General features: G+C 70.2%; 46 protein-coding genes, 1 tRNA gene and 1 pseudogene (1 of these 48 running past the window's edge). 20 read left to right on the forward strand and 28 right to left on the reverse strand.

Features of this window, described 5'->3' with window-relative positions:
* Nucleotides 1-90: 90 nt before the first annotated feature.
* A complete protein-coding gene (locus tag ACZ6Y1_RS08290; RefSeq protein WP_469624909.1) occupies nt 91-1,668 on the reverse strand; it encodes an ABC transporter permease in 1,578 nt (525 codons plus the stop codon).
* Nucleotides 1,665-2,558 (reverse strand): ABC transporter ATP-binding protein, encoded by an 894-nt coding sequence (locus ACZ6Y1_RS08295; protein WP_469624911.1) that lies wholly within the window; start codon nt 2,556-2,558, stop codon nt 1,665-1,667. Before ACZ6Y1_RS08295 ends, ACZ6Y1_RS08290 begins: the two co-directional genes overlap by 4 nt.
* A gap of 75 nt (nt 2,559-2,633) precedes the next feature.
* Here ACZ6Y1_RS08295 and ACZ6Y1_RS08300 point away from each other — a divergent pair, with 75 nt between their 5' ends.
* Nucleotides 2,634-3,125: a GbsR/MarR family transcriptional regulator gene (locus ACZ6Y1_RS08300; protein ID WP_469625710.1), complete on the forward strand. Its 492-nt coding sequence runs from the start codon at nt 2,634-2,636 to the stop codon at nt 3,123-3,125.
* 138 nt (nt 3,126-3,263) lie between these two features.
* Here ACZ6Y1_RS08300 and ACZ6Y1_RS08305 read toward each other — a convergent pair whose 3' ends face one another.
* Complete coding sequence (locus ACZ6Y1_RS08305) at nt 3,264-4,085, reverse strand: diacylglycerol kinase family protein (RefSeq protein WP_469625712.1); 822 nt, start codon at nt 4,083-4,085, stop codon at nt 3,264-3,266.
* 184 nt (nt 4,086-4,269) lie between these two features.
* Here ACZ6Y1_RS08305 and ACZ6Y1_RS08310 point away from each other — a divergent pair, with 184 nt between their 5' ends.
* Both ACZ6Y1_RS08310 and ACZ6Y1_RS08315 read left to right on the forward strand, forming a co-directional pair.
* Entirely contained in the window at nt 4,270-5,553 is a 1,284-nt protein-coding gene (locus tag ACZ6Y1_RS08310; protein WP_469624914.1) for an adenylosuccinate synthase, read from the forward strand.
* A 223-nt stretch (nt 5,554-5,776) separates the two neighbouring features.
* On the forward strand, nt 5,777-6,265 hold the full coding sequence (locus ACZ6Y1_RS08315; RefSeq protein ID WP_469624916.1) for a carboxymuconolactone decarboxylase family protein: 489 nt from the start codon (nt 5,777-5,779) through the stop codon (nt 6,263-6,265).
* Nucleotides 6,266-6,393: 128 nt separating this feature from the next.
* Here ACZ6Y1_RS08315 and ACZ6Y1_RS08320 read toward each other — a convergent pair whose 3' ends face one another.
* The 13 genes from ACZ6Y1_RS08320 to ACZ6Y1_RS08380 all read right to left on the reverse strand — a co-directional run bounded on the left by ACZ6Y1_RS08320 (nt 6,394) and on the right by ACZ6Y1_RS08380 (nt 19,866).
* The gene (locus ACZ6Y1_RS08320) at nt 6,394-8,010 is read right to left on the reverse strand and encodes a hypothetical protein (RefSeq protein ID WP_469624918.1); all 1,617 of its coding nucleotides are present in this window, start codon (nt 8,008-8,010) and stop codon (nt 6,394-6,396) included.
* Nucleotides 8,011-8,203: 193 nt separating this feature from the next.
* On the reverse strand, nt 8,204-9,082 hold the full coding sequence (locus tag ACZ6Y1_RS08325) for an alpha/beta hydrolase family protein (protein WP_469624920.1): 879 nt from the start codon (nt 9,080-9,082) through the stop codon (nt 8,204-8,206).
* Nucleotides 9,083-9,253: 171 nt separating this feature from the next.
* Entirely contained in the window at nt 9,254-10,477 is a 1,224-nt protein-coding gene (gene kynU, locus ACZ6Y1_RS08330) for a kynureninase (RefSeq protein ID WP_469624922.1), read from the reverse strand.
* The gene (locus ACZ6Y1_RS08335) at nt 10,470-11,315 is read right to left on the reverse strand and encodes a tryptophan 2,3-dioxygenase family protein (protein ID WP_469624925.1); all 846 of its coding nucleotides are present in this window, start codon (nt 11,313-11,315) and stop codon (nt 10,470-10,472) included. The genes kynU and ACZ6Y1_RS08335 overlap by 8 nt, the downstream gene beginning before the upstream one ends.
* 160 nt (nt 11,316-11,475) lie before the next feature.
* Nucleotides 11,476-11,889 carry a DUF3151 domain-containing protein gene (locus ACZ6Y1_RS08340; RefSeq protein ID WP_469624927.1) on the reverse strand — a complete coding sequence of 138 codons (414 nt, stop codon included), beginning with the start codon at nt 11,887-11,889 and terminating at the stop codon, nt 11,476-11,478.
* Between the two features lie 86 nt (nt 11,890-11,975).
* Nucleotides 11,976-12,770 (reverse strand): AfsR/SARP family transcriptional regulator, encoded by a 795-nt coding sequence (locus tag ACZ6Y1_RS08345; RefSeq protein ID WP_469624929.1) that lies wholly within the window; start codon nt 12,768-12,770, stop codon nt 11,976-11,978.
* A gap of 187 nt (nt 12,771-12,957) precedes the next feature.
* Entirely contained in the window at nt 12,958-13,980 is a 1,023-nt protein-coding gene (gene fbaA, locus ACZ6Y1_RS08350) for a class II fructose-bisphosphate aldolase (protein ID WP_469624931.1), read from the reverse strand.
* Between the two features lie 273 nt (nt 13,981-14,253).
* Nucleotides 14,254-14,793, reverse strand: coding sequence for an orotate phosphoribosyltransferase (pyrE, locus tag ACZ6Y1_RS08355; protein ID WP_469624934.1), 540 nt, complete (start codon nt 14,791-14,793; stop codon nt 14,254-14,256).
* 21 nt (nt 14,794-14,814) lie between these two features.
* Nucleotides 14,815-15,603: an aldose epimerase family protein gene (locus tag ACZ6Y1_RS08360; protein ID WP_469624936.1), complete on the reverse strand. Its 789-nt coding sequence runs from the start codon at nt 15,601-15,603 to the stop codon at nt 14,815-14,817.
* Nucleotides 15,604-15,640: 37 nt separating this feature from the next.
* Entirely contained in the window at nt 15,641-16,708 is a 1,068-nt protein-coding gene (locus tag ACZ6Y1_RS08365) for an SRPBCC domain-containing protein (protein WP_469624938.1), read from the reverse strand.
* 33 nt (nt 16,709-16,741) lie between these two features.
* Nucleotides 16,742-18,385 (reverse strand): polyamine aminopropyltransferase, encoded by a 1,644-nt coding sequence (locus ACZ6Y1_RS08370; RefSeq protein WP_469624940.1) that lies wholly within the window; start codon nt 18,383-18,385, stop codon nt 16,742-16,744.
* 346 nt (nt 18,386-18,731) lie between these two features.
* The gene (locus ACZ6Y1_RS08375; protein WP_469624942.1) at nt 18,732-19,280 is read right to left on the reverse strand and encodes a DUF2617 family protein; all 549 of its coding nucleotides are present in this window, start codon (nt 19,278-19,280) and stop codon (nt 18,732-18,734) included.
* A 322-nt stretch (nt 19,281-19,602) separates the two neighbouring features.
* On the reverse strand, nt 19,603-19,866 hold the full coding sequence (locus ACZ6Y1_RS08380) for a hypothetical protein (RefSeq protein ID WP_469624944.1): 264 nt from the start codon (nt 19,864-19,866) through the stop codon (nt 19,603-19,605).
* Nucleotides 19,867-19,996: 130 nt separating this feature from the next.
* On the opposite strand from ACZ6Y1_RS08380, the gene ACZ6Y1_RS08385 reads away from it, so the two are divergent.
* Complete coding sequence (locus ACZ6Y1_RS08385; protein ID WP_469624946.1) at nt 19,997-21,187, forward strand: pyridoxal phosphate-dependent aminotransferase; 1,191 nt, start codon at nt 19,997-19,999, stop codon at nt 21,185-21,187.
* A 173-nt stretch (nt 21,188-21,360) separates the two neighbouring features.
* The gene (locus ACZ6Y1_RS08390; protein WP_469624948.1) at nt 21,361-22,554 is read left to right on the forward strand and encodes a hypothetical protein; all 1,194 of its coding nucleotides are present in this window, start codon (nt 21,361-21,363) and stop codon (nt 22,552-22,554) included.
* Between the two features lie 4 nt (nt 22,555-22,558).
* Here ACZ6Y1_RS08390 and ACZ6Y1_RS08395 read toward each other — a convergent pair whose 3' ends face one another.
* Nucleotides 22,559-23,098, reverse strand: a complete 540-nt coding sequence (locus ACZ6Y1_RS08395) for a type III secretion system chaperone family protein (protein WP_469624950.1) — start codon at nt 23,096-23,098, stop codon at nt 22,559-22,561.
* 156 nt (nt 23,099-23,254) lie between these two features.
* A complete protein-coding gene (gene clpB / locus ACZ6Y1_RS08400) occupies nt 23,255-25,855 on the reverse strand; it encodes an ATP-dependent chaperone ClpB (RefSeq protein ID WP_469624952.1) in 2,601 nt (866 codons plus the stop codon).
* A gap of 129 nt (nt 25,856-25,984) precedes the next feature.
* On the opposite strand from clpB, the gene ACZ6Y1_RS08405 reads away from it, so the two are divergent.
* Nucleotides 25,985-26,398 carry a pyridoxamine 5'-phosphate oxidase family protein gene (locus ACZ6Y1_RS08405; protein ID WP_384580361.1) on the forward strand — a complete coding sequence of 138 codons (414 nt, stop codon included), beginning with the start codon at nt 25,985-25,987 and terminating at the stop codon, nt 26,396-26,398.
* A 162-nt stretch (nt 26,399-26,560) separates the two neighbouring features.
* On the opposite strand, the gene ACZ6Y1_RS08410 is transcribed toward ACZ6Y1_RS08405, so the two are convergent.
* Nucleotides 26,561-26,875, reverse strand: coding sequence for a Rieske (2Fe-2S) protein (locus ACZ6Y1_RS08410; protein WP_030026718.1), 315 nt, complete (start codon nt 26,873-26,875; stop codon nt 26,561-26,563).
* Nucleotides 26,872-27,279 carry a hypothetical protein gene (locus ACZ6Y1_RS08415; RefSeq protein WP_469624956.1) on the reverse strand — a complete coding sequence of 136 codons (408 nt, stop codon included), beginning with the start codon at nt 27,277-27,279 and terminating at the stop codon, nt 26,872-26,874. The genes ACZ6Y1_RS08410 and ACZ6Y1_RS08415 overlap by 4 nt, the downstream gene beginning before the upstream one ends.
* A gap of 126 nt (nt 27,280-27,405) precedes the next feature.
* On the opposite strand from ACZ6Y1_RS08415, the gene ACZ6Y1_RS08420 reads away from it, so the two are divergent.
* Complete coding sequence (locus ACZ6Y1_RS08420; RefSeq protein WP_469624958.1) at nt 27,406-28,446, forward strand: helix-turn-helix transcriptional regulator; 1,041 nt, start codon at nt 27,406-27,408, stop codon at nt 28,444-28,446.
* A gap of 70 nt (nt 28,447-28,516) precedes the next feature.
* On the opposite strand, the gene ACZ6Y1_RS08425 is transcribed toward ACZ6Y1_RS08420, so the two are convergent.
* Complete coding sequence (locus tag ACZ6Y1_RS08425) at nt 28,517-31,624, reverse strand: DNRLRE domain-containing protein (protein ID WP_469624961.1); 3,108 nt, start codon at nt 31,622-31,624, stop codon at nt 28,517-28,519.
* A gap of 516 nt (nt 31,625-32,140) precedes the next feature.
* Here ACZ6Y1_RS08425 and ACZ6Y1_RS08430 point away from each other — a divergent pair.
* Nucleotides 32,141-38,938, forward strand: a complete 6,798-nt coding sequence (locus ACZ6Y1_RS08430) for a ricin-type beta-trefoil lectin domain protein (RefSeq protein WP_469624963.1) — start codon at nt 32,141-32,143, stop codon at nt 38,936-38,938.
* A 14-nt stretch (nt 38,939-38,952) separates the two neighbouring features.
* On the forward strand, nt 38,953-39,357 hold the full coding sequence (locus ACZ6Y1_RS08435) for a hypothetical protein (protein WP_469624965.1): 405 nt from the start codon (nt 38,953-38,955) through the stop codon (nt 39,355-39,357).
* A gap of 67 nt (nt 39,358-39,424) precedes the next feature.
* Here the strand turns inward: ACZ6Y1_RS08435 and ACZ6Y1_RS08440 are convergent, their stop codons facing one another.
* Genes ACZ6Y1_RS08440 through dnaK form a run of 4 tightly spaced genes read right to left on the reverse strand, consistent with a single transcriptional unit; the run spans nt 39,425 to nt 43,625 of the window.
* Nucleotides 39,425-39,889 carry a heat shock protein transcriptional repressor HspR gene (locus tag ACZ6Y1_RS08440; RefSeq protein ID WP_469624968.1) on the reverse strand — a complete coding sequence of 155 codons (465 nt, stop codon included), beginning with the start codon at nt 39,887-39,889 and terminating at the stop codon, nt 39,425-39,427.
* A 2-nt stretch (nt 39,890-39,891) separates the two neighbouring features.
* Entirely contained in the window at nt 39,892-41,076 is a 1,185-nt protein-coding gene (gene dnaJ / locus ACZ6Y1_RS08445; protein WP_469624970.1) for a molecular chaperone DnaJ, read from the reverse strand.
* 39 nt (nt 41,077-41,115) lie between these two features.
* Entirely contained in the window at nt 41,116-41,781 is a 666-nt protein-coding gene (grpE, locus tag ACZ6Y1_RS08450) for a nucleotide exchange factor GrpE (RefSeq protein ID WP_469624972.1), read from the reverse strand.
* Nucleotides 41,781-43,625, reverse strand: a complete 1,845-nt coding sequence (gene dnaK, locus ACZ6Y1_RS08455) for a molecular chaperone DnaK (RefSeq protein ID WP_469624975.1) — start codon at nt 43,623-43,625, stop codon at nt 41,781-41,783. The genes grpE and dnaK overlap by 1 nt, the downstream gene beginning before the upstream one ends.
* Nucleotides 43,626-43,830: 205 nt before the next feature.
* Between dnaK and ACZ6Y1_RS08460 the strand changes: the two genes are divergently transcribed.
* Together ACZ6Y1_RS08460 and ACZ6Y1_RS08465 are read left to right on the forward strand one after the other, a co-directional pair.
* Nucleotides 43,831-44,361: a sugar transferase gene (locus tag ACZ6Y1_RS08460; protein WP_469624977.1), complete on the forward strand. Its 531-nt coding sequence runs from the start codon at nt 43,831-43,833 to the stop codon at nt 44,359-44,361.
* 110 nt (nt 44,362-44,471) lie between these two features.
* Nucleotides 44,472-46,679, forward strand: a pseudogene (locus ACZ6Y1_RS08465) (heterodisulfide reductase-related iron-sulfur binding cluster); the annotation flags it as partial.
* A gap of 997 nt (nt 46,680-47,676) precedes the next feature.
* Here ACZ6Y1_RS08465 and ACZ6Y1_RS08470 read toward each other — a convergent pair.
* Nucleotides 47,677-48,414 carry a hypothetical protein gene (locus ACZ6Y1_RS08470; protein WP_469624979.1) on the reverse strand — a complete coding sequence of 246 codons (738 nt, stop codon included), beginning with the start codon at nt 48,412-48,414 and terminating at the stop codon, nt 47,677-47,679.
* Nucleotides 48,415-48,685: 271 nt separating this feature from the next.
* Here ACZ6Y1_RS08470 and ACZ6Y1_RS08475 point away from each other — a divergent pair, with 271 nt between their 5' ends.
* The gene (locus ACZ6Y1_RS08475) at nt 48,686-49,591 is read left to right on the forward strand and encodes a Yip1 family protein (RefSeq protein ID WP_469624982.1); all 906 of its coding nucleotides are present in this window, start codon (nt 48,686-48,688) and stop codon (nt 49,589-49,591) included.
* A gap of 86 nt (nt 49,592-49,677) precedes the next feature.
* Here the strand turns inward: ACZ6Y1_RS08475 and ACZ6Y1_RS08480 are convergent, their stop codons facing one another.
* Both ACZ6Y1_RS08480 and dcd read right to left on the reverse strand, forming a co-directional pair.
* Nucleotides 49,678-50,178, reverse strand: coding sequence for a phosphoribosyltransferase (locus ACZ6Y1_RS08480; protein WP_469624984.1), 501 nt, complete (start codon nt 50,176-50,178; stop codon nt 49,678-49,680).
* A complete protein-coding gene (gene dcd / locus ACZ6Y1_RS08485; RefSeq protein ID WP_469624985.1) occupies nt 50,175-50,762 on the reverse strand; it encodes a dCTP deaminase in 588 nt (195 codons plus the stop codon). The genes ACZ6Y1_RS08480 and dcd overlap by 4 nt, the downstream gene beginning before the upstream one ends.
* A 472-nt stretch (nt 50,763-51,234) precedes the next feature.
* Between dcd and ACZ6Y1_RS08490 the strand changes: the two genes are divergently transcribed.
* From ACZ6Y1_RS08490 to ACZ6Y1_RS08525, 8 genes are all read left to right on the forward strand, one after another.
* Nucleotides 51,235-51,305: transfer RNA gene (locus ACZ6Y1_RS08490), tRNA-Gly, on the forward strand.
* Nucleotides 51,306-51,737: 432 nt separating this feature from the next.
* Complete coding sequence (locus ACZ6Y1_RS08495; RefSeq protein ID WP_469624986.1) at nt 51,738-51,944, forward strand: cold-shock protein; 207 nt, start codon at nt 51,738-51,740, stop codon at nt 51,942-51,944.
* 324 nt (nt 51,945-52,268) lie between these two features.
* Nucleotides 52,269-53,783, forward strand: coding sequence for a DEAD/DEAH box helicase (locus ACZ6Y1_RS08500; protein WP_469624987.1), 1,515 nt, complete (start codon nt 52,269-52,271; stop codon nt 53,781-53,783).
* Between the two features lie 46 nt (nt 53,784-53,829).
* A complete protein-coding gene (locus ACZ6Y1_RS08505; protein ID WP_469624989.1) occupies nt 53,830-54,234 on the forward strand; it encodes a CBS domain-containing protein in 405 nt (134 codons plus the stop codon).
* Between the two features lie 49 nt (nt 54,235-54,283).
* Nucleotides 54,284-54,586, forward strand: coding sequence for an SCO5918 family protein (locus tag ACZ6Y1_RS08510; RefSeq protein ID WP_469624991.1), 303 nt, complete (start codon nt 54,284-54,286; stop codon nt 54,584-54,586).
* Nucleotides 54,587-55,407: 821 nt separating this feature from the next.
* A complete protein-coding gene (locus ACZ6Y1_RS08515; RefSeq protein WP_469624993.1) occupies nt 55,408-55,746 on the forward strand; it encodes a MerR family transcriptional regulator in 339 nt (112 codons plus the stop codon).
* 633 nt (nt 55,747-56,379) lie between these two features.
* Nucleotides 56,380-56,490 (forward strand): keywimysin-related RiPP, encoded by a 111-nt coding sequence (locus ACZ6Y1_RS08520; protein ID WP_469624995.1) that lies wholly within the window; start codon nt 56,380-56,382, stop codon nt 56,488-56,490.
* 25 nt (nt 56,491-56,515) lie between these two features.
* Nucleotides 56,516-57,671 carry the 5' portion of a lasso peptide isopeptide bond-forming cyclase gene (locus ACZ6Y1_RS08525; protein ID WP_469624997.1) on the forward strand. The gene runs 701 nt beyond the window's last position, so only the first 1,156 of its 1,857 coding nucleotides appear in the window; its start codon is at nt 56,516-56,518; its stop codon lies off the right edge, out of view.

Raw genomic sequence — 57,671 nt, forward strand, 5'->3', positions numbered from 1 at the left:
AGTGCAGTCGCGAGGGTCTCCAGGTTTGTCGTCACACACGAACCAACGAGACCCTCGCTTCATGCGCGCGAAGACTTCGGACTTACTCGTCTAGGACACGAGGTCGCGGCGGCGCAGGGCGGCGAGGCCGGCGGCGGTCAGCGCGACGGCCAGGGCCGTCAGGGTCAGCAGCGGGGGCCAGGACAGCGACTGGGCGCCCGGGAGTTTCGGCAGGTGGGCGAAAGGCGAGAGGTCCAGGACGGACTGCGGCAGATCCAGCGCGGGACCGATCCAGCCCAGCGCGAGCGCGGTCCCGGCGACCGCCCAGGCGGCGACGGCGTACTGGGGTGCCGCGCCGTGGAGCAGCGCCGCGAGCGCCCCGATCACCCAGACCGCGGGGAGCTGCGCGAGGGTGGCGCCGACCGCCCCGGGCAGGCCCTGCCCGTGCCCGATGCCCAGACCGAGCCCCGCCAGCAGCAGGATCAGCGCCGACCCGCCGAAGGCCACGGCCAGGTGGCCGCCGGCCCAGCGCAGCCGGCCGACCGCGTTCGCCAGCAGCGGTTCGGCGCGCTGCGCCGACTCCTCGCCGCTCAGACGCAGCACCGAGGAGACGATGTACAGGGCGCCGACCAGCCCGAACATGCCGGCCATCGTGGCGAGGAAGGCGTCGGTGAGCCCGCTCTGCCCGCCCATCCGCTCGATGATCTCCCGGGTCTTCTCGTTGCCGCCGACCAGGTCGGCCGCGCCGTCCGCCATCCCGCCGAAGACGACCCCGGCGACGAGGAAGGCCGCGCTCCAGCCGATGACGCTGCCACGCTGGAGCCGCCACGCCAGCGCGCCCGCCGTGCCCAGCCGTCCCTCGGCCGGTCCGGGCCGCGCCGCGAGGAAGCCCATGCCCAGGTCCCGCCGGCCCGTCAGGACGTAGGCCGCGCCCGCCTGCGCCACGGCGGCGCCGGCGAGCAGCGCGAGCACCCACCAGCGGGTCGGGGCGAAGGCCCGTACGTTCTCCACCCAGCCGAGCGGTGAGAGCCAGGTCAGCGGCGAGGTCCCGCCGGCCGTACCCGCGTCGCCCGCCGCCTTCAGCACGAACGCGGCGCCCAGCACGGCGGCCGCGAGCCCCTTCGCCGCGCGGGCGCTCCCGGTCAGCTGGGCGGCGACGGCCGCCGTGGCCCCGAAGAGCATCCCGGCGCCGGCGAGGGCCGCCCCGAGGGCGAGGGCACCGCTCACGCCCTGTCCGGCGAGGGCGAGCGTGACGAGCAGGGCCACGCAGGTGTTGGCGACGAGTGCGGCGAGCAGGGCCGCGGTCAGCGGGGCCCGTCGCCCCACCATGGCGGCGGAGAGCAGCTCCTGACGGCCCGTCTCCTCCTCCTCGCGGGTGTGCCGGACGACGATGACCAGGCTCATGGCGGCCGCGAGGACCGCACCGTAGACACCGGCGCGCCAGGCGGTCAGGCCGCCGAGGGAGTCGCTGAAGACGGGCCCGTACAGGGCGCGCATCGAGCTGTTGGCGTTCATCGAGGCGGCGGCCGCGGCACGTTCGGCGGCGGTGGAGTACACGCTGCCCAGCGCTCCGGGCATGCTCGCCACCAGCAGCGTGGTGCCGAGGACCCAGACCGGCATCATCACGCGGTCGCGGCGCAGGGCGAGCCCCAGCAGGGTTCCGGTGCCCGCCAGCCGGCCGCCCTTCATCGCGCCGCCTCTTCCGTGTAGTGCCGCAGGAAGAGCTCTTCGAGGGTGGGCGGCGTCGAGGTCAGTGACCGGACCCCGGAGGCGGCCAGGGACCGCAGTACGGCGTCCAGCTTGTCGGTGTCGGCCTGGAGGCGGACCTTCAGCCCGCGCACCTCGACGTCGTGGACGCCCGGCAGGTGCGCGAGGCCGTTCGGCGGGCCGGCGAGTTCGGCACTGATCGACGTACGGGTGAGGTGGCGCATGTCGGCGAGGCTGCCGGTCTCCACCGTGCGGCCCCTGCGGATGATGCTGACCCGGTCGCACAGCGCCTCCACCTCGCTGAGCAGGTGCGAGCTGAGCAGGATCGTGCGCCCGGCGGCGCGCGCCTCGGCGACGCAGCCCTGGAAGACCTCCTCCATGAGCGGGTCGAGGCCGGAGGTGGGCTCGTCGAGGATGAGCAGTTCGGCGTCGGAGGAGAAGGCGGCGACGAGGGCGACCTTCTGCCGGTTGCCCTTGGAGTAGGTGCGCCCCTTCTTCGTGGGGTCGAGCTCGAACCGCTCGGTGAGCTCCGTGCGGCGTGCCCGGTCGAGGCCGCCGCGGAGGCGTCCGTAGAGGTCGATGACCTCGCCGCCGGAGAGGTTGCGCCACAGGGTGACGTCCCCGGGGACGTAGGCGACGCGGCGGTGCAGGGCGACGGCGTCCGCCCAGGGGTCACCGCCGAGGAGTTCGGCGGTGCCGGAATCGGCGCGCAGCAGGCCCAGCAGGACCCGGATGGTGGTGGACTTGCCGGCACCGTTGGGGCCGAGGAAGCCGTGGACCTCGCCGGTGGTGACCGAGAGGTCGAGTCCGTCCAGTGCGTGGGTGCGGCCGAACGCTTTGCGGAGTCCGGCGACCCTGATGGCCTTCGTCATGCTTCCGAACGTACGCTACTTTCACAAAATTGTGAATCTAAGGAATCGTATAAAGTTTGGAGGGTGGCGGAAGAGATGGCGGTACCGGCGGCACGGGACGAGGAAGCGGTCACCCGCTTCGTGGAGCGGTTCGCCGCGCAGCTGACCGACGCGGGCATGCAGCGGATGGCCGCGCGCGTCTTCGCGCAGCTGCTGGCGAGCGACGGCGGCGCGATGACCTCGGCCGAGCTGGGCGAGGCGCTGCGGATCAGCCCGGCGGCGGTGTCGGGGGCCGTCTCCTACCTGACCCAGGTCAACATGGTCAGCCGCGAGCGCGAGCCGGGCTCCCGCCGGGACCGGTACGTGCTGCACGACGAGCTCTGGTACGAGACCTTCACCCGGCGCGACCAGGTCCTGACCCTGTGGGAGAAGACCCTGCGCGAGGGCGCGGCGAGCCTGGGCCCCGAATCCCCGGCGGGGGCGCGGGTGGCGGAGACGGCAGAGTTCTTCGAGTTCATGCAGAGGGAACTGCTCGGCCTGATGGACCGCTGGCGCACCCACCGCGCCACCCTGCACCCGAACCCCTGACCCCGGGACCCCGAACCCCGGGCCGGGTACCCCGAACCCCGGACCACGGGCCCGGGACCCCGCGCCCCGGACCACGGACGACGGGCTCCGGCCCTGGCCCGGCCCCCAACCCCGGGCCCCGGCCACCACGCGGCTGCCTCACCGCTGGCGCGGCACCGTCAGTCGCCACGCGCCCGGCCGCAGCGTCCACGTACGGCGCCTGACCGGGCCGGTGACCGCCTGGTCCGCGCGGTAGCGGAAGTCCGGCCCCGACACCGTCACCGACCGCACCCGGGCCACCCGCGGCCCGCCCGTCCCGCCCGCGCCGGAGCCCGGGCCGGCCCGGACCACCACCTCCGCCAGGCCCTCCCGGGCCGCCACCGACACGTCGAGCACCGGCTCGTCCAGGTCCGCCAGCAGCACCCCGTCCGCCTCCACCCGCAGCCCCCCGCCCGAGGGCGGCCGCACCAGGGTGCGTACGAGCGAGCGGTACGCGTTCCACACCGACGGGGCCGCCGGGCGCGCCCCCGACCGCTCGGGCGAGGCGATCCGCAGGTCGCCCAGGACCACCCCGTCGCTGTCGTCGACCAGCAGGTCGCAGACCCGGACCACACCGTCCAGGACCGCCCGCGCCGCGGAAACGGCCGAAAGCGGCACCCCGAGCGATCCCGCCAGCACCAGGGACCCCACGGCCCCCACGGGGATCAGCGAAACCGCCCCGCCCGACAACGCCCGCTCCCGGTGCAACAGCCCCACGGCCCGCACGAGAGCCTGGTCGTCGCCCACGATCACCAGCCGCCTTTGACCCCGGCGGGCAAGAGCCCGCGCAAACTCCTCCCGGGAGTCGGGGAGGCAGATCTTCGCCGCCGCGCCCGCTGACAACACATCTTTCGCGATCCGCACGGACTCGCCGTCAAGACGGCGGGCGACCGGGTCGACGAGCACGAGCAGGCCGCCGACCGGCGCGCCCGCGTGGCTCATGGTGGGCTCTGGAGCCGACACCTCGGTCCTTCCTCGGGTAGCATCTTTGTGCAAGAGGCCCTTGCGCTATTGCGCCAGGGCCTTCGTCTATTCCGGGGTACCGGTCCGACGGCTCAGCCTGCGGTGTACATCGTCGTACGCCCCCTGACCTTGGACATGCCCCATCCGGAAGAGGTGTACGCCTGTGCCCGCTCTTGTGCTGCTCGGAGCTCAGTGGGGTGACGAGGGCAAGGGAAAGGCCACCGACCTGCTCGGTGGATCCGTTGACTATGTAGTGCGCTACCAGGGCGGCAACAACGCCGGCCACACGGTCGTCGTCGGCGACCAGAAGTACGCGCTGCACCTTCTCCCTTCCGGCATCCTCTCCCCCGGATGCACCCCGGTCATCGGTAACGGCGTCGTCGTCGACCCGGCCGTCCTGCTCTCCGAGCTGCGCGGCCTGAACGACCGCGGCATCGACACCTCCAAGCTGCTCATCAGCGGCAACGCGCACCTGATCACGCCGTACAACGTCACCCTCGACAAGGTCGGCGAGCGCTTCCTCGGCAAGCGCAAGATCGGCACCACCGGCCGCGGCATCGGCCCGACGTACGCGGACAAGATCAACCGCATCGGCATCCGCGTCCAGGACCTCTACGACGAGTCGATCCTCACGCAGAAGGTCGAAGCGGCGCTGGAGGGCAAGAACCAGCTCCTCGCGAAGCTGTACAACCGCCGCGCCATCGAGTCCGCCGCGATCGTCGAGGAGATGCTCCAGTACGCGGAGCAGATCAAGCCGTACGTCGCAGACACCACCCTGATCCTCAACAACGCGCTGGACGAGGACAAGGTCGTGCTCTTCGAGGGCGGCCAGGGCACGCTGCTCGACGTCGACCACGGCACGTACCCCTTCGTCACCTCCTCGAACCCGACCGCGGGCGGCGCCTGCACCGGTACCGGTGTCGGCCCGACGAAGATCAGCCGCGTCATCGGCATCCTGAAGGCCTACACGACCCGCGTCGGCGCCGGCCCGTTCCCGACCGAGCTGTTCGACCAGGACGGCGAGGACCTGCGCCGCATCGGCGGCGAGCGCGGCGTGACCACCGGCCGCGACCGCCGCTGCGGCTGGTTCGACGCCCCGATCGCGCGCTACGCGACCCGCGTCAACGGCCTGACGGACTTCTTCCTCACCAAGCTGGACGTCCTGACCGGCTGGGAGGAGATCCCGGTCTGCGTCGCGTACGAGATCGACGGCAAGCGCGTCGAGGAGCTCCCGTACTCGCAGACGGACTTCCACCACGCGAAGCCGATCTACGAGAACCTCCCCGGCTGGTCCGAGGACATCACCAAGGCCAAGACGTTCTCCGACCTGCCGAAGAACGCGCAGGCGTACGTGAAGGCCCTGGAGGAGATGTCCGGCGCCCCGATCTCCGCGATCGGCGTCGGCCCGGGCCGCACCGAGACGATCGAGATCAACTCGTTCCTCTAGGCGACGACGTCACCACCCCGGCGGGGGCGGGCCGCGCACACCGCGCGCCCGCCCCCGCCGGCGTGTTCGCGGGTTCCCAGGTCAGGGCGATCACCCGAGGACCGCGGGGAAGCCGACCGAAGATCACCGGAAATCTTCTGCCGGATCCCTGTCACACTCCCGCGGTCCGAGGGGTCAGTGCTGCGTGGACGCCAGAGCGGCGGCCAGGAGGAGAGCAGCAGCCATGACGAAGACCCACATCTCGCGGATGCCGAACCCCGGCGCATTCGTCCCCGAGCTCGCCGACATCAGCGCGGCCCTCTTCCGGGCCACGGGCAACCGCTCCGTGCCGCGCACCACGATGAGCCTCGTCCACCTGCGCGCCGGGCAGATCGTCGGCAACACCTACCTGACCGTCCTGAACACCGCCTTCCTGCGCAAGGCCGGCGAGTCCGAGGAGCGCATCACCGCCGTCTCCTCCTGGCAGGACGCCCCGTACTTCGACGACGCCGAGCGGGCCGCGCTCGCCCTGGTCGAGGCCACCCTCCAGCCCGCCCCTCACGGCAGGGAGCGGGTCACGGACGAGCTGTACGCGGAGGTGGCCCAGCACTACGACGAGAAGGCGCTGGCCACCCTCACCATCGCGATCGGTCAGATCAACTTCTTCATAGCCCTCGCGGTCATCGGCAAGCCGCAGCCGGTCACCTCGCTGGCCGACGAGCAGTGGGACTGAGCCCGGGGCCGCTCAGGGAGCCGCCCGGGACGCCGCCCGGGACGCCGCAGGGGCGGCACGCGTGTGCGTGCCGCCCCTGCGGGTTCTGAAGGGTGTGCCCGGAGCCCGGAGCCCGGAGCCGTCCGGTGTTACTTCGTGTCGTAGAAGCCGAAGACGTCGACGATGAGGTCCGTCTTGTCCCAGCCCTGGTTCCAGAAGTCGATGATGCCGTGGTCACCGGTGCTCGCCTGGACCAGGTTCGGGACGGTGGCGCCCTTCGTCCAGTTCAGGTTCGAGGAGTTCGGCGGGACCGGCTTCGTCCACGTGCCGTTGTTGTAGTCGTCGACCGAGTTCGTGTCCGGGGAGACCGTGAGGTAGCCGTTCCCGTTGGTGTTGGTCACCGTGGTGTTCAGCACGAAGCCCGAGATGTTCGGGGCGTCGTCGGACATCACCGTCGGGATCCAGTCGCGGCCCGCCAGCGCACCGGAGAACGGGGTGCCCGGCTCACGGGTGTCGAACAGGCGCTGCGGGTCGAGCGGCATGAACGCGCCGGTGCTGTCCGGGCTGTAGTAACCGACGACGTCGACGACGACGTCGGTGGGGGCCCAGGCGCCGTTGAAGACGCTGATCTTGCCGTCGGCGGAGACGGGCACGATCACCGAGTTGGCGATCGTCTGGCCGGCGGTGAAGTTCAGGTTGGACGAGACCGGGACCGACCCGCCGCCCGGGTAGACGGAGAGGTGACCGGACTGCTTGGGGTCGGTAACCGTCACGTTCAGCGCCACCGCCTTGATGCCCTGGGGCACCGTCTTCAGGCCGCTGATCTGGGTGGTGAAGGACCCGCGTCCGGCGAGCTGGCCCTTGGCCGTGCCGAGGCCCTCACGGGTGTCGACGAAGCGGGCCGGCGTCATCGGCGTGTAGCCGCTGGACGCGGACCTGGTGAAGTAGCCGGTGACGTCGGCGATCAGGTCGACCGACTCCCAGCCGCCGTTGAACAGGTCGACGTAGCCGTTCTTGCCGACCGGCACGATCACCAGGTTCGGGACGGACTGACCGGCGGCGAAGTTGACGTTCGACGAGGTGGGCTGCTTGCCGCCCTCGGGGAAGGCCGTGATGAAGCCGCCGCCGAGCGTGTTGGTGACGGTGACGTTCAGGGCGACCGCGGTGACCCCGGCCGGGATGTCCCCGTTGCCGGCGATCTTCACGCGGGTGGTGCCGCGCGCGGCGACCTTGCCCTTCGGGGCGCCGGTGCCGTCGCGGGTGTCCAGGAGACGGGTCGGGGCGTACGGGGTGAAGTCCGAGCCCGCGGTCGCGACCGGCAGCTCGTTGACGACATCGGCCGCGTTGTTGATGTCCGTCAGGGTGATCTTGACGTTGTACTCGCCGAGCTCCGCGTAGACGTGCTCGTTGGCGTGCTGGCCCGCGCCCGGGGCGTCGAAGGTGTCGACCTTGCCGTCGCCCCAGTCGATGGTGACCTTCAGCGGGGTGGTCTCGCTGATGATCTCGGTGCCGAGGCGGATGCCGTGCGCCGAGATGGTCTCCGCGCTGAGGACCGCCGCCAGGTTCGGGTTGGCCACGGTGGCACCCTCGGCCTGCAGGGCGGTCGCACCCTTGGCATCGGCGGTCGGCAGGGCGTGGCGGACCGAGTTCTTGGCCGGGCTGCTGAACTTCTGTACGTTGCTCGACTTCGCGACCTTGGTCAGGTCGACGTCAGGAGCGGATATGCCGCGGCCGTCGTGCTTGACCGGGTCCGCGGCCTGGGCCACGGACGGGATGAGACCAACACCGGCCGCGACGATTGCGGCGGCGGACATTACGAGACGGCGACTACGCACCGGCCCCCCTATGTGGTTCGTTTTTGAACGCGATCAGAGCGTGAGCGTGCTCAGCGTACACAGCCCCGGTGCGGCCGTTGTCATGGGTTTCCCCCCTGACGGAACTGTCCTGGCGGACCCGCCCCTACCACGCCAGCTGCGAGATCTCCTCCGCCACCACCGCGCACGCGTCCGCCGCCGGGTCGATCAGTGGGAAGTGGCCGATCCCGTCCAGGAGGGTCAGCCCCACCATCTCCCCCGCCTTCGCGGCCGCCGCCACGTACGACTCCGCCACCGCGGCCGGGACCACGATGTCCTCCCGCCCCTGCACCACCGCCGTGGCGATGCCCGTCGGCAGCAGCGCCGCCGGGTCCGCGTACGGCAGGCGGGCCGTGAAGTGCGGATCGCCGCCGAGCAGCTGGGCCGAGGCCCCGCCGCACACCCCCAGCTCCTCCGCCACGGTGAAGTCCGCGATCGGGGCCAGCGCCACCACGCCGCGCAGTTCCGGCGGGGAGGGCAGCCGCCACGGGGAGCCGGACGGGAGCACGTGCCGGGCGGCGGCCCACAGCGCGAGGTGGCCGCCCGCGGAGTGGCCGGTGACGACCGTCCGGCGGACGTCGGCCTGCGGGAGGGCCGCCGCCGCGAGACCCGGGAGGGCGTCCATCGCGGCGGCCACGTCGTCGAAGGTCTCCGGCCAGCGACCGGCGACCGGCCCCCCGGCGTCCTGGTGCGGCAGGGAACTCCCGCGCCGGTACTCGACATTGGCGACGGCGAAACCCTGCCGGGCCAGGAAGTCCGCGAGCGGGGTGACGTGGTGACGGTCGTACGGAGCCCGCCACGCCCCGCCGTGCAGGAGCACCACCAGCGGGGCCGGGCCCGCTCCCGCACCGCGCGGGACGTAGAAGTCCACGACCTGGTCCGGGTGTTCCCCGTACGCGGCCGTCGCGTCCGGCGCGACGGCCGGATGGGAGAAGGCCGAGGCGGCCTCGGCGGCGTCCCGTTCCACGGCGGCGGGGTCCGTCATCGGCTCAACCTCTCGGTAACGCGTGGGACAGCGGGGACAGATGTTCCGGTGGTCCGGCAGAGCGGGACCGTATCAGTCTGGAACACGGCGTTCCGTGCAGGGTCCGGAATGCGGAGGGGCGGGCGGAGCCGTAGCCCCGCCCGCCCCGCGCCGTGACGTTTCGCTACCGGGTCACCCGAAAATGTGACCCAGCGTGCGCGCGGCGCGCTCGGCGTCGGCGAAACCGACGTAGAGCGGAGTGAAACCGAAGCGCAGGACGTCGGGGGCCCTGAAGTCGCCGATCACGCCCCGGGAGATGAGCTCGCCCATGACCTCGCGGGCGTTCCCCGTGCGCAGCGACACCTGGCTGCCGCGCTCGGCGTGGTCCGCCGGGGTGACCGGTTCGACCATGCCGCGTGGGACGTACGCCGCCACGCATTCGAGGAAGAAGTCGGTCAGCGCGAGGGACTTGGCCCGTACGGCCTCCACCGAGACCCCGTCCCAGGCGTCGAGAGCCGACTCCAGGGCCAGCATCGACAGGATGTCCGGGGTGCCGACGCGGCCGCGGCGGGCGCCGTCCGCCGGGCGGTAGTCCGGGGTCATCGCGAAGGGGTCCGCGTGGCCGTTCCAGCCGGGCAGCGGGGAGTCGAAGCCGGCCTGGTGGCGGGCGGCGATGTACAGGTACGCGGGCGAGCCGGGGCCGCCGTTGAGGTACTTGTACGTGCAGCCCACGGCCAGGTCGACGGCGTGGGTGTCGAGGCCCACGGGGAGCGCGCCGGCCGAGTGGCACAGGTCCCAGACCGTGATCGCCCCGGCCGCGCGGGCGGCGGCGGTGAGGGCGGGCAGGTCGTGGAGGCGGCCGGAGCGGTAGTCGACGTGGTTCAGGAGGACGACGGCGGTGTCGCCGTCCACCGCCTCCGCCGCCCGGCCCGGTTCCACGGGGACGACGGTGAGGCCGGTCATCCGGGCCGCGGACGCGGCGATGTAGCCGTCCGTGGGGAAGGTGGTGGCGTCCACCAGCAGTTTCGTCCGGCCCGGCAGCGCGAGGCGGGCGGCGCCGACGAGGGCCTTGAACAGGTTCACGCTGGTCGAGTCGCCGACGACGACCTGGCCGGGGGCGGCGCCGATGAGGGGGGCGATCCTGTCGCCGATCCGCTCCGGGGCGGTCCACCACTCGCTCTCGTCCCACGAGCGGATGAGGAGTTCGCCCCACTCGCGGGAGGCGACGTCGGCGAGCCGGCCGGTGACCCCGGCGGGGAGCGCGCCCAGGCTGTTGCCGTCGAGGTAGACGACTCCGTCGGGCAGGACGAAGCGCTCCTTGAGCTTGGCGAGTTCGTCGGCGGCGTCCAGGGCGGCGGCCCGGCCCGACAGGTCGGGGGAGGCGGGGGCGGCGGCTATGAGGGTCTCGTCAGACATGGCTGCGGGCCGTCCAGAGCTCGGGGAAGACGTTCTTCGTCGCGCGCTTCTCCAGCCAGGTGACGCCGGCGGAGCCGCCCGTGCCCGTCTTCGCGCCCATCGCGCGGCGGGTCGCGACCAGGTGGTCGTTGCGCCAGCGCCAGACCAGTTCGGCCACGTCCGTGAGGACCTCGCCGAGGCGGTGCAGGTCCGGGTGCTCCTCCGGGGCGGCGTACAGGCCCGTCCAGACGGCTTCGACCCCGGGCGAGGCCTCGTAGCGCAGGGAGAGGTCGCGGCTCAGGACCTCCGCCGGGACCGGGAGCCCGCGGCGGGCCAGCAGGCGCAGCACCTCGTCGTAGAGGCTGGGCTCGTGCAGGGCCTTCTCCAGCTCCGCGTGGACGCGCGGGGCGCCGCGGTGCGGGACGAGCATGGAGGAGGACTTCTCGCCGAGCAGGAATTCCATGCGCCGGTACATCGCCGACTGGAAACCGGAACCCTCGCCGAGCGCGGCCCGGTAGGCGTTGAACTGGCCCGGGGTGAGCTGGGCGAGCGGACGCCAGGAGTGGTTGAGGGCCTCCAGCTCGCGGAGGGATCGTTTCAGCGCGTCCATCGCGACGGGGATCCGGTCCTCGCCGAGCGCGCGGGCGGCCGTCTCCCATTCGTGGACGATGACCGTGAACCACAGCTCCATGACCTGGGTCGTGACCAGGAAGACCATCTCGCCCGGATCGTCCGACCGGAGGTGCTGGAGGTGGGTGAGGACGTCCGCCTGGACGTAGTCCTCGTACGGGGTCGTGCCGTCGAAGTCGAGGTTCGGGGTGTCCGAACCGGCTCCGGAGGCATCAAGGGTGTTCGACATCGCTGTCTCCTCGACACGTGCTTCCGGGTAGCGGTCCGCTCCTTCCGTGAGGCAAGTGGAGCCCCGGTCCCCTGCCCGCATCGTAAGACACGGCCGGGGCGGGGCTCCAGCGGTGAGTGGCACAGGTCACACCGTCCCGTGCCACGTCACACGTGCGGTCTCAGGCCGTAAGGAGGTCCGCCGCCGTCGGGGAGGAGTCCCGAAGGAAGGTCGAGCAGCGCTCGAACTCCTCCTTCTCGCCGATCGCCTCGGCCGCACGGGACAGCGCGTACAGGGCGCGCAGGAAGCCCCGGTTCGGCTCGTGCTCCCACGGCACCGGGCCGTGGCCCTTCCAGCCGGCCCGGCGCAGGGCGTCCAGGCCGCGGTGGTAGCCCGTACGGGCGTACGCGTACGACTCGACGGTGCGGCCGGCCTCGAAGGCCTCGTCGGCCAGGACCGCCCAGGCGAGGGAGGAGGTGGGGTGTGCGGCGGCCACCTCGACGGCGGGCGTGCCGGCCGCGATGGCCTCCCGGCCCGGCTCGTCGGGGAGGTGGGTGGGGGCGGGGCCCCCGAGCAGGTTCTGGTGAATGGACATGCCCCCAGTCTGCCGGGCCCCCCGCCCCGACGGCATCCGCCCCACCCGGGTGACGGCGCGGACCGCGCACCGGCTACCGCGCGGGATCAGCGCGTGTGCGCGCGCCGCATCCGGCAGGCGGCGAGGCGGATTCCGCCGTGGTCGGGGGCGGCCACGGGCGCCGCCGTACGAACCGACGCGCGGGCCGGGCGCCTCCGGTTCCATCCGAGGTCCCCCGCGACGACCGGCGCGAACTGCCGGGGCTGCGGCCGGAGTCCTGACAGTGGCCCGGGCCGGCCCTCGCGCGGTTCGCCGAACGCCGGGGCCGGTTCCTCCGCCCCGCCGGAGGAACCGCGCAGCCTGCCGAGCGCCAACTGCGCCTCCACCCAGCCCTCCGCAGCGGTCTTCCGGGTCAACTCCAGCTCCCGTATGCGCTCGGTGAGGCGGGGTCCGGGGGTCACCCCGTCGAAGGCGGGGCCCTTCCAGAGGCGCAGCGCGCCCCGCAGCCTGGCGGCCGCCGCCGTGTACTCCCCGCGGGCCAGCGCGAGATGCCCCGCATCCACCTCGCGGGCGAACTCCCGTACGTCGAGGCGGCCGCCGCCGGTGTCGAGGCGGTAGCCGCCGGCCGTCCGTACGAGCACGGTGCCCGCCGTACGGTCGCCGCACGGGGCGAGGGCCGCGGCCAGCCGCTCCCGCAGCCGGTGCACGGCGTCCCGCAGCTCCGGACGGGTCCGCTCCCGTGGCACTAACGCCCGGAGCTCCTCGGCGAGTACGGCGGCCGGCACGACCTGGTCGGCGTACGCGGCCAGAACGGCGAGGACCTGCCGCTCGGACGGTGTGGCAGGGGTGACGGGCACCCCGTCCTCGAGAACGTCCAGCCCTCCGAGCACGTCAATGTCCACATTCTTCTCCCAGGCAGGCGGAGTCCGCGTCGGCACGGACTCGACTCAACTCGAAAAAAGAATATCGAGGTTTTTGTTTCCGGCCATCACCGGCCCCCGACAAGGGAGTTCCCGCCAAAAACCGGCGGGCCCGGCCGCCGTCGTGGGACGGGGCCGGGCCCTTCGGAGTGCTGGTGCCCGAGGAGTACTACTTCAGGCGGGTACCGGTGGAGCGCAGGTTCGCGCAGGCCTCGGCGACGCGCGCGGCCATGCCCGCCTCGGCGGCCTTGCCCCAGGTGCGCGGGTCGTACTTGGACTTGGTGCCGACCTCGCCGTCGACCTTCAGGACGCCGGCGTAGTTGGTGAACATGTGGTCCACGACCGGGCGGGTGAAGGCGTACTGGGTGTCGGTGTCCAGGTTCATCTTCACGACGCCGTTCTCCAGCGCGGTGGCGATCTCCTCGGCCGTGGAGCCCGAACCGCCGTGGAAGACGAAGTCGAACGGCGAGGCCTTGCCGAACTTCTCCGCGACACCGGCCTGGAGGTCCTTCAGGAGCTCGGGGCGCAGGACGACGTTGCCCGGCTTGTAGACGCCGTGCACGTTGCCGAAGGAGGCGGCCAGCAGGTAGCGGCCCTTCTCACCCAGGCCGAGCGCCTCGGCGGTGCGGATCGCGTCCTCGACGGTGGTGTACAGCTCGTCGTTGATCTCGTGGCTGACGCCGTCCTCCTCGCCACCGGTCGGGGTGATCTCGACCTCAAGGATGATCTTCGCGGCGGCGGCCTTGGCGAGCAGCTCCTGGCCGATGGCCAGGTTGTCGGCCAGGGTCTCGGCGGAGCCGTCCCACATGTGCGACTGGAAGAGCGGGTCCCGGCCCTGGGCGACGCGCTCGGCGGAGATGTCGAGCAGCGGGCGGACGTAGCCGTCCAGCTTGTCCTTGGGGCAGTGGTCCGTGTGCAGCGCGACCGTGATGTCGTACTTGGCGGCCACGATGTGGGCGAACTCGGCCAGGGCCACGGCGCCGGTGACCATGTCCTTGTTGTGCTGGCCACCCAGGAACTCGGCACCACCGGTGGAGATCTGGATGATGCCGTCGCTCTCGGCCTCCGCGAAGCCGCGCAGGGCAGCGTGCAGGGTCTGGGAGGAGGTCACGTTGATGGCCGGGTAGGCGAACTTGCCTGCCTTCGCCCGGTCGAGCATCTCGTTGTAGACCTCGGGGGTTGCGATGGGCATCTGTCCGCTCCTTGGGATGTGCGGGGAGTGTGCTTATTACGGCCCTGACCTGGGGGCGACGTCATCGTCGCGCCTATCTTTCCAGACTCGGCGCGGCCGTCCAGCCCACCTGCGTCCCGGTACGGACACGGCCGGCCGGGACGTTTCACGTGAAACATCCCGGCCTCCGGGGAAAGAGCAGGTCAAGGCCATGATCAGGACATCTCGGGACCTTGGTCACGAGTCGCCCCGGAGCACCGGACGCCCGGTACCGGCACGCTGACGATCATCGCGTCAGGAGAGGCCGAGGTCCCCGAGGCGGTAGCCGGTGAGGTACTGCAGGCCCGCTTCGGCGATGGCGTCGGCCGCACCCCGGTCGACGATCGTGGCGACGGCCACGACCTCGCCGCCGGCCTCGCGGACGGCCTCGACGGCGGTCAGCGGGGAGCCGCCGGTGGTCGAGGTGTCCTCGACCACCAGGCAGCGCTTGCCCTTGACGTCGGTGCCCTCGATGCGGCGCTGCATGCCGTGGGCCTTCTGCGCCTTGCGGACGACGAAGGCGTCCAGGCGCTGACCGCGCGCGGCGGAGGCGTGCAGCATCGAGGTCGCGACCGGGTCGGCGCCCAGGGTCAGACCGCCGACGCAGTCGAAGTCGAGATCGGCGGTCAGGTCGAGCATGACCTGACCGACCATGGGGGCCGCCTCGCCGTCGAGGGTGACCCGGCGGAGGTCGATGTAGTAGTCGGCCTCACGGCCGGAGGAGAGGATCACCTTGCCGTGCACGACGGCCTTGTCCTTGATCTGCTGCAGAAGCGCATCGCGTACGTCAGTCATGGTCCCGAGCTTAATTGCGCGCTAGGAGAGCCGCCGCCAGGTCCACGTCGTGGAGATCTCCAGCGGATCCACCGGGGTGACCAGGCGCGGCAGCGTGTTCAGACCGTTCGGCGGGCCGGACTGCGGCTCCACGCAGACGGCCTCGGGCTGCTCGTCGTAGACGACCACCCATTCGGCCCGGCTCGTGACCCGCAGTTCCAGCTCCCCGGGCCAGGTGAGGGTGACGTCGACCCCGTCCGGCATGCCGAAGCAGTCGTCCCAGGGGCCCGGCTGGGGCTCGATGCGGTGGCCGTTGGGGAGGTGGTCGGCGCCGCGCTCCTCCTGCCAGGCGGCCTCGAACCAGACCTGTGCGTCCCCGCCGCCGGGCGTGAGGCGGCGCAGGAACCAGGGGTGCCAGCCGGCCTGGGCCGGAAAGGAGTCCTCGTACGTCTCGACGCCCATGGTGAGGGTCAGCGAGTCCTCGGAGAGCTCGACGATCTGGGTGACCCTGCCCGGGTAGGGCCACGGGTCGGTGAGGTCGTACGTGAACGCCGCCTCGGTCGCGGTGGCACGGGCCCGGCGCCAGGGCGCGTCACGGGCGAAGCCGTGGAGGGCGTGCGGGGGGTGGTTGACCGGCATCTGGTGGAGGGTGGCGCCGTCGCGGAACTGACCGTTCTCGATCCGGCCGCACCACGGGACCATGGGGAAGGCCCCGTAGTGCGGACCCTGGCGCAGCAGCTCGGTCCCGTCGATGCGCAGACTGCTGATCCGGCAGCCGTTCTCCTGGTCGACGGTCAGTTCGGCGCCGCCGGCCTTCAGTTGCGTAGTCATGCGACCGAGATTAGGGGGTGTCCGGGGCCGGCCCCCCTCAGCGGCGGCGGCGCAGCGCCCGCCCGAGGACCACGGCCGAAGCCAGGGCGAGGGCGGCGGCCGGCGCGATCCAGCGCAGGCCCGCCCCGGCGGTGGTGGCGGCCGGCGCGGGCACCGGGGCGTACCGGCCGCGAGGCGGCGCGTGGTCGACCTCCTCGGCGCTCCGTCCGATCATCGTCCGCCGCGCGTGCGCGGCCTCGGCCGGGGGCCGGGGGCCGCCGTCGAGTCCGTCGAGCCCGTCGAACTCCCCGGCGAGGAAGGGGTCGATCGAGGACGGCGGCAGCTCGGCCGGTTCGGCGGCCGGGTCGGCTGCGCCGAGCCCGGTCCAGTCGGCCGCGTCGGGCTCGGCGGAGTGAGCCGCGCCCGGCAGGTCCTCCCCGGCCGGGCCGGGCTCGGCTTCGCCGGAAGGGGCCGGGTCGGCGGTACCGGGCAGGGCGTCCCCGGCCGCGCCCGGCGCTGGCCGGTCGGCGGCGGGGGCCGCGGAGTCCGCTTCGGCTGCCTCGGCTTCGGCCACGGGGTCCGAGACCCCGGCGTCGTCCAGGTCAGCGGTGACGCTGCCGGGCGGCAGCCCGGTCACGGACTCGGGCGGCAGCCCGGTCACGGACTCGGGCGGCAGCTCGCTCACCGACTCGGGCGCGGCCTCGAAGGCGGCGAGGCCGGCGGCGGTCCGGTCCAGGAGGCGGCGTACGGCCGCGGTCGCGGACTCCGGGGTGAAGGAGGCCGCGCGGCCGTCGGCGGTGGCCTCGGCGGTGAAGCCCAGCCGGGTCCCCTCGCCCTCCGGGGTCAGCGTCATTCCCAGGGTGAGCTTGACCGTGCCGCTGCCCCGCACCTCGGCGCCCTCGCCTTCGAGGACGAAGTGGTCCGGGTCCCGCTCGGCCAGGGACAGCGCACCGCGGTACGTCACGGTGTGCCCGTCGACCCGGATCCTGAGGCGGCCCGCGAGCGGCCCGGCCGCGGTGTCGGCGTCCTGCTGGAGCCCCGGAACGCACCGGGCCACCCGGGCCGGGTCGCGCAGCACGGCGCGGAGATCATCTGCGGGTACCGGAACGAACACCTGATGCTCCATGCGGTCGAGCCTACCGACGAGACCCGCTCACGGTCACGAATAGCGCGGATGCGGAAGGGTCGACGGCGGCAGTCCCGGCACCCTGGTCCGCTCCGCGTCGCGCGCGGAGTCCTGCAGGGAGAGCGTCGACAGCGACCGCAGCCCCGGCGTGTCGCGGTCCACGCGCAGGGCCGGCGCAGCGTCGCGGGCGGCGAGTACGAAGCCCCAGTCCTGCGGCGGTGTCCCGATCACGCCGAGCGGGGTGCGGTCGGGCCCGGCGGCGAAGCCCGAGAGACGGCCCCCGGCGCTGTACGGCGCGGTGCGCAGTCCCGCCGCGCGCAGCGTCGACTCGACGGTCCAGTACGCCTGCGGCCGGGTGACCATCGGTCCGGCGTGCACGGCGATCCGGCCGCCGGGGCGCAGGGCCCGCGCGGCCAGCCCGTAGAACTCCTGCGAGTAGAGCTTCGTACTGGGCGTGATGCCCGGGTCGGGGAGGTCGGAGACGATGACGTCGAAGCGGTCCTCGGCGGCCGGTCCCCGCAGCCAGCGGAAGGCGTCCTGGGTGACGACGCCCAGGCGCGGGTCCTCGTAGACCCCCGCGTTGAGCGCGGAGAGCATGGGGTCGGTGCGGGCGAGGCGGACCACGCCCGCGTCGAGCTCGACGACGGTGACGGAGTCGACGTCCCGGTAGCGCAGCACCTCGCGCGCGGCGAGCCCGTCGCCGCCGCCCAGGACCAGGACGCGGCGGTGCGGGCCGGTCATCGCGGGGTGCACCAGGGCCTCGTGGTAGCGGTACTCGTCGTAGCCGCTGACCCGCAGCCGCCCGTCGAGGTAGAGGTCGAGGGAGCGCGGTGAGCCGGTCGCGGGGCCGGTGAGGACCAGTTCCTGCACCCCGGTCTGGACGGCGACCCGGACCTCCGCGCCGTAGACGGCGCGCCGCGCGATCCGCTCGAAGTCCCCGGCGAGGACGGTCGCGGAGGCGAGCACGGCGAGGACGGTCACGTTCACGGCGATCAGCAGCCAGCGGGAGCGCCGGCTCAGGTCCTGGCGGAACAGCCACAGCACCAGGACACCGCCGACCACCGCGTTGACGGTCCCGGTGAGCATGGCGCCGGTGAGCTGCCCGAGCAGCGGCAGCAGCAGGAAGGGGAACGCCAGCCCGCCGACGAGGGCGCCCACGTAGTCGGCGGCGAACAGGTCGGCGACGGCCCCGCCCGCGTCCTGTCTGCGGATGCGCTGGATGAGGACCATCAGCAGCGGGATCTCCGCGCCGATGAGCACCCCGATGGCGAAGGAGAAGGCGACGAGCGCCGGCCTGGACTCCCCCAGCCAGGCGAAACACGCGTACAGAGCCATGGCCGAGAGCCCGCCGAGCAGCGCGAGCGCGGCCTCGATGGCGCCGAAGCCGAGGGCCGGGCGGTGGCGGAGCCGTTTGGCGAGCAGCGAGCCGACGCCCATGGCGAAGACCATGACGGACAGCACGACCGACGCCTGCGTGACGGAGTCGCCGATGAGGTAGGAGCCGAGGGCGAGCAGCTCCAGTTCGTACACGAGCCCGCAGGCGGCGCACACGAACACGGTGGCCAGGACGAGGAGTCGGCCGGTCCGGGGCCGCACGGGCAGGGCGGACGGGACGGCCGACGCGCCCCTCGGCTCGGGCGCCGGGAGCACCCGGCGCGGGACGGAACGGTCGATCATGAAGCGAACCGTACGTCACCACCCACCCACACCCGGTCACCCACATGGGTGCAACCGGCGTACTGATCCACCCGGTTGGCGTAGCCGCGGCGCGGGCGCCCGCGCCCCGGAGGGCGGACCCAGAGGGTGTCGCGAAAGTCCCGCACGGCGCCCACGGCGCCCGGCACGCACTCCCGCCGCACCCCCTAGTGCTCTGGCCGGAAAGGTTTGCCGGTTCGCGGCGTCCGGTGCGGTGCATCGCAAGGCGGAGGGTCACGGCTCGTACTGGACGTACTTGCGTGGCCCGACAACGCGGCGAGGTACCGTGCCGGGCGTCGTGAGCCGGTGAACGTTTCCGGCCAGAGCACTAGAGCAGGGCCGGGGATTCCGCGGGGGCGGGCGCCGGGGCGCCCATGCGCACGCCGACGCGCGTACGGGTGGCCACCAGTTGACCCTCCTGCGGGTACGCGTGCCAGGTGCGCCACCGCACTTGACCCTCCCAGCGCTGCGCGAGCATGGCGGTGAAGGCGTGCGGGCTGCCCGGGAAGGTTCCCGCGAGCCCGTTCGGGTGATCCGCCACCAGTGCGAGCAGTTCCTGGGCCCGCCCCGCGAAGGAGCCGCGGGAGAGGGTCTCGACCCGCGCGGCGAACTCGTACTCCCAGTCGCCCACCCGCTTCGCCACGCCGAGCGGCAGCGGCGTGCTGCTGCCGGGCATGCAGGCGACCGTCTCCGAGCAGAGCACCTCACCCTCCTCCAGGAGCACCTGGTGGGAGGCCCCGAGCAGACGCAACTCCACTTTGGCATCCGCCAGTTCGAGGTTCAGTACGGCCAGGGCGGGCAGCCGGTCCCGTCCCAGGGCCCAGGCGAGATCGGCGGCACGCGTGTCGGTGTAGGAGGTCTGGAGGGTCGTGAGCATGAGTCGGCTCCGCAAACGCGCGAGGGAGATGGGCCGGGATCCGCCAGCGGTCGTCAACGGGTGGGGGGACACCGGCACGGATCCACAGGAAGTCCAGGTAGGTCCGAGGACTGGTCTACTCAACCGAGGGAATCATGAAATGCACGGCACTCACAGCGTTTTTACCCAACTTGACGGGGTTTACATCCCCCCGGGGGCTCCACAGTTCAGGTGTTCAACCGGCCCCCTCCAGCGCGTCGCGGTGCGGTGGCGGACGAGAGGGCGCCCGGCGGTCTCCGGACCGCCGGACGCCCTCAACACCGCGGTGCCCCGCTGCCCCGTGTCAGCTGGAACCGCCGCACCCTCCGCCTCCGCCGCCGCACGAGGACGACGATCCGCAGGAGGAGGACGACCCGCAGGAAGAGGAGGAGCCGCAGGAGGAGGAACCGGAGCCGCCCCCCGCCCACCAGCTGTTGCTGCTGCCGCCCGAACCCGACCGGGACCCGGAGCCTGAGCCCGAGTACCCCTTCATGAACGACCGGACGCCCACGACGACGACGAAGATGAAGACGAAGACGACAAGGCCGACCACAAGGGCGATCGCCATGGTGGTCACCTCCTCTCGCACGCCCCGGTCCTCCCGGGGAGCGGGATCCCCGCGTCCCGCGTGCAGGGGGGATGCCCCCGGGCCGCGCGGCCCAAAGCACACTTGAGCAAGTCCAGAGGTTGCCCCCAGGATGGCGCCCATGAGCGCACCCGTGAGCAGCGACCGCCCCTTCCTGAACCGCCGCCTCGCGGCCTTCGGCACCACGATCTTCGCGGAGATGTCGGCACTGGCCGCCCGCACCGGTTCGATCAACCTGGGCCAGGGCTTCCCCGACACCGACGGCCCGGCGGCCATCGCCGAGGCGGCCTCCCGCGCGGTCCTCACGGGGCTCGGCAACCAGTACCCGCCCGGCCCCGGCATCCCCGAGCTGCGCACCGCGATCGCCGCCCACCAGCAGCGCTTCTACGGCCTGTCCTACGACCCCGACGCCGAGGTGCTGGTCACCGCGGGGGCCACCGAGGCCATCGCCGCCGCCCTCCTGGCCCTCCTGGAACCGGGCGACGAGGTCGTCGCCCTGGAGCCGTACTACGACTCGTACGCGGCCTGCATCGCGATGGCCGGCGCGGTCCGCGTCCCCGTCACCCTGCGCCCGCACGCCGGAACCTTCGCGCTCGACCTCGACGAACTGCGCGCCGCCGTCACACCGCGCACCCGCCTGCTGCTGCTCAACACCCCGCACAACCCGACGGGCACCGTCCTGACCGGTGAGGAGCTGGCCGCGATCGCCGCCCTCGCCGTGGAGCGCGACCTCCTCGTCGTCACGGACGAGGTGTACGAGCACCTGGTCTTCGACGGCGCCCACACCCCGCTGGCCGGTCTGCCGGGCATGCGCGAGCGCACGGTCACCATCTCCTCGGCCGGCAAGACCTTCTCCTTCACCGGCTGGAAGGTCGGCTGGGTCACCGCGCCCCCGGAGCTGGTCACGGCGGTCCGCTCGGCGAAGCAGTTCCTCACCTACGTCTCCTCGGGTCCCTTCCAGTACGCGATCGCCGAGGCCCTCGCCCTGCCCGACAGCTACTACGAGGGCTTCCGCGCCGATCTGGCCGCCAAGCGCGACCTGCTCTCCGAGGGGCTGGCGGCGGCCGGGTTCGAGGTCTTCCGTCCGCAGGGCACCTACTTCATCACCACCGACATCACCCCCCTGGGCGAGAAGGACGGCCTCGCCTTCTGCCGCGCCCTGCCCGAGCGCTGCGGGGTCGTCGCCATCCCCAACCAGGTCTTCTACGACGACACCGCCGCCGGGGCCACCCAGGTCCGGTGGGCCTTCTGCAAGCGGACCGAGGTGCTCCAGGAGGCCGTCTCCCGCCTGCGCGCGCTCTAGTGCCGTGACCGGAAAGGTTTGCCGACCCGGTGAACCTTTCCGGTCACGGCACCAGGCGCATTCGGGCGTGCTTGCGAGGTCGCTGAGGCCGATGTGAAGCTGGCGGTGCGAACGTGCCCGAAGCCACTCACGCCGCCGTGAGCGGAACCACCACGAGCCGAAAGTCGGGACACATGGCAACGGGCAGAGCGACGGTGACCTCGTCGCCCCTGGAGATCCGCGCGCTCAGGGTCGTCCGGTCGGCCGCGCCGACCAGCCTCATCGCACTCGCCCTGTTCGCCGCCGTACGCGGGGCCGGGGTGCTCGTCCTGGCCGTCGGCTCCTGGTGGGCCGGGAGATCCCCGCTGAAGGTGCTCGGGGTCTCCTGGGACTCCGTCTGGTACCTGAAGATCGCCGCCAACGGCTACGGCCGGACCCAGATGTGGCCCAGCCCCCACGCCACCGGCACCGGACTGATCCAGAGCGACTACGCCTTCTTCCCGCTCTACCCGACACTGATACGGCTCCTCGGATCCGTGCTGCCCGGCGGGCTCGTCCCCGCCGGGATCCTCATCGCCTGGGTGTCGGCCGCCGTGGCCGCCGTCGGGGTCTACAGGATCGGCGAACTGGCCATCGGCCCCCGGGCGGGGCTGCTGCTGGTGGGCCTCTGGGCGGCCCTCCCGCACGCCGTGGTGCTGTCCCTGGCCTACACCGAGGCCCTGCTGGCCGCCCTCGCCGCGTGGGCCCTGTACGCCCTGCTGCGGGGCCGCTGGCTGTGGGCCGCCGGCCTCGCCGTGCTCGCCGGGCTGACCCGGCCCACGGGGCTGGCCGTCGCGGCCGCGGTGTCCGTGGCGGCGCTGCACGCGATCGCCGTACGGAAGTCCCGCGCGCCCGAGATCTGGGCGGCCGGACTGCTGGCGCCGGCGGGCTGGGCCGCGTACGTCCTGGCCGTCGGGGTGCGCGTGGGCGATCCCCTCGGCGGCTACTTCGCCGTGCAGCGCAACTGGGGGTCGAGGTTCGACTTCGGCGTCGGGGCGCTGCGCTCGGCGGAGCAGGTGCTGACCGGCGGGCACGTGCCGCTCGCGACCACCGTGACGGTGGTGCTGCTGTCCGTCGCGGGGCTGCTCGCGATGCTCCTCGTACTGGACCGGACGCCGCTGCCGCTGCTCGCCTACACCGGAATACTGCTGCTCATCGCCTTCGGCGGGGCCGGCTACTTCGAGTCGAAGCCGCGGTTCCTGCTGCCGGCGTTCCCGCTGCTGCTGCCGATGGCCGCCGTGATGGCGAGAGCCCGGCCGCGCACCGCGATCGTGGTGACCGCGGTGCTGGCCGGGCTCGGTTACGGCTACGGGCTGTACCTGCTGCTGGTCGCCCGCGTACCGCTGTAGCCGACTAGTTGGTGTCGTCGCCTTCGCCCTCGTCCTCGGAGGAGTCGATCTCCCTCTCGAGGCCGAGCTGCTCGACGAGCCACTTGTCGAACTCGATGGAGGCGCGGACCCAGCTGACCGTGGAGGACACGAAGTGCTCCAGGTTGACGCCGGTGCCGATCAGCATCTGCGCCTCACCGATCAGACGGACCGAGCCGTCGTCGTGCGTGTGGCTGTAGACCTTCGGCCACAGGGTGCGGCGGTTCCAGTCGTCGATCGACTCGAGAAGCTGCGGCTTCTCGTCGATCTTGTGCGGACGGTCGTAGAAGGTCCGCACCGAGAACACCTGCTGCTCGTCCTCGCCGCGGAACATGAAGTACGTGCGGAAGTCCTCCCACGGCGCCGCGAGGTCACCCTCGTCGTCGACGACGTACTTGAGCTCCATCTGGTCGAGAAGCTGCTTGACCAGATCCTGGTCGGGGACGACGGGGCCCGCCGGTCCTGAGGCCTGCGGTTCGGGCTGCTGCCCTCCGAAATTCGGAATCGAGGCCGGGTCGATGCTCACCGTGTTCTTCCCTTCGTGCGGATACCTGCATCCTCCCCCATCCGTCCCACCCCATGTCCAGCCCCGCACGCGCGATCCGCGCAGGGCGGACAGGACCCGGCCGCCGTAAGGGTGAAGATGTCCGGATCTCCCCTGGTCACGGCGGCCAGGAGGGCGTCACAAGGCCTTGCCGACCAGCAGGCCCTCGCCCGCCACGTCCACGCGCACGGTGTCGCCGTCGCGGACCTCGCCGGCCAGGATCTCCTTCGCCAGCCGGTCGCCGATCGCCGTCTGGATCAGGCGGCGCAGCGGGCGGGCACCGTACGCCGGGTCGTTGCCCTTGTCCGCCAGCCAGGCCAGGGCCTCGGGGGTGACGTCCAGGGTCAGGCGGCGGTCGGCCAGCCGCTTGGCGAGGCGGCCGATCTGGAGCTCGGCGATGTGGGCCAGCTCCTCCTCGCTGAGGGCCGAGAAGACCACGAGGTCGTCGAGACGGTTGAGGAACTCCGGCTTGAAGCTGGCCCTGACCACGTCCAGGACCTGCTTCTTCTTCTCGTCCGCGGGCGTGGCCGGATTCATCAGGAACTGGCTGCCCAGGTTCGAGGTGAGGATCAGGATGGCGTTGCGGAAGTCCACGGTGCGGCCCTGGCCGTCCGTGAGGCGGCCGTCGTCGAGGACCTGGAGCAGCACGTCGAAGACCTCCGGGTGGGCCTTCTCCACCTCGTCCAGGAGGACGACGGAGTACGGGCGCCTGCGCACGGCCTCGGTCAGCTGGCCGCCCTCCTCGTAGCCGACGTACCCGGGCGGGGCCCCCACGAGGCGGGCCACGCTGTGCTTCTCGCCGTACTCCGACATGTCGATGCGGACCATGGCCCGCTCGTCGTCGAAGAGGAAGTCGGCGAGGGCCTTGGCCAGCTCGGTCTTGCCGACGCCGGTGGGGCCGAGGAAGAGGAAGGAGCCGGTCGGGCGGTCCGGGTCGGCGATCCCGGCGCGGGTGCGGCGCACGGCGTCCGAGACGGCCCGCACGGCCTCGGTCTGGCCGATCAGGCGGCGGCCCAGCTCGCCCTCCATGCGGAGCAGCTTCTGGGTCTCCCCTTCGAGGAGACGGCCGGCCGGGATGCCCGTCCAGGCGCCGACCACGTCCGCGATGTCGTCGGGGCCGACCTCGTCCTTGACCATGCTGTCCTTGCCGGGACCGGCCTTGGACGCCTCCTCCTCGGCCTCGGTGGCCTCGGCGAGCTCGCGCTCCAGGGCGGGGATCTCCCCGTAGAGCAGCTTGGAGGCGGAGTCGAAGTCTCCGTCGCGCTGGGCCCGCTCGGCCTGCCCGCGCAGCTCGTCCAGGCGCTCCTTGAGCTCGCCGACCCGGTTCAGGGACTGCTTCTCCTTCTCCCAGCGGGCGGTGAGGCCGCGCAGCTCCTCCTCCTTGTCGGCGAGGTCCTTGCGGAGCTTGTCGAGGCGTTCGCGGGAGGCCGGGTCGGATTCGTTCTTCAGCGCCAGCTCCTCCATCCGCAGGCGGTCGACGGAACGCTGGAGCTCGTCGATCTCCACGGGCGAGGAGTCGATCTCCATGCGCAGCCGGGACGCGGCCTCGTCGACCAGGTCGATGGCCTTGTCCGGGAGGAAGCGGGAGGTGATGTAGCGGTCGGAGAGGGTCGCGGCGGCGACGAGGGCGCTGTCGTTGATGACCACCTTGTGGTGGGCCTCGTAGCGGCCCTTGAGCCCGCGCAGGATCGCGATCGTGTCCTCGACGGACGGCTCGGCGACCAGCACCTGCTGGAAGCGCCGCTCCAGCGCCGGGTCCTTCTCGATGCGCTCGCGGTACTCGTCGAGGGTGGTCGCGCCGACCATGCGCAGTTCGCCGCGGGCCAGCATGGGCTTGAGCATGTTGCCCGCGTCCATGGCGGAGTCGCCCCCGGCGCCCGCGCCGACGACGGTGTGCAGCTCGTCGATGAAGGTGATGATCTGGCCCTCGCTCGACTTGATCTCGGCGAGGACGGTCTTGAGCCGCTCCTCGAACTCGCCGCGGTACTTGGCTCCGGCGACCATGGCGCCGAGGTCCAGGGCGACGAGGCGCTTGTTCTTGAGGGACTCGGGGACGTCGCCCTTGACGATGCGCTGGGCCAGGCCCTCGACGACGGCCGTCTTGCCGACGCCGGGCTCGCCGATGAGCACCGGGTTGTTCTTGGTGCGGCGCGAGAGCACCTGGACGACGCGCCGGATCTCGTGGTCGCGGCCGATGACGGGGTCGAGCTTGCCGTCGCGGGCGGCGGCCGTGAAGTCGGTGCCGAACTTCTCCAGGGCCTTGTACTGGCCCTCCGGGTCGGGGGTGGTCACCCGCCGTGCTCCTCGTGCGTTCTGGAACGCGTCCAGCAGCTTCTTCGCCGTCGCGCCCTGGGCGGAAAGGACCTCACCGGCCGCGCCGCCCTTGGCGGCGACGGCGATGAGGAGGTGTTCGGTGGAGAGGTACTCGTCGCCGAGCTTGCCCGCCTCCGCGTCGGCCTCGGCGAGGACGGCGAGCAGGTCGCGGCTGGGCTGCGGGGGCGCGACGGTGGAGCCCGTGACGCTGGGCAGGGCGGCGAGCAGCCGTTCGGCGCCGGCCCGGACGGCCGCCTGGTCGGCGTCGGTGGCGACCAGGAGGTCGATGACGTTCTCGTTGTCCTCGCCGGCGAGCAGCGCCAGCAGCAGGTGTGCGGGGGTCAGGTCGGCGTGGCCGTCCTTGACGGCCCTGCTGGTGGCCGCGTTCAGGGCGTCCCTGCTCTTGTTGGTCAGCTCGGCGTCCACTGCCTCTTCTCCTCTCCGGAGGGCTACACGGGTCGTGCGACAAGAATTCTGACAGGGTCAGCGTATGCAAAGTTGAGTCTATTCCACTCAAGGGCGATTCGGGGCCGGTCTGCCCGTACCCTTCGGGCCATGTCCCATGACGTACTCAACCCGACGCCCGAGTACCTCGCCTTCTGGCGGGAGCGGCACGTCTGCACGCTGACCACCCCGCGGCCCGACGGCTCCCCGCACGTGGTCCCGGTGGGCGTGACGTACGACCCGGAGGCCGGGCTGGCCCGGGTCATCAGCAACAAGCACAGCAAGAAGGTGCGCAACGTCCTGGCGGCGCAGGCGGCCGAGCCGGGCGGGGCCCGGGTCGCGGTCTGCCAGATGGAGGGGCGCCGCTGGGCGACGCTGGAGGGGCGCGCGGTGATCCGTACCGACGAGGCCTCGGTCGCCGAGGCGGTGGCGCGCTACGCGCAGCGGTACGGGCGCACTCCCTCGCCCAATCCCGACCGGGTGGTCCTGGAGATCACCCTGGAACGGGCGATGGGCCGGGCCTGAGCGGCAGCACCGGCGGGGTGCGGGCCGGAAACCGTCCCGCGCATATTGTCCCGTTCAACCACTGGACGGGGACATCACAACGGCGCCATCGTGGTCAGGTCCACGATGGCGCCGTTGTGTGGGGGTAGCACCTGAGCGATCTGCAACGACGGGGGAATCGCTTCAGGCACTGCGGGGGGTGGCGGTGGTGATATCGGGTTCGAAGAGCTGGTGGTCGCGCTGATCGAGATTGACGAAGACCATTCCGTAGCGAACCTCGCAGCGGACGGGCTGCGGCGCGCCGCGCGGCCGGCGCAGGCACCTGTAGGCACGTACGTCCTCGTCCTCCTCGCGCACGATGACGATCGGCTGTCCGAAGAGCGTGACCATCAACGAGTCGCCAGGGTGGGGGATGGCCGTGGCGAGGTCGATGAACTGCCAGCCGGAGCGGTAGGCAGAGGCCATCTCGCGGCGGAAGCCGCGGTCGTCGGGGGTCATACGGACGCCTTCGTAGGAGCGGTGTTCCAGCCGAGGTCGGCCGGAGCGGTGTTCCACCCGAGGTCGACGGGCGTGACGTTCCAGCCGAGGTCGGCCGGAGCGGTGTCCCAGCCCAGGTCGGCCGGGGTGGCGTTCCACCCGAGATCCGCGGGCTTCGCGTCCCAGCCGAGATCGGCCGGAGTGGCGTTCCAGCCGAGGTCGGCCGGGGTGGCGTCCCAGCCGAGGTCGGCCGGGGTGGCGTCCCAGCCGAGATCCGCCGGAGTGGCGTTCCAGCCGAGATCGGTCTTGCCCACCGGCTCGGCGGGCTTGTCGGCGCCCGTTCCAGCCCGAACGCTTCCCGCGTCCCCGTTGAAGGCGACGACTGCCCCGTAGACCGCGACGACGGAGAAAACAACGGCAAGCACCGAGCGAAGCATTCTCTTATACATGGTCGGCTTCGTCCTCACTTGATGGAATCCTCTCCCCCGCGTGACTGACGATGGCTCATTCAGGCACGTCAGTGCCACAGGGACGATGCATCATGTTCTTACATGTTCAGGACCCTGGGGGGTGGAGATTTGCCCAAGAGCGACACAAACCCGACACATCCCCACCCGGTCACGGCCATGTGCCCCGAGGGAGCCCGGCTCTACGCGGCAGCGCTGAGCACCGGCCGCGTGACCCGCGGCGAGGTGAAGAACGCCCCCTGCCTGCTGGAATTCGCCCTTCTGCGGCCCGACCCGGATGACGCGAACCAACTCCGGGCGGTTCCACCGTCCGTCGCGCTCGCGCAGCGCCTCCACCCACTCGAACGGGAGATCCGCGACCGACGGCGCAGTGCCGTAGATCTCGCCGACGCATTCGAGCCGTTCCTGACCATCAGCGCCCAGACCCCCGCGACCACCCACGCCATCACCGTGCTGGAGGGCTTCGACCAGATCAACGCCGCCCTCGACCTGGCCACCGCGGAGTGCCACACCGAGGCGCTGACGGTCCAACCGGGCGGCGCCCGCCCCAGCTTCGTCCTCACCGAGGCCCTGGAGCGCGCCGCGCCGCTGATCGACCGTGGGGTGAGCATACGGACGCTCTACCAGCACACGGTACGGCACAGCCAGGGCACCCTCGCCTACGTGGACCGGATCTCCACGGGGAAGGTGGAGATCCGCACGCTCGAGGAACTCATCGAGCGTCTCATGATCTTCGACCGCACGGTGGCCTTCATCCCGGTGAGCGACGACCGGACGGTGGCCCTGGAGCTCCGCCACCCCGGGCTGGTCGACTACCTCATCAGGGTCTTCGAGCAACTGTGGCGCCGGGCCGTCCCGTTGAACGAGGAAGTGACGTACACGCACGCCCCGGACGGCATCTCCGGCGTGCAGCGCACCATCGCCCAGCTCCTCGTAGAGGGGCACGTGGACGAGGCCATCGCACGCCGCCTCGGGATGAACGTACGCACCTGCCGGGCACACATCGCGAAGCTCGCCACCGCCCTGGGCAGCGGCAGCCGCGCCCAACTCGGCTTTCTCATCGCCCAGTCCGGCATCCTGGGCCAGTCGGCGGCGCTGCCGAAGTCGGAGGGCCCGGAGGCCTGAACGAGGCGAGGGCCCTCCCCGATGTTCGGGGAGGGCCCTCGCCCTTCAGCTCTTCCAGGTGTTCAGCCGGTCATCCGATGGCGAGGAAGGTGTTCCAGGCGTCGTCGTCGACGCCACTGGGTGAGCCGGGCATCGTGGAGGTGCCTCCGGGGAAGAGGTACTGGTTGCCGTTGCTGCTGACGACCCAGATGTCGGGGACGCCGTCACCGTTGGCGTCGGCCGTGCCGAGGACCATGGGGAGTTCGGCGCGGCTCCAGTACGTGGTGGCGTAGGTGTAGTCGACACCGCCCTCCGCGCTGGAGGCAAACTGGAGGGAGGCGAGGTCGGCTCCGCCGTTGGGTCCGGGCTTGCCCTTGCGCAGGGCCAGGCCCCGGTTGGCGTTGGCGTTGTCCCGGAAGATCAGGTCGGGGACCTTGTCGCCGGAGACGTCGCGGACGCCGACGATGTCGCGGGCGGCCCAGCCGGTGGCCATCTTCTTGTAGGAGGCGAAGCTGGAGCCGGTGTAGCCGGAGAACGCCCAGAAGCCGTCCACGTCCAGGGCGAACAGATCACCCAGCCCATCGCCGTCGACGTCCTCGGTGACCACGATCTGCCGGAAGGTTGCCGGATCCGGTGCACTGGCGGGCAGCTGCACCTCCTGACGGCGGCCGACGTCGAACTGGCCGGTGCCGGTACCGGGGTAGATGTACATCTTCCCGTCGGGCATCCGGGCGATCAGGTCGGTGATGCCGTCCCCGGGGTACCAGTCGGTGGCGTGCCCGATCAGCGCGGGCTTTCCGGTGGCCGGATCCTTCCAGTAGCCGGGGGCCACCGGCTTGCCGTTCTCGACCGCTCCGGGAATCCAGGCGTCGGTGTCACCCTGCTTGTCTCCTGCGTAGGTGCGCAGGTTGCCGTCCTTGTCGATGCCCAGGATGTCGGGGTGGCCGTCGCCGGTGACGTCACCGGGCTTGTCGGTGCCGACCGGCGGCTTGACGTAGAAGAGGTACTCGGCGGCCGGTGAGATGTTCCCGGCCTTGTTCACGGTCCGCACGTACATGACGTTGGGGCCGGCGATGTCTACCTGGAGCTTGATGGAGGCCAGGTCGTTCTGCCAGGGGGTGACCTTCTGGTCGAACGATGGCCGGTTCAAGGACCACTGGTACTCGCGGATGTCGGCCGCGGGGGTGCCATTGGAGCGGACCTCGATCCACTGGTCGGGCGTGCCCGCCGGACTCTGGCTCCACTCGGCGGCGTCGGGACCCGGAGCCGGGAAGTGCCAGGAACTGACGGCGGGGGTGGCGGGGGCGGTGTGGTCGACGGTGAAGGTGCACCAGCCGCCGCCACCGGAATCGGCGGGGCCTGAGCCCTGCGAGCCCCAGCCGTCCCAGTCGTTCGTCCGGGCGAGCCAGAAGTACTTGCGGCCGGAAGTGAAGGACGCCCAGGGGACGGTCTTGGTGACCACGCCGTCGCTGTTGGGCCACAGCCACTCGTTGTAGACGCCGGCCCCGGACGCGGCGTCCCAGACCTCGATCTGGACTTGCTTGAGGTTGCCGTCCCGGTCGGTGCCCTTGACCTGGAACGACACGTCCGTCTTGCCGATGCTGGCGCCGTTGCCACTGGTCAGGCACGCCCCACCCGGGGAGGTGTTCATGTTCGCCGCGACCGGGATGTCCGGCGGGGTGTTGTAGACGACCTCGATGTAGGGGGCGGACTCACCGTTGGCGAGGATCTTCTTCCAGTAGTACGAGTCCGACTCGTTCGGCGCCTTGAACCCGAGGGAGAGCGCACCCCAGCGGTCGTTCGCGGCCTGGGTGACCAGGCCCTTGATGTCGGGGGCGACCCAGTTGTCGGGGCAGGAGGAGTTGTAGCCGTAGCCGGCCATCTCGGTGGCGACCTTGTTGCCCCACCAGCCCGTCGTGTTGTTCCACGTCGACGACGACGTCACGAACGGCGTGGAGTAGATGTCCATCGCCTTCTGGCTGCACGACCACGAATAGGTCTGCAGCGCGCGCACGACGGCCGACTGGATACCCGCCCCGTGCAGCTCGGACCCGAAGTAGAAGTTGAACACCGACCGCGAGGTGCCACCCGAATCGGATTCATATCCGACACGCGCCTCGTTCGTACCCGACGCATTGTAATTCTGGCCGTTGTAGAAACTCGACCCGCCGGCCGTCTTGTAGAGCAGCGACCAGGCATGCTTGTGCCCCTTGTACGAGGGGTCGATGAATACCGGGTACACGGTGTCCGCGGCATTCAGCAACGCGGCGTCAGCCTTAAGGGAAAGCGTGCCGTCCTTGAAGGACGCCGCGGCGACAGACAGGTGCGCGCGCTCGGCACCGGCCAGGCCCGCAAGGCCGAGGGTGGGGTGCTTCTTCGCCGCCGCCGAAGGCTTCCACGCCGGCACGTCGTCCGTGGTGGCGACCTTCCCGGAGGAATCCCACATCAACGGCGACGGTGAACCGGCGATCTCTTCGCCCTTCACGTCCCGGGCCGACATCGCACCCGACTCCGCATCCAGCTGGAACTGCAGATCGGGCGAAGCGAGCCGGTAACTCAACTCAGTAAGCAGCGGATCCGCGGCAGCCTGCTTGTCCTTCACGACCAGAAGATGTGAATACCCGCCGTCCTGAGCCGTCATCAGGAGATCGATACCCGGCCGGACATTCTCATACAACGCCCGCGGACCGTCGATCACCGGCTCCGGCAGCACACCGGGCCAACTCACCGACATGTCATGCCCGTCGACACTCAGGCGCACCAGCTCGGTCCACACCGGACCCGGCGCATCCGCCGTCAACGACGAGCGCACCACACCACGCGAAGACCGAGCGCCATCGCTGCCGGCGCTGAAGACGACGGCCCCGTTGACCGCCTTCGCGGCGAAGCCATTTTCAACGCGGGCCAGATCCGTATCGACCGGCTTCCACTCGTCTCCGACCTTAGCGCGGACGGCGGAGCTCGAAATCTGCTTCCTGAACAGACCGTCGGGCTGCGCCCATGTGGTGGTGTTCGCGCTGCGCTCGGCGGACACCTCGACCTCCTTGCCGCGCTCGGTGGCCAATTTCCGCGCCTGTGCGGCCGAAATTCGACCATCCGTTTCATTCGGAGTCTTCTTGCGCGGCTCCTCGTCCCCACCCAGGTGCATGCCGACGGGTATCGCCACGGCCACCGCCAGCAGGGCGGCCAGGCCGCTCATGGCCTTTCGATGGCTGAACCAAGGACGTCTCGGTGGATCGTCAGCCACAGAAACGGTCTCGGTAGCGGAATCGTTGACTGCCATTTCTTTCCCCCCTCGAACCCTGAAACGAACGCACGTATTCCACTTGCTGTCCGTTCACAAAAGTGCGACCCGATCATGACCCATCCCCCCGGAACCCGGCACATCGGCATGGCATTGAGTGATGTAGACCACTCCCCGACCGATTGAAGTGGACTTACCCCGACTGCTCGCATGAAGATCTGCTGGCAATTTGTCAATTCGCAGCCGTCGGCGATTTCGACATCGCGAACGGCAGCGGTATGGGGGGTACACATGTCGCCCTTTGCGGCGAGTAATTTGCGCCTGCTCGGAAACGGGAAGGCGCGCAAACACCTGGCGCGAACCGGAATCACACTCTCCGTGGTTCTGGTGTCCACGCTCCTACCCGTCCAGGCATGGGCCGCGCCACCGGGGGACCGGACCGGAGTGCAACTTCCGGGTCTTCAAGAGGACTTGAAGGCCAAGCTGGACAAGGCCGAGGCCGCCAAGCTGGAAGGCTGGGCCGGTGCTCCGGCACAGCCTCCGGCCGGCTACGAGCCCTCCAAGGTGAGGCCCCCGGCAGCAGGAGCGGCGAACGTCGCACTGACTCCGGACAGCGGAACGCAGCTGGTCAAGGCAGGCACGCTGCCCATCAGCATCGGCAAGGCCTCCCCCACCGAGTCCAACCCGACTCCCCCGGCCCCGTCCGGGACCTGGTCGGTGGCCGTCGAAGCCCGCACGGTCACCGAAGCCGCCGGCATCGACGGCGCAATCATCAAGGTCACGCCTCCGGCCGAAGGCTCGACCCCGGTCGACGTCCAGCTGGACTACGAGCAGTTCGAGGATCTCTACGGCACCGAATGGTCCAGTCGGCTGGAACTCAAACAGCTCCCCGCCTGCTTCCTCACCACACCCACACTTCCCGAGTGCAGCGCAGCAAAGCACATTCCGACCACCAACGACCCGAACACGGGCACGGTCCGCGCGACCGTGGACCCGGCCACCGCGCCGGGCCAGGGCCTCCGCACCATGGCCCTCAGCGGCGGCGCAGGCCCGACCGTACTGGCCGCCACCGACTCCGCCTCGGGCGCGGGCGGCACCTACAAGGCCACCTCCCTCTCCCCATCAGGTAGTTGGAGCGCCGGAGGCAGCGGCGGCGGCTTCTCCTGGACCTATCCCCTCGGGGTTCCGGCGGCGCCGGCAGGCCCCCAGCCGAAGATCTCCCTCTCGTACGGGTCGCAGGCGGTGGACGGTAAGACTTCCGTCGCCAATGGGCAGGCTTCGTGGGTCGGTGACGGCTGGGACTACCACCCCGGTTTCGTCGAGCGGCGGTACCGGTCCTGCTCGGCCGATCTGAAGAACTCGCCGAACAACGACAACAGCACGGACAAGAAGAAGAACGACCTGTGCTGGGCCGGCGACAACATGGTGATGTCCCTCGGCGGCAGCACCACTGAGCTCGTCAAGGACGCCACCACCGGTAACTGGATCGCGGCCAACGACGACGGCTCCAAAGTCGAGCGGCTGACCGACGCGAACGTCGCCAACGGCGCCAAGGACGGCGAGTACTGGCTCGTCACCACCCGCGACGGCACCAAGTACTACTTCGGACGCCACGACGTCGACGGCCCCGGCACCCGGCCTGTGACCAACTCGGTCTTCAACGTCCCCGTCTTCGGCAACCACGCCGGCGAGCCCTGCTACCAGGCCGCCTTCGCCAACTCCTCCTGCAAGCAGGCCTGGCGTTGGAACCTCGACTACGTTGAGGACGTCCACGGCAACGCCCTGATCATCGACTGGAAGCAGGAAGAGAACCGCTACTCCAAGAACGAGAAGTACAAGGAGAAGAACCCGGCCGAGGTTGGCTACGTCCGCGGCGGATACCCCACCCAGATCACCTACGGCCTGCGCGCCGACAACCTCTCCGGCGCCCCGGCCGCGAAGGTCGAGTTCACCGTCGACGAGCGCTGCATCAAGGAAGGCGCCACCAAGTGTGAGGACTCGGAGTTCACCTCCAAGAACTATGAACTCAAGCAGCCCTGGTGGGACACCCCTTCCACCCTGAACTGCACCTTCGCCGACGAGACCTGCTACGTCTCCGTCCCCACCTTCTGGACCCGTAAGCGACTGACCGGCATCACCACCTACGGCCAGCGCACCGAGGGCACCACCGACCTCTCCAAGGTCGACTCCTGGACCCTGACACAGTCCTTCCCCAAGCAGCGCACGGACACCCACCCGCCGCTGTGGCTGGAGTCGATCACCCGCACGGGCTACGGGACCAAGAAGGACGACAACGGCAACCAGCTCACCGCCGCCCTGCCGCCCGTCTCCTTCCTCGCCAACGTCCAGGACATGCCCAACCGCGTCGCCAAGAGCTCCACCGACGCCACCCCGGACTACGACCGCCTGCGCGTGGAGACCATCCGCAACGAGACCGGCGGCGAGGTCTACGTCGACTACTCCGACCCCTGCCCGGTGGGAACCACCCACCCCAAGCCAGAGGAGAACACCGGCCGCTGCTTCCCCACCCACTGGTCCCCGGACGGTGACCTGGAGACGCCGCCGCTGGAGTGGTTCAACAAGTACGTCGTCGAAAAGGTCATCGAGAAGGACCGCGTCTCACGCCAGCCCGACGTCACCACCAGCTACACCTACGAGGGCGACGCCGCGTGGGCCAAGGCCGACGACGAGTTCACCAAACCCGAACTGCGCACCTACAACCAGTGGCGCGGCTACGCCTCGGTCCTCATGACCAAGGGCGTCACCGCCAACACGGACAAGGCCGACGCCACCGAGGCGTCGCAGACCCGCACCCGTTACTTCCGCGGCATGTCCGGAGACGCAGGACGCGCCCAGATCACGGTCAAGGACTCCACCAACACCGAAACCCTCGGCGAGGACCTGGCCCAGTATCAGGGCAAGGTCGCGGAGACCATCACCTACACCAAGGCCGGCACCGGCGGCACTGTCGCCGCCCGGGATCTGAACTGGTACACGAGCACCAGGACGGGGTCCCGCCCTCGTGACGGCACCACGGCGCTCGAAGCCTTCCGTGTCGACACCTCGCGCACGGACAAATACGAGGCGATCAGCAACGGCGCCCAGCGGCTGGCACGGGCGACGACCGCCTTCGAGACGACCTACGGCCTCAAGACCTCCGAGCAGATCGAGGCCATGACCTCGAACAGTTCCGGCGGCTGGACGGTCAACGAGCAAACCTGCACCACCACCACCTACGTCCACAACCCCGCCAAGCACCTCATCGGCCTGCCGCAGGACGTCCGCGGCACGGCCGGGACCTGTGCTCAGGCGGCCACCGGCACCTTGCTGTCCGACACCCGCACCTCCTACGACGCCCTGAACGCCTTCGGCACCGCCCCGGTCAAGGGCCTGCCCTTCCAGACCGACACCCAGGACGGCGCCGGCACGGGCTGGGTCACCACCGGCCGCTTCGAGTACGACCCCCTCGGCCGCGTCGTCAAGTCCTACGACCCGGCGGGCAACGCCGTCACCACGACGTTCACCCCGGCGACCGGCCCGGCCTTCGTCCAGACGGCCACCAACGCCCTGAACCACAAGTCGTCCACCAAGTTCGACCCGGCCCGCGGCAGCGTGCTGGAGGTGGTCGACCAGAACAACCGCAAGATCACATCCGGCTACGACGCCCTCGGCCGGACCTCCGCGGTCTGGACGCCTTCCCAGAACCCGGCCGTCGACAAGGCCCGGCAGACCTTCGACTACCAGATCACCGAACACGAGCCCCCGGCCGTCACGACACGCGTGCTGCGTGACAACGGGACGTACGAGAGCACCATCGAGATCTACGACGGCCTGCTCCGCCCCCGCCAGACCCAGGCGGAGGCCAAGGGCGGCGGCCGTCTGGTCACCGACAGGCTGTACAGCGCCAACGGCACCATCCGCCAGACCAACAACAACTACTACGCCGAGGGAGAACCGGCCAAGGACATCTTCGTCCCGGAGACGGTCTTCCACGTCCCCAACTCCACCGCGACCGCCTACGACGGTCTCGGCCGGCCCGTGCGCAGCACCACCCTCTACGCGGGCACCGCGCACCACTCCGAGGTCATGCTGTACGGCGGCGACTGGACCATCCAGCGCACCGGTATGTCGGCCGACGGGTCAGCTCCGTTGTCCGGCAGCCAGGCCACCAAGACCTGGACCGATGTACTGAACCGTACGACGTTGATCCAGAAGTACACGGCCACCGACCTGACCACCTGGAACGACACCAAGTACGCGTACGACGTGCGCGGCAAGCTCTCCAAGGTGACCGACGCAGCGGGCAACGACTGGACGTACACCTACGACGCCCGTGGCCGCCTGACCGGGTCCACCGACCCTGACATCGGCTCGGCATCCTTCGGCTACGACAACCTCGACCAGCAGGTCTGGTCCGAGAACGCGGCCGGCAAGAAGACGTACACCCTCTACGACAAGCTCGGCAGGGAGACCGAGTCGCGCGAGGACTCGGCGACGGGCACCCTGACGGCCTCGTGGACCTATGACACCCTGGCCGGAGCCAAGGGCAAGCCCGTCTCGTCCACCTCCTACGCCAACGGGGCGGCGTTCAAGAGCGAGATCACCGGTTACGACGCCGAATACCGCCCCACCGGCACGAAAATCACCATCCCCGACACCCCGGCCACCAAGGGCCTGGCCGGCACCTACGCGTACACCACCACCTACACGTCCACGGGCGCCGTCCAGTCGAGGACGCTTCCCGCCACTCCCGGCGGCCTGGCCTCCGAGAAGCTGATCACCCGCTACAACGCTGACGGGCTGGCCGTAACCATGTCGGGCCTGTCCTGGTACACCGCGGACACGGTCTACAGCCCGTTCGGCGAGGTCCTGCGCACCACCTCGGGCAACGCCCCGAACCGGGTCTGGACGACCAACCTGCACGACCCGAACACCGGTCTGGTCACCCAGTCGATCTCCGACCGCGAGACGCCGGGCGACAATCGCCTCTCGGCGCTGTCCTACACCTACGACGTGGCGGGCAACCCGACCTCGATCACGGACACCCGGCCGGGCGGCAAGATCGACCGGCAATGCTTCGCCTACAACCCGATGGGCCAGCTCACCAAGGCCTGGACCGGCAAGACGGAGGCGTGCAGCGGCCCGTCCCTGAACGACGTGACCGCCGGCCCGGACGGTGACGGCTACTGGCAGTCCTACGAGTTCGACTCCATCGGCAACCGCACCAAACTGACCAACCACAACCTCACCGGCGCGGCACCCGACCAGGTGACGACCTACACGTACGGGGTGGATCCTCCCAGCGGCTCCCAGCTGCTGCGCAAGACCCAGCCTCACGCGCTCACCAAGGTGGAGAAGAAGCAGGGCACGACGCTCCTTTCCCAGTCCTCCTACGAGTACGACTCCACCGGCAACACCAAGACCCGGAAGATCGACGCCGACACACAGGCCATGACCTGGGACCGCCACAACAAGATGACGTCGGCGAGCAGCCCGGGCATCGGCGCAGTGGCCATCACCGGTCTGTCGGGTAAGTGCCTCGATGTCGCCGACGGCTCCAACGCGGACGGCACCGCCGTCCAGCTCTACACCTGCAACGAGACCCGTGCGCAGCAGTGGCGTCTCACGGGTGAGACCGTCCGTGCCCTGGACAAGTGCCTGACTGCCCAGAACGGCAGGGCCGTCCTGGCCGCCTGCGACGGCAGCACCCAGCAGAAGTTCACCTACCGCAGCGCCGACAAGTCCCTCTACAACACGGCCGCCAACGTTTGCGTGGACGTCCCGAACGGCAACGACGCCGACGGCACGGACCTCCTTGTCTTTGCCTGCAACACCGGCACCAACCAGCAGTGGAACCCGTCCGACAACACCACCACCTACGTCTACGACGCCAGCGGCAACCGCCTCGTCGAGGAGACCGGCTCCAGCCGCACCCTGTACCTCGGCGAGACCGAATTCACCGTCAACAAGGCGGGGCAGGCCATCGACGCCGTCCGCTACTACAGCAGCCCCGGCGCCCCGGCCACCGTCCGCCAGACCAGCGGCAAGAACACCGGCCACAAGCTGACCGTTCTGCTGGCCGACCACCAGAACACCGCCACCATTGCGGTCGAGCAGAAGGCGGGCCAGCCGGTCACCCGCCGCAAGTCCGACCCGTACGGCAACCAGCGCGGCGCCTTGGCCACCCACTGGTCCGGCACCCGCACCTTCCTCGGCACCGGCAACGAGGACGGCAGCACGGGCCTGACGCACATCGGCGCCCGTGAATACGAGCCGGCCACCGGCCGCTTCATCTCGGTCGACCCGATCATCGACATCACCAACCCGCTGCAGATGAACGGGTACAGCTACGCGAACAACAACCCGGTCGCGGAGATGGACCCGACGGGTCTGGAAAGTTGCTACGGAGTCGCGTACTGCTCCGGGAGCAACGGCACGTACGGCGACTTCGACCCGGACTACGGGAAGGACGACGATGGCTGGGGCGACGACTCCGACTGGAGCGACGACGAGCCCACAGTCACCGTCACCGTCGACGACTACGGGGACACCTACATCAACGGTGGCCGTGTCAAGTCCGACAAAGAACTGAAGGTCATCTTCCCGCTCAAGAAGACGTACGAGGAGCGCGTCAAGGCCTGGCTGAGCATGCAGAGGTGCGTCCACGCCGAAGATGTGGCGAGCGACTTCTGCCGGGGCGCCGAGGCTCTGGGCATGTACTCGTCCGAGCAGACCCCGATCAACAAGGCGATCGGCAGCATCCTCATCCTCGTCATCGCACCGGACGCGGCGGCTTGGGCGGCATGCGCCTCGGGGTCCGCCAAGGGGTGCGGAAGTGCGGCACTGGACCTCCCCTGGGCGAAGTGGGCCAAGGGCCTGAAGATCGTGTCCAAGGGGAGCGAAGCGGCCAAGGCGGCGCTGAAGAAGGCCGACGATGTGCCCGCGGGGGGAATCCCTCCGCTCCGTCAGGCCTACATCGACGAAGTCGAGGGCCTGACATCGAAACAAAGCTTCATGATCAAGGCGGGTAAATCGCCCGAGGAGATCGCTCGCACACTCCATGCCGACCGCCGGGCTCTGGGTGTGAAGTACAAGAACCTGACAGAACCGAAGCTGCTGGAGAAGATCTACACGCGCAACATAGGGAAGTACGGCGACAAGCTCGGACCGACGATCGAATACCTCCGCGCGCAAGGCAAGTCGTGGGAGCAGATCGCCGAAGGAGCCACACGCACCGGTGGCAAGGACCTCGGACTCGGGAAGAAGTGATGATGATCACGGTCGTGTCTTTCGACCGATTCGGCGAGCAGGCGCCCTTCGACCCCGGCACCTCGGTGCTCGGACCGGTCGTCGACCGCCCCGGCCCACCCGGTCCCGGCGACATCGCGGGCCACTTCGGCCGACTGGGTGACACCCTGGCGGTCCTCTATCGGGCCGACGGCTCGCTGCGACTGCTGCTGGGCGACCAGGACATCGCCGTCACAGCAGGGCTCGAAGTCCGGCATGAACGCGGAGAGGACCTCAACAGCCTGACCGTGGGCACCCGCCGGATCGAGTATCCGCGGCCGGCCGAAGAGCTGGACGAGGACGATCCGACGGCCTTCGCGGAACCGGAGGACTTCGATCTGGGACTGTTCCTGGCGAACGTCCTGAGCGACCCCGAGCGCTGCGAACGGATGTACAGGTAGCAACTGGAAGACGAAGGCCCCGCCCGGAAACATCCAGGCGGGGCCTTCCTCGTTCACGTTCGTGCGCTCAGTCCGTCGGGCGCTTCGGCCGCCACACCACCAGGGCGTTGCCCGGCTGCGGGGGCTGGTACGGGACCAGGTCGCGGCGGTAGGAGGCGTGCACCTGGGCCTCGCGGGCCCGGAGGGTGGCCGCCGCGCCGTCGACCGCCGCGGAGAGCTCGGCCACGCGCTGCTGGAGCGCGGCGACCTGGTTCTCCAGTTCGATGATCCGCTTGATGCCCGCCAGGTTGATGCCCTCGTCCTGGGACAGCGCCTGCACCGTGCGGAGCAGTTCGATGTCCCTGGCCGAATACCGCCGGCCGCGCCCGGCCGTACGGTCCGGGGAGACCAGGCCGAGGCGGTCGTACTGGCGGAGGGTCTGCGGATGCAGGCCCGAGAGCTGGGCGGCCACCGAGATGACGTAGACCGGGGTCTCGTCGGTGAGCTGGTAGCCCCCGCCCAGGCGGGAGGACTGTCGTCGGCGGCCGTCCATGGTCATGCTCCCTTCGCGGACTCGAACAGCGCGGAGCGCGGGTCCTCGGACTCCGTCGCCTCGCGGTACATCTCCAGGGCCTCGCGCGCCTTGTCCGACAGCTGCGCCGGCACCGCGACCTCCACGGTGACCAGCAGGTCGCCGCGGGTGCCGTCCTTGCGGACCGCGCCCTTGCCGCGGGCCCGCATGGTGCGGCCGCCCGGAGTGCCCGGGGGCAGCTTCAGCGTCACCGCGGGGCCGTTCAGGGTCGGCACCCTGATCTCGGCGCCCAGCGCCGCCTCGGCGAAGGTCACCGGGACGGTCACCGTGAGGTTGTCGTCCTTGCGGCCGAACACCGGGTGGGAGCCGACGTGCACGACGACGTAGAGGTCGCCGGCGGGACCGCCGCGCTCGCCCGGCGCGCCCTTGCCGCGCAGCCGGATCCGCTGGCCGTCGGAGACGCCCGCCGGGATCCGGACCTGCATGGTGCGCGACGAACGGGCCCTGCCGCTGCCCTTGCAGACCTCACACGGGTTCTCCGCGATCAGACCGCGGCCCTTGCAGTCGGCGCACGGGTCGGTCAGCGAGAAGCCGCCGCCGCTGCCCCGGGAGACCTGGCCGGTGCCAACGCAGGTCGGGCACACACGGGGCGTGCCGTTCTTGTCGCCGGTGCCCGCACAGGCCTTGCAGGGCGCCTGGGAGGACATCCGGAGCGGGACCGTGGCCCCGTCCACCGCCTCCGTGAAGGAGAGGGTGACCTCCGACTCGATGTCCTGGCCGCGGCGCGGCTGGGTACGGGTACCCGCGCCCGCCGTGCCGCCCCGGCCGCCGAACAGGCCGCCGAAGACATCGCCCAGGCCGCCGCCGAAACCGCCGGCCCCGGCGCCACCCGGCTGGGTGCCGCCGAAGAGGTCGCCGAGGTCGAAGTTGAACGAGCCGCCCGCGCCGGGACCGGGGCGGAAGCCGCCGTTCCCGAACAGCGCGCGGGCCTCGTCGTACTCCTTGCGCTTCTTCGGGTCGCCGAGGATGTCGTTCGCCTCGGAGATCTCCTTGAAGCGCTCCTCGGCCGAGGCGTCGCCCTTGTTGGCGTCCGGGTGGAACTCGCGGGCGAGCTTCCGGTACGCCTTCTTGATCTCGGCCTCGGTGGCGTCCTTCGGGACACCGAGGACCTTGTAGTAGTCCTTCTCGACGAAGTCCTTCGTGTTCATCCCCGGTGTCCCTCCTCCCGTGCCACTACTGGTTCAAGCTCAGCCGTTGTCGGCTGCATCCGCGTCCTTGTCGGACGACGCGTCGCCTTCCGACGACTCGGACTTGGGGGCCGCGCCCGGCTGGGGCTCGGCCACCGCGACCCGTGCGGGACGGATCGTACGCTCGCCGATCCGGTACCCCGGCTGAAGGATCGCCACGCAGGTCGTCTCGGTGACGTCCGGCGCGTACGAGTGCATCAGGGCCTCGTGGACCGTCGGGTCGAAGGGCTCGCCCTCCTTGCCGAACTGCTGCAGACCCATCTTGGCGGCGACCGTCTCCAGCGATTCGGCCACCGACTTGAAGCCGCCGACCAGCTCGCCATGTTCCCGCGCCCGGCCGATGTCGTCCAGGACCGGGAGCAGCTCCGACAGGAGGGACGCGACCGCGATCTCCTTGACGGTGATCCGGTCCCGCTCCACCCGGCGGCGGTAGTTCTGGTACTCCGCCTGGAGCCGCTGGAGGTCCGTGGTGCGCTCGGTGAGCGCGGTGCGGGCCTGGTCCAGCTGCGCCAGAAGGGCCGTTTCCTGGCCGGCGGCCTGAGCGGTGCTGTCGTCCCCGGCCGGGGCCGCTTCGTCCTTGGCGGACTCTGCGGCCTTCGGCTCTTCGGGCGTGCCGTCGGCGGGGACTTCGGACTTCTCCTCGAAGCCCGGGGTCTCCTCCGACATCAGGCAGCGCCGCCCTTCGGCTTCTCGTCGTCGACGATCTCGGCGTCGACGACGTCGTCGTCGGCGGCCTTGTCCTGGGCGCCCGCGGCACCCGCGGCACCCTGGGCGGCCTGCGCGTCGGCGTAGATCGCCTGGCCCAGCTTCTGGCTGACCGCGGCGAGCTTCTCGGTCGCGGTGCGGATCTCGGCGGTGTCCTCGCCCTTGAGCTTGTCCTTCAGCTCGATGACGGCGGCCTCGACCTCGGCCTTGACCTCGGCCGGGACCTTGTCCTCGTTGTCCTTGACGAACTTCTCCGTCTGGTAGACGAGCTGCTCGCCCTGGTTGCGGGACTCGGCCGCCTCCTTGCGGCGGAGGTCCTCGTCCGCGTACTGCTCGGCCTCCTGGCGCATGCGGTCGACCTCGTCCTTGCCGAGCGAGGAGCCGCCGGTGACGGTCATCTTCTGCTCCTTGCCCGTGCCCAGGTCCTTCGCGGTCACGTGCATGATGCCGTTGGCGTCGATGTCGAAGGAGACCTCGATCTGCGGGACGCCACGCGGGGCCGGCGGCAGGCCGGTCAGCTCGAACATGCCGAGCTTCTTGTTGTACGCCGCGATCTCGCGCTCGCCCTGGTAGACCTGGATCTGCACGGACGGCTGGTTGTCCTCGGCCGTCGTGAAGATCTCGGACCGCTTCGTCGGGATCGTGGTGTTGCGCTCGATGAGCTTGGTCATGATGCCGCCCTTGGTCTCGATGCCGAGGGACAGCGGGGTCACGTCGAGGAGCAGGACGTCCTTGACCTCACCCTTGAGGACACCGGCCTGGAGGGTGGCGCCGATGGCGACGACCTCGTCCGGGTTGACGCCCTTGTTGGCGTCCTGACCGCCGGTGAGCTCCTTGACGAGCTCGGCGACGGCCGGCATGCGGGTGGAGCCGCCGACCAGGACCACGTGGTCGATCTCGGACAGGCTGATGCCCGCGTCCTTGATGACGTTGTGGAACGGGGTCTTGCAGCGGTCGAGCAGGTCCGCGGTCAGCTGCTGGAACTGCGAGCGCGTGAGCTTCTCGTCCAGGTGCAGCGGGCCCTCGGCGGAGGCCGTGATGTACGGCAGGTTGATCGTGGTCTCCGTGGAGGAGGACAGCTCGATCTTCGCCTTCTCGGCGGCCTCGCGCAGACGCTGGAGCGCCATCTTGTCCTTGGACAGGTCGACGCCGTGGCCGTTCTGGAACTGCTTCACCAGGTAGTCGACGACACGCTGGTCCCAGTCGTCGCCACCGAGGTGGTTGTCACCGTTGGTGGCCTTGACCTCGACGACACCGTCGCCGATCTCCAGGAGCGACACGTCGAAGGTGCCGCCACCGAGGTCGAAGACGAGAATGGTCTGGTCGTCCTTGTCGAGACCGTAGGCCAGGGCGGCGGCCGTCGGCTCGTTGACGATGCGCAGGACGTTCAGGCCCGCGATCTCGCCGGCCTCCTTCGTCGCCTGGCGCTCGGAGTCGTTGAAGTAGGCCGGGACGGTGATGACCGCGTCCGTGACCTTCTCACCCAGGTAGGCCTCGGCGTCGCGCTTCAGCTTCTGCAGGATGAAGGCGCTCATCTGCTGCGGGTTGAAGTCCTTGCCATCCAGGTTGATCTTCCAGTCAGTGCCCATGTGGCGCTTGACGGAGCGGATGGTCCGGTCCACGTTCGTGACCGCCTGGCGCTTGGCCACCTCGCCGACGAGGACCTCGCCGTTCTTGGCGAAGGCGACGACGGACGGCGTGGTCCTGGCGCCCTCGGCGTTGGTGATGACGGTGGGCTCGCCGCCTTCCAGAACGCTGACGACGGAGTTAGTGGTGCCCAGGTCGATGCCGACCGCACGTGCCATTTTGATTCCTCCAGCTGACTTGAGTGGAACAGACTCAACCATGACGCATCGCGGCGCGCACGTCAACAGAACTGAGTCGAGTCGACTCAACCTTTAGGCCATGCTTACGCGCAGGCCCGCGCCCTCGCGGCCGCCCCGCAGCCGAACGGGTCACCCGGCCGCGCGGCACCCACCCCCGCCGGGAGGCGTACGGCACGGTGCTGGCATGGCACTGTCCCTCATCCCCCGGTCGGAGCTGCGACCGGCCAGGCCGTCGGCGAAGCGGGTGCTCGACCTCGCGGGGGCGCTGTTCCTGCTGGCGCTCTTCGCCGTGCCGCTCACGCTCGCCGCCGGGCTGCTGTGCGTGACCCAGGGCGGACGGGTCTTCGTACGGGAGCCCGTGGCGGGCCTCTCGGGGCGGCCGTTCCGGACGTGGAGGTTCCGCACGGCCCCGGCGGGCCATACCGGGGCCGCGGTGGAGCGGTGCGCGCTGGACGCCCTGCCCCAGCTCCTCAACGTGCTCCGCGGGGAGATGTCGCTCGTCGGCCCGCGCCCCGAGTCCCGTACGGACCGGGCCGACAGGCTGCTCGTACGCCCCGGAATGACCGGGTTGTGGCAGGTCAGCGCACGCTCCGACCTGCCCTGGGAGGAGATGGCCCTGCTCGACCGGCATTATGTGGAGAACCACTGGCTCGGGATGGACCTGGCGATCCTTGCGCAGACCCCGCGGGCGGCCTTGCGGCAAAGGCTCGCCTGAGCGACACAGATCACCGCACGCTCGGCTACATTGCGGCGTCGGGAATGGGTAACCTCAAGCCTTGACTTCATAAGTTACCGCTTAGTAAGTGCCGCCCGAGGAGCCCGCCCATGCAACTCGCCGCGATCATCGTGTCGCTGGTCCTGACCGTGGTCGGCGTCGCGCTGATCACAAGAGCCGTGGCGCAGATCTACCGGTTCGTCCGGATCGGCCAGCCCGTACCGGCCGGCAGTCGCACGAACGATCCGAAGGCCCGGAGCCTGACCCTTGTCCGCGAGTTCCTCGGCCACAGCCGGATGAACCGCTGGGGCATCGTCGGCTTCGCGCACTGGTTCGTCGCGATCGGCTTCCTGACCCTGCCGCCGACCCTGATCCAGGCGTACGGGCAGCTCTTCGAGGCCGACTGGACCCTGCCGGTCATCGGCGGGTTCCTGCCGTTCGAGCTCTACATCGAGTTCATCGGGATCATGACGATCCTCGGCATCGTCGTCCTGATGGCGATCCGGCTGCTCAGCCTCCCCTCGCGGGCGGGCCGCAAGTCGCGCTTCGCGGGCTCGAAGGCCTGGCAGGCGTACTTCGTCGAATACGTCATCCTCACCATCGGCCTCGCGATCCTCACCCTGCGCGGCCTCGAGGGCGCGATCCACCACGTGGACTCGTACGAGCCGGCGTACTTCGCCTCGTACCCGCTGGTGACGGTTTTCCGGGACCTCTCCCCCGAGACCCTCCAGAACGCCATCTACCTCACCGCGATGATCAAGATCGGCGTCTCGCTGATCTGGATGATCGTGGTCTCGCTCAACACCAACATGGGTGTCGCCTGGCACCGCTTCCTCGGCTTCCCGAACATCTGGTTCAAGCGCAACGCCGACGGCGCCACCGCGCTCGGCGCGCTCCAGCCGATGACCAGCGGCGGCAAGGAGATCGACTTCGAGGAACCGGGCGAGGACGACGTCTTCGGCGTCTCCCAGGTCGAGCAGTTCTCCTGGAAGGGCATCCTCGACTTCTCCACGTGCACCGAGTGCGGCCGCTGCCAGTCGCAGTGCCCCGCCTGGAACACCGGCAAGCCCCTCTCGCCGAAGCTCCTGATCATGTCGCTGCGCGACCACGCGCACGCCAAGGCCCCGTACCTGCTGGCCGGCGGCGGCAAGACGATGGAGGGCGAGGAGAAGGCGTCCGCGGAGCAGCTCAAGGACGTCCCGGCCGCGGCCCTCGCCGAGGCCGAGCGCCCGCTGATCGGCACCGTCGAGGAGAACGGCGTCATCGACCCGGACGTGCTGTGGTCCTGCACCACCTGCGGTGCGTGCGTGGAGCAGTGCCCGGTCGACATCGAGCACATCGACCACATCGTCGACATGCGCCGCTACCAGGTGATGATCGAGAGCGCGTTCCCGTCGGAGGCGGGCACGATGCTCAAGAACCTGGAGAAGAAGGGCAACCCCTGGGGCCTGGCGAAGAAGCAGCGCGTCGAGTGGACGAAGGAGGTCGACTTCGAGGTCCCGATCATCGGCAAGGACGCGGAGGACCTCTCCGAGTTCGACTACCTGTACTGGGTCGGCTGCGCGGGCGCCCTGGAGGACCGGGCCAAGAAGACCACGAAGGCCTTCGCGGAGCTCCTGAACATCGCGGGCGTCAAGTTCGCGATCATGGGCGGCGACGAGAAGTGCACCGGTGACTCGCCGCGCCGCCTGGGCAACGAGCCGCTGTTCCAGCAGCTGGGCCAGGAGAACGTGGCCATGCTGAACATGGCGTTCGGCGAGGACGACGACGACCCGGAGACGAAGAAGCCGAAGTCGGCGAAGCGGATCGTCTCGACCTGCCCGCACTGCTTCAACACCATCGCGAACGAGTACCCGCAGCTGGGCGGCGAGTACGAGGTCATCCACCACACGCAGCTGCTGCAGCACCTGATCGACGAGGGCCGGCTGACGCCGGTGACGCCGGTCGACGGGCTGATCACGTACCACGACCCGTGCTACCTGGGCCGTCACAACAAGGTCTACACGCCGCCGCGCGAGATCATGTCGGCCGTGCCGGGCCTGCGGCAGCAGGAGATGCACCGCCACAAGGAGCGGGGCTTCTGCTGTGGCGCGGGTGGTGCGCGGATGTGGATGGAGGAGCGGATCGGCAAGCGCATCAACAACGAGCGCGTCGACGAGGCCCTGTCCCTCAACCCCGACATCGTCTCGACCGCCTGCCCGTTCTGCCTGGTCATGCTGACCGACTCGGTCAACGGCAAGAAGAACGAGGGCCAGGCGAAGGAGTCCGTCCAGGTGGTGGACGTCGCCCAGCTCCTCCTGGAGTCGGTGAAGACCCCGGGCCCGACGGAGGCGGAACTGGCCGAGGCCGCCGAGGCCGCCGAGGCCGCTGCCGCGGAGGCCGCCGCCGAAGCCGCTGCCGCGGAGGCCGCCGCCAAGGAGAAGGCGGAAGCCGAGGCCAAGGCGAAGGCCGAGGCGGACGCCAAGGCGAAGGCGGAAGCCGAGGCCAAGGCGAAGGCCGAGGCGGACGCCAAGGCGAAGGCCGAGGCCGAGGCCAAGGCGGAAGCCGAGGCCGAGGCCAAGGCGGAAGCCGAAGCGGAGGCCGAGGCGGAAGCCGAAGCGGAGGCCGAGGCCAAGGCCGAGGCGGGTACCGATGCCGAGGCGGAGGCCAAGCCGGAGACCGGTGCCGAGGCAAAGGCGGAGGCAGAGGCCAAGCCGGAGACCGGTGCCGAGGCAACGGCGGAGGCCAAGGCCGAAGGTGAAGTGACGGCCGAGGCGGAGACTGCGGCTCACGCAGTCGAGCCGGAGGTCGAGGCCGAGAGCCCCGCAGCCGAGCCCGAGGCGAAGCCCGAGGGTGAAGCCAAGGACAAGACCGAGGACGCGGCTGAGCCGGCAACGGCGGACGCCGCGACCGAGACGAAGCCCGAGACGGTCCGGGCCGAGGACACCAAGCAGTAGTCCCTGGGCCCTGCCCGCACCACGCCGGAACGGCCGGTCCCCCACCTGGGGGACCGGCCGTTCCGCCATTCCCGGCTCCCCGCGAGAGGATCCGGCTCCGCCCGCCAGGCCCCTGCACCAGCGCCCAGACCGTGTCCCGGACCCGACCGGGTCCCGGCCGCCCGCCGGAGCTCCGGACGTCGCTGCAGGGGGTGCGGGTCCGGCACCCACGAGGGGCGGGGGTGCTTGCCGGGGGCCGACCCCGACGTGCGAGGTGGCTCCCCGCGAGGGGTAAGGCGAGGAGCAGCGGCGAGTCGGAGTCCGCCGGGGCGGCCCCCTCCGCGCCGGCCTTCACTCCACCCTTCGGGACGACCCTCGCGGCGGCCGGCTCGGCGGCCGGCTAGGCGACGTCCTTCGTCACCTCGGCCTTCCTGATCTCCCGCTTCGGGTCCCGCTTGGCGTCCACCGTGTACTTCTCGATCAGCCTGCCGTTGAAGTCGTACACCCAGCTGTTCCCGCCGCCCCTGCCGTCGATGACGACGAACTTCACGCGCTTGCCGTCCTGGACGAGCCTGTACGTCCAGCCGTCGTTCTGCGCGCTCGGGTGCTTCAGGTCGATCGTGCCGAGGACGTTCCCGTTCGGCATGGAGATGTCGACGCGCTTGCCCTTCGGGCTGTCGACCAGCTTGGCGATCCGCCCGTCGGGCATGGTCACACGGACCGAGCTCTCCTTGATGGCCTCCGGCTTCGGCTTCTCGCCGCCCTCCAGCCACGAGGTCACCGTGCCGTTCGGCTGGAGCACCACGTGCAGGCCGTTGTTCTGGCCGTACGACGCGGCCCCGCCCTTGCTGACCAGCGTGTCCAGCTTCGTCCCGCCGGAGAGGATGTCCGCCTCGAAGTGGTTGCCGGAGATCTTGTAGACCTTGGCGATCGAGCCGTCCGCCAGCCGCACGGTCGTGACGTACGCCCGCAGGCCAGGGTCTGGCTTCGCCGACGCCTGCTCGATCCCCGGCAGCACCTGCGGCTCCGGAACGGCCGGGGAGTCCGCGAAGGCGGATCCCACCGGGAGGGCCAGGACGGCGGCCGCGCCGGTGACGACGGCGGCGGTACGGAGGGCGGTACGGCGAGTGCTGCGCATGACGGGCGGCTCTCCTCGTTCGTTCGTTGAGTGGTTCGTTCGTTCATTCGTTCAGCGACACTCACGAAGCTACGGACCCGATATGTGCATATTCCATCGACAACGTAACGAAATCCAGCAGAACGCGACGCAAGCATGTAAAACGGACAGCTCGGGGCTCCCCCGGGGTTCCTCCGGGGTTCCCCTAAGGGATGTCACAGCTCAGCCGCAAAGGGTGCATCTTTCCGCCGCCCGGTCACCGGGCCCCGCAGGACCAGGTACGTTCGATCACGTGGCTGGATTCAGGATCGGACGCGGCCGGGACAACAACCGCCCGCCCCAACAACCCCCGCAGCAGCAGCCGTACGGTCAGCAGCAACCGCAGCCGCCGTACGGCCAGCAGCCCTACCCTCCCGCCGGCTCCCCGCCCCCGCAGCAGCGGTGGCCGCAGCCGGGCGGTGGCGGCGGGCACGGCGAGCCCGAGTACTTCGACCCGTACGGCCAGCAGCAACCGCAGCAGCCGTACGGCCACGGAGCGCCCGGGCCGGGGTACACGAACGACAACCCCGGGCACACCCAGGTCTTCGCCTTCGGCGAGGACCCGTACAGCCAGGGCGCGACCTACCAGGCCGGCGGGGCCGCGGCGGCTCCGGCCGGGCCGCGGCTGCCCTGGAAGGAACTGCTCCGCGGCATCGTGACCCGGCCCGGGCAGACCTTCCTCCAGATGCGCGACCACGCCGTCTGGGGTCCGGCGCTGATCGTGACCTTCCTCTACGGGCTCCTCGCGGTCTTCGGCCTCGACGACGCCCGCAAGGACGTCATCAACGCGACCCTGTCGAAGGCCGTGCCGATCGTCCTCTCCGCGGGCGCCGCCTTCGTCATCTGCGGCCTGCTCCTGGGCGCGGTCACGCACACGCTCGCCCGCCAGCTGGGCGGCGACGGGTCCTGGCAGCCGACCGTGGGCCTGTCGATGCTGGTCATGTCGCTGACCGACGCCCCGCGCCTGCTCTTCGCGGTGTTCCTGGGCGGGGACAACGGCCTGGTCCAGGTCCTGGGCTGGGCCACCTGGGTCGCGGCCGGCGCGCTCTTCACGTCGCTGATCAGCAAGTCGCACGACCTGCCGTGGCCGAAGGCGCTGGGCGCGTCCGCGATCCAGCTGATCGCCCTGCTGTCGATCATCAAGCTGGGCACCCTGTAGCCCCGCCGCACGCCCCCGCACGCAGAAAGGGCCCGCCGCGCGATCTCTCCGCACGGCGGGCCCTCCCCTTTGCCCGTGGACCGGGACTAGGCGTCGAGCACCTGTCCCTCACGCTTCACGACGGGCGGCAGGACCGACCACGGGAACTCGATCCAGTCGTCGGTGCGCTTCCAGGCGTACTCGCACTTGACGAGGGAGTGCGACTTCTCGTAGATGACCGCGGAGCGCACCTCGGCGACGTGGCCGAGGCAGAAGTCGTGGACCAGCTTCAGCGTCTTGCCGGTGTCGGCGACGTCGTCGGCGATCAGCACCTTCTTGTCGGTGAAGTCGATCGCCTCGGGCACGGGGGCCAGCATGACCGGCATCTCCAGCGTGGTCCCGACGCCCGTGTAGAACTCGACGTTCACCAGATGGATGTTCTTGCAGTCGAGCGCGTACGCCAGCCCGCCCGCCACGAACACCCCGCCCCGGGCGATGCTCAGGATGATGTCGGGCTCGTAGCCGTCCGCGGCGATGGTCTGCGCCAGCTCGCGGATGGCGTTCCCGAAGCCCTCGTAGGAGAGGTTCTCGCGTGCCACGTCACTCATGCCTCGTGCCTCACCTGGGTGCGGTGGAAGTTCTGGAAGGAGCGCGAGGCGGTCGGCCCGCGCTGCCCCTGGTACCGGGATCCGTAGCGCTCACTGCCGTACGGGAACTCCGCGGGCGAGCTGAGGCGGAACATGCACAGCTGCCCGATCTTCATGCCCGGCCAGAGCTTGATCGGCAGCGTGGCGAGGTTCGACAGCTCCAGGGTCACGTGACCCGAAAAGCCGGGGTCGATGAACCCGGCGGTCGAATGCGTCACCAGGCCGAGGCGGCCGAGGCTGGACTTCCCCTCCAGTCTGGAGGCGATGTCGTCGGGGAGCGAGATGACCTCGTACGTCGAGGCGAGGACGAACTCGCCGGGGTGCAGGATGAAGGCCTCGTCCCCCTCCGGCTCGACCATGCGGGTCAGGTCGGCCTGCTCGATGGCGGGGTCGATGTGGGCGTAGCGGTGGTTCTCGAACACCCGGAAGAACCGGTCGAGGCGCACGTCGATGCTGGAGGGTTGGATCATCGACTCCTCGAACGGGTCGATGCGTACCCGTCCGCTGTCGATCTCGGCCCGGATGTCTTTGTCAGAGAGAAGCACGTCCCGAGGATACGCAGGCGCACGGGCCACCCCCAATCGGGAGCGGCACCCCGCGCGCCTCCTGCCTCCGGCCCGTCCCCTGCTAGCGCTTCACGCCACCGACCGGCACGGCCTGCCGCAACCGCGCGCACCGCGGACACCGCAGCAGCCGTCCGGGCCCGATCCGGCCGGCACCGAGGTGCTGCAGCGGGAAGGAGGCGGTACTGAATACGTGCCCTTCGGCACAACGGACGACGGTGTGCTCCATCGAGTCCCTTTCCCCAACGAGCTGTACTGCGACGAATCGCCACATTAGGGGATGATCGCGACCCAGCTCCAGCCGCCGCTCCGAACCCCTACGGTACGCCCCAACTCCCGCACGCACACGCCTCGGTGCACCCCACACACGACAACGACCCCGCGGCGGACACACCGGGGGTCGATCATGAGGTAGAGTGTGCAACGGTAAGGATCCAGGCAGCTGGTCCACCATGCGGATGTAGTTTAATGGTAGAACATGAGCTTCCCAAGCTTATAGCGCGGGTTCGATTCCCGTCATCCGCTCTTGCAAGAAGGCCCAGGTCAGAGACCTGGGCCTTCTTTGTTGTCCAGGCCTTTCCGACCGCTCCGGTCACCGGGACGCCGGAGCGGAAGGTTGCCGGACTCGCAGCCGGTGGACGTTTTTCTCCGAAACACTGCCCTCGGTGGGAATCAATATCTGTCCCCGCGGTCACAGAGTTCAATGAACCCCGCAGGGAGGGTTTTTACCGCACCGCACGCAGGGGGAATGATTTACGCACACCAGCCGCTGCGGCGTGCTACTGTCGATCTCGGTTGCAGTTTTGGTACCCAAAAACTTCGGGCGTTCCCAGTCGGCCCCCGTGCCACATTCGAGCGCTTTACACTTCCGGATCATTTTCCCGGCGGGGCATCATCGCGGCGACACGGTATCCGTACAGTGCGGATGCCGGTGTACTGCCCCAAAGGAGATACGACATGGCATCCGGCACCGTGAAGTGGTTCAACGCAGCAAAGGGTTTCGGCTTCATCGAGCAGGACGGTGGCGGCGACGACGTTTTCGCCCACTTCTCGAACATCGCCGCCCAGGGGGGCTTCCGCGAGCTGCGGGAAGGCCAGAAGGTCAGCTTCGACATCGCGCAGGGCCAGAAGGGCCTGACGGCCGAGAACATCGTTCCCGCCTGACGCCGACGTCGCATTTCGTAGCTGGGGCCCGCATCCCTCGGGGTGCGGGCCCCAGCTGCACATATTCCCCCGCAGTGATGTCACCTGCGGGACGGAGCGTTCAGGGAACCCATGGAACCCATCCTCCTCCCCCGGAACTTCACCTCGTTCAGCTTTCTGGATTCCGTGTCCACGTGACGTCCCCGCCTCAACGCCTGCGACCGTAGAGAATCCCTGCAGTCCAGAGGCGCTTTCGCATTCCATCAGGCCCGTTCCTGCGATTCCCTGCGCCGCGTTTCCACTGCGGGAATCCCTTGATACGTGCCGCATCAAGGAAGGTTCTGAATGAACCGCACGCGTATGAACGACCGTTCCTCTCGCACCCGTAGCCGCACCGGCGGCCCTTCCTACGGCGCTGCCGCCGGTTCGGAGCGGGGCAGCCGCTTCGGCTCGTCCACCCCGAGTCGTTCCGGAAGTCCGAGCCGCTCCCGCGGAAACGGCCGCCGGTCCGCAGCGGTCCAGGGCGAATTCGCCCTGCCGAAGACGATCACTCCAGCTCTGCCCGCCGTCGAGGCCTTCGCCGATCTCGACATGCCGGCCGAGCTGTTGGCGGCCCTCGGCGCGCAGGGCGTCACCGTTCCCTTCCCCATCCAGGGCGCCACCCTGCCCAACAGCCTCGCCGGCCGTGACGTGCTCGGCCGCGGGCGCACCGGATCCGGCAAGACCCTCGCCTTCGGCCTTGCCCTGGTGGCCCGCACCGCCGGACTGCGTGCCGAGCCGCGCCGGCCACTCGCCCTGATCCTCGTACCGACGCGTGAGCTGGCGCAGCAGGTCAGCGACGCACTCACCCCGTACGCCCGCGCGCTGAAGCTGCGTCTGACCACGGTCGTCGGAGGCATGTCGATCGGCAGGCAGGCCGGAGCGCTGCGCGGAGGCGCGGAGGTCGTGGTGGCCACGCCCGGCCGGTTGAAGGACCTCATCGACCGTAATGAATGCCGGCTCGACCAGGTCGCGATCACCGTCCTCGACGAGGCCGACCAGATGGCCGACATGGGCTTCATGCCGCAGGTCACCGCGCTCCTGGACCAGGTGCGTCCCGAGGGGCAGCGGATGCTGTTCTCGGCCACCTTGGACCGCAACGTCGATCTGCTGGTGCGTCGCTACCTGACCGACCCGGTCGTGCACTCGGTGGATCCCTCGGCCGGCGCGGTGACCACGATGGAGCACCACGTACTGCACGTGCACGGCGCCGACAGGCAGCGGGTGACGACGGAGATCGCGGCGCGCGAGGGCCGGGTGATGATGTTCCTGGACACCAAACACGCCGTGGACCGGCTGACCCAGGACCTGCTGAACAGCGGTGTCCGGGCCGCCGCCCTGCACGGCGGGAAATCACAGCCCCAACGCACCCGGACCCTGGCCCAGTTCAAGACGGGTCACGTGACCGTGCTGGTCGCGACGAACGTGGCGGCACGCGGCATCCACGTCGACAACCTCGACCTCGTCGTGAACGTCGACCCGCCGACCGACCCCAAGGACTACCTCCACCGCGGCGGCCGCACCGCCCGCGCCGGAGAATCCGGCAGCGTCGTCACCCTCGTCACCCCGAATCAGCGCCGCGACATGACCCGTCTCATGCAGGCCGCCGGCATCACCCCCCAGACCACCCAGGTCAGCTCCGGCGATGAGGCCCTGAACCGGATCACCGGCGCCCAGGCCCCCTCCGGTGTCCCCGTCGTCATCACCGCACCCGTCGTCGAACGCGCCAAGCGCAGCGCGGCCTCCCGCGGCAGGCGCCGGCCCACTTCGACGGCCCGGCGCGTGAGCGTGCCGCGGTCCGTCTTCGATGCCGCGGCCTGAGAACCACGTGATCAGGAAACTGGCCCATCTCTGCAGGAGGCACGTTGTGACGCTGGTCCAGATGCAGCCCCGCCCGGCGAACGCCGGCCCTGTGCACCGGACGGTGGACGACGCGATGGAGGCTGCCGGCCCACAGGCCAGTGACGACATGACGGTCGAGGTGGCCCTGGCCGTCATGTCCGGCGCCCGCGCGGGTCATCTGCTCGTCTGCGACGAGGACGGCCTGTGCACCGGGCTCGTCACCCAGGCCCAGCTCGCCGCCGTCCGCGACAGCGCGGCGTACACGGACCGGATCCGTCTGCGCGACGTACTCGGCGACCGCGGACCGTTCACCTCGCCCGTGACCACGATGACCGAAGCCGAACACGCGATGCGCCACCGCAGGCTCGCTGCACCGCCCGTCGTCGACGAGCAGGGCAGAGCTCTGGGCGTCCTCGCGCTGGCTCGCTGAACCGCCTCACCCCCGCACGGCCCTGCCCTTCCTATTCCTGTGAGGCATCATGCGCTTCGTCATCGCCCGCTTCCCGTTCGACCTGACCAAGAGCGGTGTCCTGGAATCGATGAAGGGCGTGAAGCCCGAGCCGGTCACCGGCGAGTCCGTGATCATCGGCCGCCGTACCTACCCCGTCAAGCAGGTCGGCCAGGTCATCACCCGCCAGGACCGGCGCGACTTCAGCGCCGGCGAGGTCCTGCGGGCCATGACCCAGCTCGGCTTCACCTGCCGCGGCACTGCCGAGGCCGCCGTGCCCGGGCGCGTCCTCAGCCCGCTCCAGCGGGCTTCCGCGATGCTCGGCACCCCCTGACCGGCTGACCGGCGGGCCCGGGACGCCCCGGCACCCGCACGCACGCACAGGGAGGAGGGCCCGACCGGCACGCGCCGGTCGGGCCCTCACTCGTACGTCGTCGCCGGGGGCCGCTCCGCGTATCTGGGCCGACGACCAAGGTCTAGCTCTCTTCGGCAGAAACGAAAATCTACTGCCGCCAGAGTAGACATTGGGTGGTGGCGTGGTTATGGTTTCTCTCGTAGCCCAGAGAGACAGCAAGGCCTGGCAGAGACGAACTGCCGGGCAGCAGTAACCGCAGCCGCAGGACGGTGCGGTGGTGGAGTTCCGAAGCCAGGGTTCTTGCAGGACGGCGACGGGGCTGACGACCGCACCGGGTGGCCCGCAGTGATCAGGGGCCGCCGTGAGCATTACGCAGTACCTCGGTGAAGGCGTCAGCTGCGGGCGCGCGCACCGGGAAGTCCGGCAGTGGAGTTCCGGGCCAGAACAGACGCAGGACGGGCAACGGGGCCGGCTGCCGGAGAGTGGCGCTGTCGCAGGCCACCAGCAGTACGCAGTACCAGCAGTAAGCAGTTCGATCACCGAGGGAAGAACGGAGGAGCCGAGCGCCATCAGGATCGCCCGGGCAGAAGCCTTGAGCCCGGGTACCGCAGGACATCGACAGTGAGGTGGTCTCCGGTCAAGCCACCGCGATCCCCGCACTCCCGGCAGCATCTCGGTCGGATGGGCGGAAACACAGGGTCGGCGCAGTATCAGGGCCGACAGATGGTGTAGTAGTTCCTTCGGGGCCCTGGTGCCGTACGGCACCAGGGCCCCTCCGCGCGTTTCATGAGAGAGGTTCAATGACAGCAGACGACTCGTTCGGCCGTCTCGACGACGACGACTACCCCGCCTACACCATGGGGCGGGCCTCGGAAATACTCGGCACCACCCAGGGCTTCCTGCGCGCACTCGGCGAAGCCCGCCTCATCACCCCGCTCCGCTCCGCCGGCGGCCATCGCCGCTACTCCCGCTACCAGTTGCGCATCGCCGCCCGCGCCCGGGAGCTCGTGGACCAGGGCACCCCCATCGAGGCCGCCTGTCGCATCATCATCCTCGAGGACCAGCTCGAGGAGGCGCAGCGGATCAATGCCGAATACCGCCGCGCCGCCGAGGCGTCCGCGCCGCCGCCCTCGGCCTGAACCGAGTGTGCCCGTCGGAATCGGCGGGCCTCGGTCATCGAAGGTGTGACCGGGCGCCACGGCCGGACAGGCGAGAGGGCGCAGCGCGATCACCCTTTATTTCCAGGCGCTTGAAATGATTCATTTCTCGGACACGGTCGCACCCCCGGCATGTCGCCCCATTCACAGGGTTCTGTCGCCCCCGGCGCCACCTGCGAGGCCGCAGTGGGCGGCGACGATATTCGGCCATTCGGGCAGGCGTGCCGGAGGCGAGGACGCGGAGCAGCGAGGCCGAAGTGAGACACGGCGGGCCGCAGTGCCATCGGCGCCTGCACCCGACCAGCACCACCCGGCACTTCTCGTTACACAGGTCAAAACGATTTTTCGTTCTTGCGCGCCATATCGCCTGGTGAATATTTCACATTCAATCACCCAGACACGCCCCCACGGCTGAATCGGGCCACATATGCCGGCAGCATATAGTCCTATTTTCTTTGGCGCCCTTGTCGGCGGATCCCCCTGTGCGCATAGCTATTGGTACACCGCTTCCTCGTTCCGGGTTCCCGATGAGCCCCGGGCAGGCGGCAGTGAACCGGCCTCCGGCTCGCTGCCGGCAAGGGAGGCGATCGTGACACCTGCACGTGAGGAGAGGTCATGAAGAAGGCTTACGAAGCGCCGACGCTCGCCAAGCTCGGGACGTTCCGCAAGAAGACCGGGCTGCTGGGGAGCTCCGGCAACGACCGGCTGATCCTGAGCAAGAACTGACGACCGACGGTCCTGACCCGACGTCATGACTGAACTGCACGAGAGTGCGGGGACGGGCCTCGGCGACGCGCATTTCGCGGTCTTCACCGACCGTGCGGACGCGGCCGCCGTGGCCCGCTCCTTCTCCCGCCCCGGAACGCGCACGCTGCCGCACGCCTCGGGCCGGCCCTGGCTGGTGGGAGAGTGGCACGACGACGACATCGTCGCCGCGCGCGCCGGCCACGCGGCCCTTGCCGTCATCGGCTGCTGCCCCATCACCGCCGCAGAGCTCGAGCGCCATGCCGGGAGACTGCGCGATCTCACCGAAGCGGACGCCCTGGCCCGCTCGCTTCCCGGCAGCTTCCACCTGATCGCCGCGCTCGACGGGCGGCTCAGGGTGCAGGGCACCGCGTCCGGGCTCCGGCTGGTCTTCCACGCCCCCGTCGACGGAGTGCAGGTGGCCGCCAGCCGCGCCGACCTGCTCGCCGGCGCGATCGGCGCCGAACCGGACCGGGAGCAGCTGGCCGTCCGCCTGCTGTGGCCGGTCCCCCATCCGCTCGCCGAGGCACCCCTGTGGCGCGGCGTCACCGCCGTGCCCCCGCAGGACGCGCTGATCGTCGCGGCGGACGGCCGGACGGTACGCCGGTCGCGCTGGTGGACCCCGCCCGAGCCGGTACGGCCTCTCGCCGACAGCGCCCCCGTCGTCCGCGAAGCCCTGGCCGCGGCGGTCGACGCCCGTACGAGGCAGGGTGGCGTGGTCAGCTGCGATCTGTCCGGCGGGCTGGACTCCACCTCCATCTGCTTCCTGGCCGCGCGCTCCCCGGCCCGGGTGATCGCCAGCACCTGGCCGGGCCGCGACCCCGCCGACACCGACCTTCACTGGGCCCGGCAGGCCGTCCGGTCGCTGCCGGAGGTCGAGCACGTCGTCTGGGACGCCGACGCCTCTCCGCTGGTCTACGAGGACCTGCTCGGCATCGACGACCTGCTCGACGAGCCGACCATCGGCGTCATGGACCGCTCCCGTGTCCTGCACCACCTGCCCGCCATGACCGAGCGCGGCAGCAGGCTGCACCTGACCGGCATCGGCGGCGACCACGTGGCCTGGTGCTCCGAGGCGTACTACCACCGCCTGCTTCGCACCCGCCCGCTGTTCGCCCTCCGCACGCTGCGCGGCTTCCGTGCCCTGTGGCAGTGGCCCCTGG

The sequence above is a fragment of the Streptomyces sp. NPDC053432 genome, assembly GCF_055585365.1.

Excerpts from the sequence above, each read along its gene's own strand:
- ACZ6Y1_RS08290 (WP_469624909.1), bottom strand. The coding sequence starts at position 1,668 with ATGAAGGGCGGCCGGCTGGCGGGCACCGGAACCCTGCTGGGGCTCGCC.
- ACZ6Y1_RS08295 (WP_469624911.1), bottom strand. The coding sequence starts at position 2,558 with ATGACGAAGGCCATCAGGGTCGCCGGACTCCGCAAAGCGTTCGGCCGC.
- ACZ6Y1_RS08300 (WP_469625710.1), top strand. The coding sequence starts at position 2,634 with ATGGCGGTACCGGCGGCACGGGACGAGGAAGCGGTCACCCGCTTCGTG.
- ACZ6Y1_RS08305 (WP_469625712.1), bottom strand. The coding sequence starts at position 4,085 with ATGAGCCACGCGGGCGCGCCGGTCGGCGGCCTGCTCGTGCTCGTCGAC.
- ACZ6Y1_RS08315 (WP_469624916.1), top strand. The coding sequence starts at position 5,777 with ATGACGAAGACCCACATCTCGCGGATGCCGAACCCCGGCGCATTCGTC.
- ACZ6Y1_RS08325 (WP_469624920.1), bottom strand. The coding sequence starts at position 9,082 with ATGACGGACCCCGCCGCCGTGGAACGGGACGCCGCCGAGGCCGCCTCG.
- kynU (WP_469624922.1), bottom strand. The coding sequence starts at position 10,477 with ATGTCTGACGAGACCCTCATAGCCGCCGCCCCCGCCTCCCCCGACCTG.
- ACZ6Y1_RS08335 (WP_469624925.1), bottom strand. The coding sequence starts at position 11,315 with ATGTCGAACACCCTTGATGCCTCCGGAGCCGGTTCGGACACCCCGAAC.
- ACZ6Y1_RS08340 (WP_469624927.1), bottom strand. The coding sequence starts at position 11,889 with ATGTCCATTCACCAGAACCTGCTCGGGGGCCCCGCCCCCACCCACCTC.
- fbaA (WP_469624931.1), bottom strand. The coding sequence starts at position 13,980 with ATGCCCATCGCAACCCCCGAGGTCTACAACGAGATGCTCGACCGGGCG.
- pyrE (WP_469624934.1), bottom strand. The coding sequence starts at position 14,793 with ATGACTGACGTACGCGATGCGCTTCTGCAGCAGATCAAGGACAAGGCC.
- ACZ6Y1_RS08360 (WP_469624936.1), bottom strand. The coding sequence starts at position 15,603 with ATGACTACGCAACTGAAGGCCGGCGGCGCCGAACTGACCGTCGACCAG.
- ACZ6Y1_RS08365 (WP_469624938.1), bottom strand. The coding sequence starts at position 16,708 with ATGGAGCATCAGGTGTTCGTTCCGGTACCCGCAGATGATCTCCGCGCC.
- ACZ6Y1_RS08370 (WP_469624940.1), bottom strand. The coding sequence starts at position 18,385 with ATGATCGACCGTTCCGTCCCGCGCCGGGTGCTCCCGGCGCCCGAGCCG.
- ACZ6Y1_RS08375 (WP_469624942.1), bottom strand. The coding sequence starts at position 19,280 with ATGCTCACGACCCTCCAGACCTCCTACACCGACACGCGTGCCGCCGAT.
- ACZ6Y1_RS08380 (WP_469624944.1), bottom strand. The coding sequence starts at position 19,866 with ATGGCGATCGCCCTTGTGGTCGGCCTTGTCGTCTTCGTCTTCATCTTC.
- ACZ6Y1_RS08385 (WP_469624946.1), top strand. The coding sequence starts at position 19,997 with ATGGCGCCCATGAGCGCACCCGTGAGCAGCGACCGCCCCTTCCTGAAC.
- ACZ6Y1_RS08390 (WP_469624948.1), top strand. The coding sequence starts at position 21,361 with ATGGCAACGGGCAGAGCGACGGTGACCTCGTCGCCCCTGGAGATCCGC.
- ACZ6Y1_RS08405 (WP_384580361.1), top strand. The coding sequence starts at position 25,985 with ATGTCCCATGACGTACTCAACCCGACGCCCGAGTACCTCGCCTTCTGG.
- ACZ6Y1_RS08410 (WP_030026718.1), bottom strand. The coding sequence starts at position 26,875 with ATGACCCCCGACGACCGCGGCTTCCGCCGCGAGATGGCCTCTGCCTAC.
- ACZ6Y1_RS08420 (WP_469624958.1), top strand. The coding sequence starts at position 27,406 with ATGTTCAGGACCCTGGGGGGTGGAGATTTGCCCAAGAGCGACACAAAC.
- ACZ6Y1_RS08425 (WP_469624961.1), bottom strand. The coding sequence starts at position 31,624 with ATGAGCGGCCTGGCCGCCCTGCTGGCGGTGGCCGTGGCGATACCCGTC.
- ACZ6Y1_RS08440 (WP_469624968.1), bottom strand. The coding sequence starts at position 39,889 with ATGGACGGCCGCCGACGACAGTCCTCCCGCCTGGGCGGGGGCTACCAG.
- dnaJ (WP_469624970.1), bottom strand. The coding sequence starts at position 41,076 with ATGAACACGAAGGACTTCGTCGAGAAGGACTACTACAAGGTCCTCGGT.
- grpE (WP_469624972.1), bottom strand. The coding sequence starts at position 41,781 with ATGTCGGAGGAGACCCCGGGCTTCGAGGAGAAGTCCGAAGTCCCCGCC.
- dnaK (WP_469624975.1), bottom strand. The coding sequence starts at position 43,625 with ATGGCACGTGCGGTCGGCATCGACCTGGGCACCACTAACTCCGTCGTC.
- ACZ6Y1_RS08460 (WP_469624977.1), top strand. The coding sequence starts at position 43,831 with ATGGCACTGTCCCTCATCCCCCGGTCGGAGCTGCGACCGGCCAGGCCG.
- ACZ6Y1_RS08470 (WP_469624979.1), bottom strand. The coding sequence starts at position 48,414 with ATGCGCAGCACTCGCCGTACCGCCCTCCGTACCGCCGCCGTCGTCACC.
- ACZ6Y1_RS08480 (WP_469624984.1), bottom strand. The coding sequence starts at position 50,178 with ATGAGTGACGTGGCACGCGAGAACCTCTCCTACGAGGGCTTCGGGAAC.
- ACZ6Y1_RS08495 (WP_469624986.1), top strand. The coding sequence starts at position 51,738 with ATGGCATCCGGCACCGTGAAGTGGTTCAACGCAGCAAAGGGTTTCGGC.
- ACZ6Y1_RS08500 (WP_469624987.1), top strand. The coding sequence starts at position 52,269 with ATGAACCGCACGCGTATGAACGACCGTTCCTCTCGCACCCGTAGCCGC.
- ACZ6Y1_RS08510 (WP_469624991.1), top strand. The coding sequence starts at position 54,284 with ATGCGCTTCGTCATCGCCCGCTTCCCGTTCGACCTGACCAAGAGCGGT.
- ACZ6Y1_RS08515 (WP_469624993.1), top strand. The coding sequence starts at position 55,408 with ATGACAGCAGACGACTCGTTCGGCCGTCTCGACGACGACGACTACCCC.
- ACZ6Y1_RS08520 (WP_469624995.1), top strand. The coding sequence starts at position 56,380 with ATGAAGAAGGCTTACGAAGCGCCGACGCTCGCCAAGCTCGGGACGTTC.